This is a genomic window from Galbibacter mesophilus, from assembly GCF_023721415.1.
Lineage (GTDB): Bacteria > Bacteroidota > Bacteroidia > Flavobacteriales > Flavobacteriaceae > Galbibacter > Galbibacter mesophilus.
In genome coordinates this window covers 346,029-403,699 of record NZ_JAMQVC010000003.1, presented here as the reverse complement: position 1 = coordinate 403,699, position 57,671 = coordinate 346,029, and the positions used below count along the sequence as shown (strand labels likewise).

Below are 57,671 nucleotides of genomic sequence, written 5' to 3'. Positions count from 1 at the left end.
TTACGGGGATTAAACCTCAATTCATTTCCGGTCAACAGCTTATATATAAATACAACGAACAAACTTCTTTTGAAGGCGGAAACGAATATTTTTGGTTTGACACCAAAGAAATAAGGGTCTCCAATAATAGTGTAGCAAGGGTAGACCTTACCAACCGCTACAACCACTATCTTTTCACCAACGAAATAAGAAAAGGGCAACCTTATACGTACAACCCTGACATTAACGGCGATTTTTTTGTTCGTACCATCGATGGCACAAATCAAAATTCAAATCGGGAGGCGGATTATTCCTTTATCAGGTTCAGTTTAGAATATAACAACACCCTTGGCCTAGATAAAATTTATGTCTACGGAAAGTTTAACAACTACGCGCTTACAGATGAAAATCTTTTGAAGCTGGATGATAAATCTAAAACCCTAAAAACAGCAATTCTTTTGAAGCAAGGCTTTTACAATTATAAATTTGTAAAGGTAAAAGAAGACGGTAGTATCGACCTTAATTTTATAAGTGGGAGCCATTGGGAAACCGAAAACAATTACACTATTTTGGTTTACTACAGGGAATTTGGCGAAATTTACGATAGTGTTATTGGCGTTGGCAGCGCTTCTTCCGTCGGTATATCAAACTAATTGATTTAAATGAATAAAAGCGATAGGACATCAAAAAAATACAGAGGCACCCAATGTCTTAATTGCGAGCTTCCATTAGACAAAAGTGATGCTTACTGTCCGAACTGTGGGCAAGTAAACAGTACTAAAAAGCTCAATATTTTTGACATGCTGGAAGAATTTTTTTCCAGTTTGTTTTCTTATGATTCTAAACTACGGAAAACACTTACAGCACTTGTTTTACGTCCCGGTAAAATAACTAGGGAATTTGTAAACGGAAAAAGAGCCACCTACACCAATCCGTTTCGATTTTTTTTAAGTGTTACCATTGTTTACTTCTTAATGATAGCTTACAACAGCGATTTGAAGGATAACTCGGCTATAGCAAGAGAGTTTGCCAATGATAGCACCCACATCGAAAATGCGCTGATTCGACTCAAAAGAACTGGTATTTCAGCACAAGACAAATTACTTATTGATTCCTTAATTTTAAAATATGAACCTGCAAAGGAAATCGAAGCATTAGGCTCCCCCCAAGAGTTTTTCAAGAAATCAAATGAAGATATTTTAATAACACGGTTTCAAGATAAGATTGAATATTTTTATGAAGATATTGCAAGAGATAAATATCAAAATTATAACGAAGCTATTGAAAAGCTAGGAATCGAACGCACCACCGAACACCGCATCGCATTTAACATCGCATTAAATTTTTACCGCATATATATTAATCCGCATTTATTTATAGCTAGTTTAATCTCCAAACTGCCCTTTATCATATTTCTATTCTTGCCAGTGTTTTCTATTTTTATATGGCTTGTTTATTCTAAAAAAGACTACCATTATATTGATCATCTAATTTTTAGTTTTCATACTCAGACATTCTTTACCATACTATTAATCGCTATATTCATTACTAAATTAATCTTTAAAGTAGACCTACATTTTCTGGCTTTATTAGCATTTTTCATTTACCTATATAAGTCTATGAGAGGTTTTTACAAACAAAATAGAGCGAAAACAATTGTTAAATTTACCTATGTTAATTGTATTTTCCTTATTTTAGCTACTGTTTCAACCGTTTTGGTTATTGCCATAGGCGTATTTACGTATTAGATATTATGATTACTCAAATAACAAAAGGCATAAAAATCTCTGTAAAGACTAGTTTTGAGGGTACTTTCCTTAAAAACTACAAAATACACTTTGCCTTTGGTTATAGAATCACAATAGAAAACCAAAGCAAGGATTCCGTACAGCTTACCTCTAGACATTGGCAAATATTCGACTCCCTTAACGATGTTGAAATTGTGGACGGTGAAGGGGTTATAGGCAAGAAACCGGTTTTAAAACCTGGCGAATCCCACACTTATTCTTCTGGTTGTTTACTTACCTCACCTATAGGGGCGATGCGCGGACATTACAACATGGTAAATTTCACTTCCACAAGGAGGTTTCGGGTAATGATTCCTACATTTAAGTTCCACGCTCCTTTTGCACTGAATTAAAAGGTTTTATAATATTTTCTCTAGGAAACCTTTAACACCATTTTACTTTTTAAACCCTTTTTCATTTAGTACCTTTGACTGTATTTATTAATGAAAAATTTGAAATAATATGGGGAAAGGTTTTTTTCATGTTCCTACGGCTGTAAATGAGCCGGTTAGAACATATGCTCCTGGATCTAAAGAGAGAGAAACAGTTTTAAAACAGTATGATGAATTTTACAATAGCAAAGTGGAAATTCCACTTTATATTGGTAGCGAGGAAATAAAAACAGGCAATACCAAGCCGCTTTCACCTCCGCACGATCATCAACATATAGTGGGAGAATACCATTTAGCTGAAAAATCCCACGTTGAAAAAGCCATTGCCAATAATTTAGAAGCTCGTGAAAAATGGGCTAATTTAACTTGGGAACAGAGAGCTGCTGTTTTCCTAAAAGCGGCAGACCTTATCGCTGGACCTTACCGTGATAAAATAAATGCGGCCACAATGATGGCGCAATCAAAAAACATTCACCAAGCTGAAATAGATTCTGCCTGTGAATTGATTGACTTCCTGAAATTCAACGTAGAGTACATGTCAAAAATCTACGACGATCAACCAGAATCTGATGAAGGCATTTGGAACCGTGTTGAATACAGACCTTTAGAAGGATTTGTATATGCGGTAACACCATTCAACTTTACCGCTATTGCTGGTAACTTGCCAAGTAGTGCGGCTTTAATGGGGAATGTAGTAATATGGAAACCAAGTGACAGCCAAATTTATTCAGCAAAAGTTATAGTAGATATCTTTAAGGAAGCTGGATTGCCAGATGGTGTTATTAACGTTGTTTATGGAGATCCAGAAATGATTACAAATACCGTTCTTGCAAGTCCAGATTTTGCAGGAATCCACTTTACAGGTTCCACGAACGTATTTAAAGGTATATGGAAAAAAATTGGTGACAATATCAATATTTACAAAACATATCCTAGAATTGTTGGGGAAACTGGTGGTAAAGATTTTATCATCGCGCATCCATCCTCTAATCCTAAGCAAGTGGCCACGGCTATTACCAGAGGTGCTTTTGAGTTCCAAGGTCAGAAATGTAGTGCCGCTTCAAGGGTGTACCTTCCAAAGTCTATCGCAAATGAAATCATCGATTTTGTAAAAACAGATATCGATTCATTCAAAATTGGGCCACCGAACAACATGGAGAATTTCATTACTGCAGTTATCCACGAAGGTTCGTTTGATAAATTAGCTAGTTACATAGACCAAGCTAAAGAAGATAAAGAAGCCGAGATTGTTGCTGGAGGTACTTACGATAAATCCAAAGGATATTTTGTGACTCCAACGGTTATTGTAACTACAGATCCTAAATACAAAACAATGACTACAGAATTGTTTGGGCCAGTGGTAACAATTTACATCTATGAAGATGAAAAATGGAGTGAAACACTTAAATTAGTAGATGGAACTTCAGAATATGGATTAACAGGAGCTGTTTTTTCTGCCGACCGTTACACCATTGATGAAGCAACCAAAGCATTGCAAAACTGTGCTGGAAACTTCTACATTAATGACAAACCAACAGGTGCCGTAGTGGGGCAACAACCATTTGGAGGTGCTAGAAATTCTGGAACCAACGATAAAGCAGGTTCTGCACAAAACTTATTGCGTTGGGTATCACCAAGATTGATTAAAGAAACTTTCGTTAGTCCAACGGATTATAGATATCCATTCTTAGGAGAATAACCGTTTCCTTAATAATAAATTTTATAGCCTTTGATACTTTGTTTCAAAGGCTTTTTTTATTGATTTCTCTCTTCTGAAAAAAACTTCAATATTAAATTAATGTTACCAAAATGTTTATTTAATGTAAATTATTTGTATATTATCATCATAAACCCAAAAAAATGATGATGATGAATGGTGAACAAAACAAATGCATAGTAAGTATAAAGTACTCTATTTTAGATACTTCCAATGAAGCAACCACTACGAAAACAGAAATTGAGCGTGTGTTTGTAGCTCGCAACAAAAGTGCAATTCTTAAAAAGATAGATTTATTTGAAAAGCGGCTTCGGAAGAAAAAAACGAAACGTAGTTTTATGGCAAGAAAGCTAGACTACCTCCAACATTTCTTACAAAGTTGGCGGTATACGTACGATTCTATGCTAAAGATTTAAATTTGTGTTACTTCCCTGAATATTTCAGCGGCAAATGCACTACTTTTTTGGTTTCGAAAAACTCTTCTTCAAAAAAGGTGGGCAAATCGAACAGTTGTGCCGTTTGATAAACGGATAGTTCTTCAGAAAGGTCACCACCTTTTAAGTATAGAATTCCATTTTTTAATTCGTGAACCGACTGTTTTTTCACCTTTCCTTTTACCCATTTTACGAAATCGGGCATGTTGGTTACGGCACGGCTTACAATAAAATCGAATTGCTGTTTAACTTTCTCGGCGCGAATTTGTTCCGCAGTAACATTATTCAGTTTTAATGCCGAAACTACTTCGTTTACTACTTTTATCTTTTTACCAATAGCATCGATAAGATAAAAACTCGTTTCGGGAAACAAAATGGCCAACGGGATGCCCGGAAAACCTCCGCCCGTACCTACATCCAATATGGAAGAACCAGGCTGAAATAATTGCACTTTTGCAATTCCGAGAGAATGCAAAACGTGCCGAGTGTAAAGTTCGTCAATATCCTTTCTACTAACTACATTGATTTTGCTATTCCAATCTTTATACAATTCTTCCAATTGGGTAAACTGTTCCTTTTGAACTTCAGTGATATCAGGAAAATACTTTTGAATAAGTGCTACGGACATTCTTTTTTAAATTTTAACAAAAATAGCCATTTAAACTTGCACTTTTATACTTTTTGACACGTTTAAAAGCTAATTATATTATATTTTTGTTCACTTACGGTTCCAGTTCAATTATGCAACCGGAATTACAATATTTACATTTATGAAAACGACTACAACAATACGGTTTTCCCGAAAAGACCCAGCAAAGTTTTTTAAAACATTAAATACGCGGGTAAATGATTATTTCAAAGAAAATGAGATCAAAAAAACAGGTAACTGGAAGCTATATCTAAAAACGGCGGTAATGTTTGCCATTTTCCTTACCCCCTACTTTTTATTGTTAACCATCAACATGAATCAATGGTTGCAATTACTTCTCACCGTTGTTATCGGTATCGGTATGGCTGGAGTTGGAATGAATGTTATGCACGATGGTAATCATGGATCGTATTCATCTAAGAAATGGATTAATCAAATTATGGGTGGAAGTATGTACATTTTAGCAGGAAATGTATATAACTGGAAGGTTCAGCATAACGTATTGCATCACACTTACACTAATATTCCAGGTCATGACGAGGATTTGGATGCCGGAAGAATAATTCGTTTTAGTGAGCATTCAAAATGGAGAAGATTCCATAAATTTCAGCATTATTATTCCATCTTTCTTTACGGACTACTTACCATTAATTGGGCAATCACAACCGATTTTAAACAAATGAGAAAGTATCTAAAAAGAAAACTTTCTTACGGAAAATTCCCAAACCCTACGAAAGAATGGAGTGTTTTAATTATTACCAAACTTATCTATATAACCATTTGGATTGTAATTCCATTGTTCTTCGTAGACGTGGCGTGGTGGAAAGTCTTAATCGGCTTTTTCGTAATGCACTACACAGCGGGACTTATTTTGAGCATGGTATTTCAACTAGCGCACATTGTAGAGGATGCCACAACTGTATTGCCCGACCAAACAGGAACTGTAAAAAACACTTGGGCCATTCATCAGTTATTTACCACTACCAATTTTTCAACCAAAAATAAGATTGTAAACTGGTTTACCGGTGGCTTAAATCATCAGGTTGAACATCATATTTTCCCGAATATCAGTCATATTCATTACACAAAAATTGCTAAAATTGTTAGAGAAACTGCGATGGAATTTAATTTACCGTATTACGAGTATGAAACTACGAGAAAAGCTATAATTTCGCATTTCAAACATTTAAAAGCATTGGGAGAAAAGCCCGAATACGTTTACAACTAAACACATTTTAAATTTATGACACAACAACTATCGGAAAGAGTTTTAAACATGGCAACTTCTGCTACGCTTGCCATGGCAGCAAAGGCTAGGGAATTAAGAGCCGAAGGAAAAGACATTATTGGCCTTAGTTTAGGAGAACCCGATTTTAACACACCAGATTTTATTAAAGATGCCGCTAAAGAGGCCATCGATCAAAATTATAACAGTTATTCGCCTGTAGATGGGTACGCCGATTTAAAACAGGCTATTATCAATAAATTTAAAAGAGACAACCAACTTACTTATACGCCTAGTCAAATAGTAGTTTCTACTGGAGCTAAGCAATCGTTGGCCAATGTAGCCCTTGCCGTTATCAATCCTGGAGACGAGGTTATTTTACCAGCTCCGTATTGGGTAAGTTATTCTGATATTGTAAAAATTGCAGAAGGTGTTCCAGTAGAAGTGCAAACCTCTATTGAAAACGATTTTAAAATGACTGCGGAACAACTGGAAGCAGCCATTACACCTAAAACTAAAATGATTTGGTATAGCTCTCCTTGTAACCCTAGTGGGTCCGTTTACAGCAAGGCAGAACTAGAAGCTTTGGCAGCAGTTCTAAGAAAACATCCAAATATCATTATCGTTTCTGACGAGATTTACGAACATATTAATTTTGGTGAAGGTCACACAAGTATTGCTTCCATCGACGGTATGTACGATAGAACAGTTACCGTGAATGGTGTTTCCAAAGCTTTCGCCATGACAGGTTGGAGAATTGGGTACATTGGTGCACCAGAATGGATTGCAAGAGCTTGTAATAAGATGCAGGGCCAGATTACCAGTGGCGCCAATTGTATCGCGCAACGGGCAACCATTACGGCATTAGAGGCTCCTGTAAGCAAGATTAAATATATGATTGACAAATTCCACGAGCGTAGGGATCTTGTTCTTAATTTATTGGGAGAAATAAAAGGATTTCAGTTAAATGTTCCTGAAGGCGCTTTTTATGTTTTCCCAAACATTTCTGATTTCTTCGGAAAAACAATTAAGGGCAAAACGATTGAAAACGCATCTGACTTTTCTTTATTGCTGTTAGAGGAGGCCAACGTTGCTACCGTAACTGGTGAAGCTTTTGGTAACCCAAACTGTATTAGAATTTCGTATGCGGCCTCGGAAGCTGAGTTAAAAGAGGCGATTAAAAGAATTAAAGAAGTACTTTCATAAGTTGAAAACAACATACTGGAATCAAAAAATGCGGAGTTTTGCTCCGCATTTTTTTTAACTTAATTTCCCTCAAATTCAACCACCGTCTAGAACGACAATGATTACTTCAAAGATGCATAAAAGGATACTTTCATGTAAGGGGAAAAATCCCCCTTTTTGTTTTTTTATCATTTTAAAGGAAAATTTCAGTCAGTATAAGAATTAATTAAAACTTCAAAAAAACATATCAGCACAACATCATCTTAAGGCATAACAATGGCCATTTTTTGTGAAGCAACATCCTCTCGGTGGTTGACAATACCCGCTCTGTGCGAAGCAATATCCGCTTGGCGGGCAACAATATCCACTTTGCGTAAAACAACATCCGCTCGGTGAACAACAATACCCGCTCTGTGCGAAGCAATATCCACTTGGTGGGCAACAATATCCACTTTGCATAAAACAACATCCGCTCGGTGAGCAACAATACCCGCTCGGAGGGCTGCAAGACCCACTCTGCTCATTGCATAAACTGTTAAAATATGTTAAAGGATGAAAATTTGATTTAGAAAATCATACCAGTAAATAATCACGGAAATCAATCTCAGGTTCCTACATCCATGCCATTTCGGGACATGTCAATGTTATGAAAAACTTAAAAAAACCACCTTTTAATAGCTTATGAGCTAATCGTCTTAGAATTATGCACGTTTCCAGAAAAAGGGCGTAAACAAGATGAGTACCGTAAATAATTCCAACCTTCCTAAAAGCATAAGGAAAGCACACCACCATTTTCCTAAAACTGGGAGTGAATCAAAATTAGTCAATGGATGCAACGAACCTAATGCCGGACCAATATTGCCCAGTGAAGAAGCCGCTCCACCAATGGCCGATTCAAAGTCCAACCCTAAGAAGCCAAGCACCACCGCTCCAATAATAAAGAGAAGCATGTAGATAATAAAAAATCCAAGAATGTTATAAATAATATTTTCTGGAACCGTTTTTCCATTGTACCGAACTGGAATAATAGCACTTGGATGAAGCGTACGCTTAAATTCCAATATTCCATTCTTAATCATTAGTAAGTGACGTACCACTTTTACGCCACCAGCAGTAGAACCTGCCGACCCTCCCACGAACATTAATCCGAAGAAAACAATGGTAAGAAAGGGCGTCCAGCTCGTAAAATCTGCTGTAACGAATCCCGTGGTTGTTATTACAGATATCACTTGAAACAAAGCATGGCGCAGGGAACTTTCAAAAGAACCTAAAATCATGGGGTGATATTCGCTTACGGGAACATTAGCTTGAAAATAAATAACAAGGGTAGCTACTACCGTAACACCAAAAACCAACAATGCATAAAAACGAAACTCATAATCGCTAATAATTTTTTGTATCCTTCCTTTAAAAGCAAAATAGCTAAGCACAAAATTTGCACCCGCTACAAACATAAAGAAGATAACAATATACTGAATTAAGGGATTGTCATTCCAATAAGCCAAACTAGCGTTTTTGGTAGAAAATCCGCCGGTGGATAGCGTTGCCATGGCGTGATTCATAGCGTCAAACAAATCCATTCCAGCCACCCTCAACAAAATTACCTCAGCAACGGTATAACCCACATAAATAAACCATAATCTTTTAGCTGTATCGGTAATACGAGGATGCAATTTATCGGCACTCGGTCCTGGAGCTTCGGCCGCAAAGAGCTGCATACCTCCAATTCCCAATAAAGGAAGAATAGCAATGGCCAAAACGATGATTCCCATCCCACCTATCCAGTGCGTAGTGCTCCTCCAAAAAAGGATACCTTTTGGCAGAACTTCAATATCATTTAAAATAGAAGCGCCCGTAGTAGTATAGCCGCTCATGGTTTCAAAAAAAGCATTGGTTACCGAAGGAATGGATCCCGTAAACAAATACGGTAACATTCCCGAAAGTGTCATAAACACCCATCCGAAGGTAACAATCATATACCCTTCACGCTTTTTAATTTCTTTTTTATGATTTTTTGTAGCGTACATCAACAGAATTCCCATGAGTACGGTGGTCATCCCCGCAAAGCTCATCTCCATGGTAACCCCATCCGCATACAATCCACTTACTATGGCAGACAATACCATGAAAGCGCCATTGCAAAGTAGCAACAGCCCCATAAAGTGAAATATTATTTTAGTATTGAGTCGTTTGGAAAAAATCATAAAAACAGTTTTTCAACCCTAGAAATAGACCTCGGCAAACAACATACCACGACCCTATCCCCTGCTTTAATCTCAAAATCCCCTAAGGCGATTAAACCTTCTCCATTTCTAATGACCCCGCCAATGATGGCAGACCGAGGAAAATCGAGTTCTTTAATAATTTTTCCAGTAACGGCAGATGTAGGCTTCACTATAAACTCCAACATTTCAGCATTTAAGTTGTTAAGTCTGGTAAGTGCCACGACTTCCCCTTTTCTTATGTGCCTAAAAATATTGTTGGCCGCCAATAGTTTTTTATTGATGAGCGTATCAATACCAATGGACTGGGAGAGCTGGAAGTAATCCATGTTTTCCACCAATGCAATGGTTTTTTTAATGTTCTTCGACTTCGCCATTAAACAGGACATAATATTGGTTTCAGAATTTCCTGTAACGGCAATAAAAGCGTCCATTTCATTTATATCTTCCTCCTCCAACAAATCTACATTTCTACCATCGCCATTAATAATGAGCGCGTTTGGCAATTCATCGGCAAGATCGAACGCTTTGTTTTTATCCTTCTCTATAAGTTTTACTCGAAATTTACTGCTGCAGAGATCTCTCGCGGTTTTAAAACCAATTTTACTTCCGCCAAGAATCATCACATTACGAATCTCTTCCCTTGTCTTTCCAGTGAGTTTATACAATTCATCCACTCCTTCCTTCAAGGTTACAAAATAAGCTTGGTCACCTTCCTTAAAAACGGTATCACCGCGGGGAATTAGTGTATACTGTGTTCCAAAACGCTGAATCGCGATTGGGACAAAATGAAGTTCGGGGAAAATCCCAGCCGCTTCCTGTACCGATTTTCCTACAAACGGAGCGGTACGCTGCAAAGATGTACCCACCATAATAAGAGCACCATCTTCAAACTCATAACTATCGTTAAAAGCAGATTGATCCAATAACAACTGAATCTCTTCTGAAGCTAATTTTTCAGGAGAGATAAGTTCGTCTATTCCTAATTTATCAAACTTTATCTCATCTTTATTATGAATGAATTCAGTATTGGAAATTCGGGCAATCGTACGTTTACAGCCCAATTGCTTTGCCAACAAACAGAGCGTAAGATTTGTAGTTTCAGAAGAAGTTACTCCTATAACCAAATCGGAAGAATCTACACGAGCTTCTTTTAAAACAGAAACCGAAGTAGCATCTCCTTTTAAAACTTTAATATCTAAATGCGTATCTGCATGGTTTAAGCTATCCCGGTCATTATCTATTAATGTAATGTCTTGTGATTCGAAAGATAAAAGCTTTGCTAAATGAAAACCTACTTCCCCAGCTCCTGCAATAATTATTTTCATCTGTTCCTTTTTTCTTTCTTTAATTTGGTCAGATGGAATTCGCCATTGATCATTCCGGTGGGTATCAACTTAATTGTTATGCTCATTTCACCCGTTTAAATTTTTAGTAATTATTTATTATTAAATTAATTATAAAATTGAGAACGTGTGCAACCACTTCGTTCTCGCATTAAAAATTTTAAATATTTTAAAAAGTATTTTTAAAATTCTTTAATGCTCGTTTCATTGACTTGTTGTAGCGTGTTTAGATACAAATATATGTTAAATATTATTAGCGACGAAGCGGCTTGCCGTGTTTTGGGATTTGGAATTATTTTATTGATTTTGTTAGTCGAAAATCCAATTACCGGAAGTTAGAAGACAGCGGGTTAATATGGTTTATGTTTAAGGTTTCAAGTCGATTTAAATGGATAAAGCAACCAGCAAAAGAAAGTGCAAACAACTAATTTTAAATCTTTTACTACCAAAACCTTTTGATTATTTAGACACTTTTTACCGTCGACGCCAAAACACTGTAGGTCGGGCGTTCTGCCAATGTTTTATAATTATTGTATTTCACCACTTTAGTTGAGTCAAGACCATTATCTTCCAATATTTTTTTTGCAAAACCATACCAACTCATGGCTTCTGAGTCGCTAAAATGATACACACCAAAGTTTAGTTCTGAATCCACAAATTTCGTCAGAATAAAATTTACCAAACTTACCGTATCCGTCGGACTCCCCTTTTGTGCATCCGTTATTCGTAATTCTTCTCCCCTCTTCGCTCTCTCCAAAATGGTTTTATAGAAATTCTTTCCAAACTCTTTGCTGTACAACCAAGAAGTACGCACGATAAAATATTCTTTTAAAACCGATTTTATTTTCTCCTCGCCTTCCAATTTAGATTTCCCATAAATATTTATAGGATTTGGAGTATCTGTTACTTCGTATGGTGTTCTCTTTTTACCATCAAAAACATAATCGGTAGAAATATGAATTAAAATAGCATCATGATTTTTACAGGTCTCAGCCAAATATTGAACCCCTTCAGCGTTTACTAAAAAAGCTTTTTCGGGTTCGTTTTCTCCCTGCTCTACATTTGTGTATGCCGCACAGTTAATACAGTAATCTGGTTTATGATTACTGAATTGATGTTGGATGGTATTTTTATCCGTAATATTAAGCGCTTCGGAAGAACAAAAGATGAAATCAAAAGATGGAAAGTGGTTTTGCAACTTTTGAAAAGTCAACCCTAACTGACCATTCGCACCAGTAACAAGAATTTTCGTTTTATCGGTATTTGATTTCAAAGTGGCTATTATTTTATGATGAGTGCTTAAAATATTTACTTACTCGCAAACAGCTTAACATCTTCTTCAGAAACTTCTTTTCCACCCAAAATAAGCAATCTTTCAACTACATTTCGTAATTCACGAACGTTGCCTGTCCAATCGTATTCCTGTAATTGTTTGATTGCTTTGGAAGAGAACTCCTTTTGCGCCGTTCCCTGCTCTTTGGCTATTTTTTCGGTAAAATATTTAATCAGCAGCGGAATGTCATCCCTTCTATCGTTAAGCGCCGGAACATTAATTAGTATCACCGCCAATCTGTGGTAAAGGTCTTCCCTGAATTTCCCTTCGTCTATTTCCTTTTTTAAATCTTTATTGGTGGCCGCTACCACACGAACGTCCACTTTTATATCTTTATCGCTTCCTACGCGTGAAATCTTGTTCTCTTGAAGGGCACGCAACACTTTGGCTTGAGCAGAAAGACTCATATCCCCGATTTCATCTAAAAAAATGGTTCCGCCATTGGCAGCCTCAAACTTACCAGCACGATCTTTTACTGCGGAAGTAAAGGCACCTTTCACATGGCCAAAAAGTTCACTTTCTATTAATTCTGAAGGAATTGCGGCGCAGTTCACCTCCACCATAGGACCTTTGGAACGTTCACTCTTTTGGTGCAGCCAATGTGCCACCAATTCCTTTCCTGTTCCATTGGGACCAGTAATCATCACTCGCGCATCGGTTGGGGCAACTTTTTCTATCATTTCTTTTATAACCGAAATACCTTTGCTTTCCCCGATCATTTCGTAATTCTTCCCTACTTTTTTCTTCAGCAGTTTATTTTCAACCACCAACTGTTTCTTATCGAGGGCGTTTCGTACGGTGTTCAATAATCGGTTTAAATCTGGCGGCTTGGAAATGTAATCGTAAGCGCCCATACGCATGGTATTCACGGCGGTATCAATATCTCCGTGTCCAGAAATCATTACTAACGGAAGCTCGGGTTTTATCTTTCTGGCTGCTTCTAAAACCTCAACGCCATCCATTTTGGGCATTTTTATGTCGCAAAGCACCAAATCGAAATCATTATTTTTTATAATTTCCATGCCTTCCAAACCGTCACTTGCCTCTTCTACTTCGTAAGCTTTGTTTTCTTCTGTAAGAATTTTCACCAATACACGTCGTATTGCTGCTTCATCTTCAATAACCAATATTTTTGCCATTACATTTTAAATTTTAAGCCTCCTCTAATGTACATTGAGTTGGTGTCGTTTATGGTATAAACATCTTCCATATCTCCGTTTCGGAGTCGGATATTGTTCATTAAAGTATATCCGGAATAAAAATAAAACAATAAATGGTCATTAAAAAAACGTTCGTACCCTAATCCTGATAAAACAGTTGTCATAGAAATACTTTCTGCTGTTTCATCCTCTAGCATTACATTATCCTGAATATTAGCGTAATATCCGTCCAAGGTTACAAAAGCTTGCAGTATATTGTTTTCGTCAATTTTATATTTCAAATTGGTTTTAGGCACCCCTAAGGTATAAGCCCAATTTTCATGGAAATCTTTATGATAATTCACATACGGCAAAGGTGCAGGCACCCCAGAAACCGTGTTATACTGTATCCCTAAAATCAACCTCCCGTCTTCACTATCCCTGCTTTTGTCGTCCCGTTCTTTTATGAAATATATGGAAGCATTCAATAAAAAATCATCACCTATAATTCCGTTTTGAAAATTGGAAGCAAGCTGCGGATTCACAACGGCTCCAAACCGCCATTTTTCACTGAACTTAAATGTATATCCTAGTGAGAACTGAAAACTTTGCAATCTATCGAACTCATTCACGGCGAAAGGAAACCCATCTTTAAGCTCCATATTCACGTTGGCGTATTCTACACCCGTTACCAAGTATTTATCCTCCCCTACTTTCCAAGGATAATTAAATAATGCGCGGGAACGCTTAAAAGAATTTTCGGAAGATGCTTGGGGGAAATAGGTGTATTCCACCCGAGCTAAATCAGTTAATTGTGCATGTGTATTGATGAAGCAAAAACAAAAGAATAGCATACATGCCATCCCTTGCCATTTCTTATGTTTGTTTATCATTAAATCGGTTAAAATTATTTGTTGTAAATATGAACATCTCTCTGCGGGAAAGGAATGGTAACACCGTTTTCCCTAAACAGTTGATCAATCCGAAAACGTACGTCACTTTTTATACGCGGATCTGAAAAACTATCATTAATAAAGAAATTTACATCAAAAGACAATGCCGAGTCGCTAAAATCCTTAAAAATAACATTTGGTTTAGGGTTTTTTAGGATTCCTTTTTGATTTTCGACACTTTTTAGCAGTAATTTTTCAACCAAACGAGTGTCACTTCCGTAGGCAACACCTACACTTACGGTCTCCCTTGTGGTTTTATGGTTTTGTGTGAAGTTATAAACAATATCCGTTAAGAAAAAGTGATTCGGGATGATTATTATTTTATCGTCACGGGTAATGGCACGGGTAGTTCTTAATTTTATATCCATCACACGACCTACTTTACCGTCAATCTCTATAACGTCGCCTACTAACAACGACTGGTCTACGATAATTAAAATTCCTGAAATTATATCCTGAAATAAATACTGAAGAGCAAATCCTAAACCAACAAAAAGGGCGGCAGAAGCCGTCAATAATACGGTGAGGTCTATTCCTGAAGCACTGAGAACAGCAATGATTACCAAAATGTATACAATATAATTGGTAACCTTAAAAATGCTAACAAACTTTCGCTTGTCCTCTAAGGGAAGCTTAGCTGTAAGTAGCCTTCTAATGATTTTTAAAACATAAAAAGCGAATATACAGCTGGAAATAATAAGCAAAAGCGTACCTACCGTAATGGTTGTTTGGTCGCCTTCATATAAAGCATAGGAGAAAAACTTTTTGACCCCTATCGTGATGTCATTGATTATTTCTTTCAATTGATTATTTAATTAAATAGACTTTTAACAATTCGATAGAATGTTACTTTCAATAACGAAAATACGGATTAAAATCTATTTATATTTTAACCACTTATAAATTTCCTTGTAGCTTGGTTTCTTCCCGTACATTAAAATCCCTACCCTATAAATTTTTGACGCCAACCAAACTATACATAGAAAAGTGAGTATTAAAAAAACAATAGACGCTATAAACTGCCACCAAGGAACTCCTGTGCCTCCTATTCCGTTTGGTAAACGCATCATCATAACGATGGGCGAAGTAAGAGGAAATAAGGAAAAACCTACTGCAATAGGTCCGTTTGGATTTTCAAAAACTGAAAAGAAACCTACATAAATGGCCAGCATAAGCGGCGTAATAACGGGAAACATGAACTGTTGCGTATCGGTTTCGTTATCCACGGCTGCCCCAATGGCTGCATAAATAGAACTATAAATAAGGTAACCTAAAGAAAAATATAGTAAAAAAGAAAAGAGTAAAGTACCCCAAGGAATTTTCATTAGTTCGTTAACATATAACTGCAAAGTATCTTGAGAGGCAGAGGCTTCGTTGATGGTTTGCATAGCTTCCGGTGAAATGGTTGCTTTCGACTGAAAAGCATCCACCTCTACGCCCATAACCAGCAAGGTTACATAGGTAAGTATCCCAGCAGATAGAATCCAAATAACAAATTGAGTAATTCCCGCCAAAGAAGTTCCAATAATCTTACCCAACATCAACTGAAAAGGGCGTACCGAAGAAATAATTACTTCAATAATTCGGGAGGTCTTTTCTTCAATGACACTTCGCATCACAAAAGCTCCGTAAATGATAATAAACATCATAATTAAGTAGCCAAAACCTCCGCCGATAAACGCTTTAAATTCGTTTACCCCTTTCAAATTTTTCTCTCCGCTGAAATTAACAATATTCATTTCATAATTCGCTTCCAGCTGATTCATTACTTCAGAAGAAATGTTAAGCGATTGCAACTTATCTTCCCGCACTTTATGCTGTATTTTGCCTTCAATACTATTTAAAATATCGAGACTAGGTGATTCTTTTGTGTAAAATTGAATATCGTTAGCCACCACATCTATTTTATCGCCCGAGGGAACGTGAATAAGTCCGTAATAACCTGCGGAATTCACCGAATCCAAGGCCTCGCTTAACGGAATATCAGTAAAATTGATAAAAGATGCTTCTACGCCGGTTTCAAATTGATGGCTAAAAAACGGACTTTCATCCAACACGGCAACTACTCGTTTTTCTTCACTGTTCACTTTGGTTAAATAAACCACCAACGCAATCATAGCCACGATAATAATCGGACTCAAAATGGTGAGCACGATAAAGGATTTATTTCTAACCTTTGCCAGATATTCCCGCTTGATTATAAGTACTAATTTGCTCATTTAATTGCGCTTTACGGTTTCAATAAAAATTTCATTTACAGACGGTACAACCTCCACAAAATGCGTCACTGCGCCTTTAGAAGTTAAGTACAGCAATAACTCGTTTGCAGAATCATTGGGTTTAAGCTGAACCCTTAATTTAAGTTCATCTCCTAAAGATTTAAAACTAGCTTCTGAAACTTCATACTTTTCAGCCAATTCTTTCTTTAGCCCCTCTTTATTGATTGTTTCTACCCCAACTTCAAAAGTGTCGTTTTTAAAATTTCGTTTTATATCGAGTACTTTCCCGTCTAATATCTTATTAGATTTGTTTATCAAAGCAATATGATCGCAAAGCTCTTCCACCGATTCCATTCGGTGCGTGGAAAAAATAACAGTGGCGCCATTTTCTTTTAAATGAAGAATTTCATCTTTTATAAGTGTCGCATTAATAGGATCAAAACCACTAAAAGGCTCATCGAAAATCAACAATTTAGGTTCGTGTAGAACGGTTACAACAAACTGAATTTTTTGTGCCATCCCTTTAGAAAGTTCCTGCACTTTCTTATGCCACCAATCACCAATATCCAATCGGTCGAACCAATATTTTAGCTTTTTTTGAGCATCCTGCTTGCTCATTCCTTTTAGTTGAGCCAAATACAAAGCCTGTTCGCCAACCTTCATACTTTTGTACAAACCACGCTCTTCCGGCAAATAACCAATCGTTTTGACATGCTCTGGTTTAAGAGGTTCTCCGTTCAAAATTACGCTTCCGCTATCTGGATATGTAATTTGATTGATTATTCTGATAAAGGTAGTTTTACCAGCTCCATTAGGTCCTAAAAGTCCAAAAATAGAGCCTTCCGGAATTTCGAGAGATACGTTGTTTAGTGCGGTATGTGTGCCAAATTTTTTGGACACATTTTGAGCGACCAATAGATTCGCCATATTGAAATAGATTTTCTCAAAGATATTGGTTATTGCTTTACTGCAAAAAAGAAACTGGCTATTGTTATCATTTTTTAGGTGAATACTTTAATTTCAATAGAAATTGGTATCATTTTAAAAGGATTAGCCTAAAAATAAAAACCCACCCTCAAAAAAGTTCAAGGATGGGAAAAAATTGCTATGAAAAAGAAAAAATTAACACTAGGTTAGAACTAGTGTTCTTACAAAGATATATTTTTTTGTAAAACTCAACTGTTAAATTATGAAAACATATCTTTCACTTTTTCAAAAAATGATTTATCGCTGCGCTCTGGATTCGGTGTAAAGTTCTCGTCTCCCAGCATATTTTCAAAGAATTCCCTTTGTTCCCTATTTAGTGTTTTTGGAGTCCAAACATTGATATGGACTAATAAATCACCACTTCCGTAGCCATTTATACTAGGAATTCCTTTTCCTTTAAGTCGAAGTATTTTGCCTGACTGAATACCTTCATCCAATTTAATGCGTACCTTACCGGTAACCGTATCTATTTCTTTTGAAGTACCCAGAACAGCTTCTGCAATACTCACATATAAATCGTAGTGAAGGTTATCCCCTTCCCTTTTCAACGTTTCATGCTCAAGCTCCTCAATAGCTACCAGTAAATCTCCTGGCATTCCATTGCTGCCAGGTGCTTCATTACCCTTTCCGGTAACTTTAAGCTGCATCCCTTCAACAACACCGGCTGGTATTTTTATAGAAACCGTTTCTTCTTTAACCAATAAACCTTGTGCATCGGCATCCGAAGGTCTTTTATCAATTACTTGTCCGGCACCCCCGCAGGTATTACATGTAGTAGCTGTTTGCATTCTACCTAAAATGGTGTTGGTAACTCGCATTACTTGTCCGCTTCCGTTACAAGTTGGGCAAGTTTTATAGGTAACACCGTCGGCCTGTACCTTTCTTCGAACTTTTACTTTCTTTTCTACGCCGTTAGCAATTTCTTCCAACGTAAGTTTTACACGAATACGGAGGTTTCCACCCTTTACGCGGGCTCTTCCACCGCCTCCGCCGAAACCACCGAAGCCGCTAAAACCACCGCCTCCGCCAAAAGCACTACCAAAGATATCTCCAAACTGACTAAAAATATCATCCATGTTCATTCCACCTCCACCGAAGCCGCCGGCACCGTCGAATTCTGCATGCCCGTATTGATCGTAACGCTGTTTCTTGGCAGGGTCACTCAATACCTCATAAGCTTCCGCAGACTTCTTAAACATTTCCTCCGCTTCCTTGTCTCCAGGATTTTTATCTGGATGGTATTGAATGGCCTTCTTCCGATAGGCTTTCTTTATTTCTGCAGTGGTGGCACTTTTATCAACTCCGAGTATTTCGTAATAATCTTGCTTCATGTAATTCTTTTTGTAAGGCGTTCCCCGTTTTTATTTTTTTTGAAAAATGTGTTGTATGACAAATAGTCTTTTCGGATTATTGTCCCACAACCACTTTAGGGTGTCTTATCACTCGATCACCAAGCTTATACCCTTTTTCAATAACATCTACAATCTTTCCTTTTAAATCGTCGCTTGGCGCAGGAATTTGCGTTACTGCTTCGTGCAATTCAGCGTCAAAAACATCTCCTGTGCTGGCTTCAACTTGCTCCAATCCTTTGTTATTAAGAGTGTTTCTGAACTTATTACTAATAAGCTCTACACCCTTCAACAACTCTTTATCTTTTGCTTTGGAAATTTCGTTTAGAGCACGGTCAAAATCATCCAATACAGGAAGCATAGCAACCATTATATCCTGACCCGCTGTTTTAAATAATTCTATTCGCTCCTTTGCCGTTCTGCGCTTGTAATTCTCAAACTCAGCAAAAAGACGGATAAATTTATCTTTTTCAGAAGCCAATTCATCTTTCAGTTTCTCCTCAGCACTTTTTTCTTCAGCTGGCTGGTCAGCTTCTTCAGCATTCTTATCTTCCTGAACCTGATTTTGTTGTTGCTCTTCCTTCAAGTTCTCTTCAGAAATAATCTCTTTCTCTTCGTTCTTTGACATATGTATATTTTTAAAAAGCTTTTTCTTTCCTTTACAACAAGTTTCTTCCGTAGAAAAACCTGCATTACTATTCATTGGATAATAGTTGGCAAAAGTATTGCCATTTCTTCAAAAATGTCAAAATGTCACCAAAAAAATTTACCATAATTTTAATACAGTTGCACATCAAGATTTTTAAATTTGGGTGACTAATTCATAAAAAATCAAAAAAAATGAAAAGAAATTTATTAACATTCTCACTTATAGGCTGTTTAGCAATATTTGTGGCATGCAAAAACGAGAAGAAAAATGAAACTACCGCAACTGATGCAGAAGCAGTAAAAGAGGCTCCTGCCGCAGCAGTAAAATACAAAGCAGTACCAGCGGAAAGCACAATAGAATGGAAAGGTTCTAAACCTACTGGAGAACACACGGGAACTATCGCGATAGAATCTGGTGTTATGACTGTTAAAGATGGTACTTTGGAAAGCGGTAATTTTTTAATTGACATGAGCTCTATTACAGTTACCGATTTAGAAGGTGATAAAAAAGGTGATTTGGAGGCACATTTAAAAGGTACTGTTGAAGGAAAAGAAGATCATTTCTTTAACACTGAAGAACATCCAACAGCAGCTTTTGAAGTTACTGGAATTGAAGAAAAAGATGGTAAAACAATGCTTTCTGGTAATTTAACTATTAAAGGAAATAAGAAGAATATTTCTTTCCCTGTTTCCATTTCTGAAAATGGTGATACAGCTACTCTTACCAGTGATGCTTTTACCATTAACCGTACCAATTGGAACGTAAATTACGGATCTAAATCTGTTTTTGATGATTTAGGTGACAAATTCATCAATGATGACATTGAATTGACCGTAAAAGTTAAAGCTAAAAAGGCTTAAGCTATATAATAAATACAAATGAAAATTAAGCCAGTTCCTCTTGGAATTGGCTTTTTTCTTGCAGAATATCTTTCAGCGCCAAACATATGTTGGTAAAGCTATACTGAAAGCCACTTTCTTCAACTTTTTTGGCACTTACCCTTTGGCTTGCATAAAGAATATACGCCATGTCCCCTAAAACCAACTTTAAAGCGGCCATAGGAATATTTGGCAATAGAATAGGCTTATTATAAATATCCGCAATCTTATGGGTAAGTTTTAGATTTGTTACGGAATTTGGTGCCACTCCGTTGTAAACACCTTCAAGTTTCTTTTCGATTATATGAAGATACAAACTAGCTATATCTTTAATATGAATCCAACTCTGCCATTGCTCGCCATTTCCAAAAACGGCTCCGGCATAGTAACGGATAGGCTTTGCCATTTGAGGCAGCGCACCTCCATCTTCAGATAATACCAAACCTGTTCGAATTTTTGAAACTGGAAATCCATGAATTTTAAGTTGATCAGCTGCCTCTTCCCATTTTTCAACTACCCTACCTAAAAAAGAATCATCTACTTCTTGGCAATCTTCTTCATAATAATTAGTGTAAGAATTAGGATAAATACCAATAGCCGAGGCCGACACGAATGACGCAATATTATGGTTTACTTTACCAATAGCCTCATTCAAAGTTTGAAGAGACTTAACCCTACTATTTAAAATTTTCTTTTTGTTGGTAGCTGTCCATCGTTTGGAAATGCTAACACCTGCAAGGTTAATTACAGCATCTACCCCTTTAAAACAGGCAAGATCTATTTTATTCTTATTAGGATTCCAATAAAAACCTTTGTAATTCTCTCTATTCTGCAACTTGCTTTTGCTGGTGGACAAATAATGTACTGAATATCCTTTTTTGTGACATGCACTCACGATTTCTCCCCCAATCAAACCAGTCGCTCCAGTAATTAAAATTTTCATGTTGTCACAATTTTGCATAAAAATATATAATTTCCCATTGGCTAAAGCTGTTATTAGATAAGGTTTAACACACTAATTATGAGTATTTAACTAAAACAAAGAATTGACCTACAAAGCTTTAACAGCTCTTAACATTTCTCTTTTACCTGGCGGCCCAGGTAATTTCTCTACGGAAAATCCTACCTCGAGCATGGCTCGACGAACACTACCTTTAGCTGCGTAAGTCACCAAAAGACCATTATTCTTTAGAGCGGCGTACATTTTTCTGAAAATATCTACCTCCCAAAGCTCTGGCTGCACTCTTGCCCCAAAAGCATCAAAATATATAATGTCAAAAGAATTCTCGTCATTGATTTCGTGGAAGAGCTGTTTTCTTTTTTTAAGTCTGAAATGATTTGAAATATCACAAAATTCATCCCAACTAGATTCATGCATTCTATCAAAATCAGATTGATACTGTTTTGCATCTAACTCTTCAACGTAATTAAGGAGTTTTACTTCCTCTTTTTCAACAGGATACGCTTCGACACCTTCATAATTGATGAATTTTGAAAGTCTTTTCGCTTCCAAATAAGTAATGAATGCATTTAATCCCGTACCGAAACCTATTTCCAAAACAGCTATTCTTTCTGGGTTATGCTTTTCAATAAAAGGATGTAAACCACTTTTTATAAAAACGTGATATGCCTCTTGAATAGCGCCATGTTTAGAATGATAATGCTCGTTCCAATCCTCCAAAAATATGGTAGTGGATCCGTCAGAAGTTTTAATTATTTTTCTTTTCAAGTCGACTTATTTTGGCAACAATACTCCAGTGGCCTCAAAAGAATTCGTTTTTAAAGGCTGTGTAATTGCATTGATTTCTTCCGGAGTTTTACCGGCATCTTCAGCGTAGTGTTTTTGCTCGTCAACATCCATCAACGAAACAAATGCCTTACCCCCTAAAACTACTTGTTTTCCAGTAATATCTTTAGGGACAAAAAAGGAATAATCTTTAAATTTCACCATCGTCTCCTCGCCGTTTTCAAGATCTAATTTCATCCAACAGCCTTTTGCTTGGCAAACATCCTTTACAGTAGCCTTAAAGACCACATCTACAGTATCTTTAACTGCTAAATTCTTATATTTATCTTGAATCTCTTCGGGAGACAAAATGGTATTTATGGCAATGGTATCCCCATAAACCTCATAATTGGCAGCAATCTGTTTATTTTTTTTCTCAGTTTCATTCCCACAGGAAACCATTATTGAGAAAACAAAAAGGTATAAAATGTAATTTTTCATAAGAAGCGTTTTTACAACAAAATCCAACACAAAATAACTTATTTTTGTCTTAATTAATCCCTTTTTTGCAGGAATATTTTCTAATTTAGCAAAAATAAAGTTGAGTTATGAGCAAGGATACCATTACTAATATTAAAATCGAAAAAACAACTACTTCTAAAATCAACCAAGTTGATTTTGAAAATTTATCTTTTGGAAGCATTTTTACCGATCATATGTTTGTTTGTGATTATAAAAATGGATCGTGGCAAACACCAGAAATCAAGCCTTACCAAAAGCTTTCAATGGATCCATCTGCCCGGGTTTTTCACTACGGACAAGCTGTCTTTGAAGGGATGAAAGCCTATAAAGATGAACAAGATGATGTTTGGTTATTCCGACCAAAAGAAAATTTTAATCGTATCAATAAATCTTCCGTAAGAATGGCGATTCCAGAATTTCCGGAAGACTATTTCTTCGATGGTTTAGCAGCTTTGTTGAAATTGGACAAAGATTGGATTAAAAAAGGTTTCGGTAACAGCTTGTACATCCGTCCATTTGTAATTGCTACAGAAGCTGGTGTATCGGCATCTCCTGCCAATGAATACAAATTTATCATCATTTGTTCCCCCGCACAGGCTTATTACGGTGGTGAAGTTCGTGTAAAAATAGCAGACAAGTTTAGTAGGGCTGCAAGCGGTGGTTTTGGCTATGCCAAAGCAGCAGGGAACTATGCAGGTCAATTTTACCCTACCAACTTAGCGAAAGAAGAAGGATTTCAGCAAATTATTTGGACCGATGCCAATACGCACGAATACTTGGAAGAAGCCGGTACCATGAACATTTTCTTCAGAATCGGTGATAAGTTGGTAACATGTCCAACCAGTGACCGTATTTTAGATGGAATTACCCGTAAAAGTGTTATTGACATGGCGGGAGATATGGGAATTGAAGTGGAAATAAGACCTATAAAGGTAGCCGAAGTGCTAGAGGCAAACAATAAAGGTGAACTAAAAGAAATATTTGGTACAGGTACCGCGGCTGTAATTAATCCAATTGCCGGATTTGGCTATAAAGGTGAAAAATGGGAGTTGCCAAAAATTGAAAACTCCTATGCCTCAAAAATCAAAAAAGCAATTATGGATATTCAATATAATATCGCAGAAGACAAATTTGGCTGGCGCGTTAAAATATAATCTAACTGAATAAATTTCTAAATATAAAAGTGGATGTTTACCCTAAGTAACATCCACTTTTTTTATGAGTCTATTCCTCTAGGATCTTCTTAATATTCGGTTTAAAATAGTTAGGTCCTTTAAGCACTTTTCCGTCTTCCCTATAAATAGGTTTTCCATCTTGTCCCAACTTGCTCATATTACTTTGTTGTATCTCATCAAATACCTCTTCAATAAGATCCTGCATTCCGTGCTCCAAGATAGTTCCGCATAAAATATATAGCATATCGCCAAGCGCATCTGCGACTTCTTCCATGTCGTTATTGGTTGCGGCAGCTAGATATTCATCGTTTTCTTCAGCCATTAAATTATGCCTAAGAACAATTTTGTTGGTTTCAAGTTTCGCTATGGGTTGGTTTGCTACCCCCAAACCAAAAGCTTTATGAAATTTTTCTACAGATTCTAATTGATGTTTCATAAGTTGTTGTTTTCTCTATTTTGTTTGAAAAAAGAATATTTTAAATGACTTTTACGATTGCTAATTTGACTAATTTTGCACAAAATAAAAAATAGATGTTTAGCACCGGACAGTTAATTTTTGCTGCAATTTTCTTTTTTGCATTCATTATAATAATGATAATCAGTTATAAAAGAGATCGAAAGACGCATAAAAAAGAATATAAAGGTACGTTTTGGGTACTCATTGGGTTTGTAGTTTTCTTAACATTACTCGTTCTCATTAAATATTTTACAAAAAACTAACGACAAACTTACCAAAGCGTCATTTTTAAGAGAAATTATGTTAAATTTCGGCCTCCATGTGAGAATTTACGCGATAAATTTCCTAAATTTGCATAAAGCAATCAACTTAAGCAATGATGATTTTCTTTAGTATTTTATTTGGCCTGTTATTTATTAATGTAGTTCTATTATTATTTAGCGTCAATAAACTTCCTAAATCAAAAGGCAAAACAACTGCTATATACAAAAAGCAGCCTGCTAAAGCCTTAAATTCAAATGAAGGGGAAGAGTATGATGTGGTTTTAAAAGAAGCTATTTAATTTTAAATAACCTCACACTCCAATCAGTATTTAAAATTTATTCATAATAATGTACTTTTTTTGTACATTGGTAATCCCATTTATACCATATTATTATGAGAATTTTAAAATACCTTATCTTTTTATTTCTAATTCTAGCCATCGGTCTCTCCATTTACGTCGCCATTCAACCCGATGAGTATAAAATTGTAAAAACAAGGGTAGTCTATGCCCCTAAAGCGGTAATCTACGAATATATAAATAATATTAAAAGCTGGGAAAAATGGTCCGTTTGGTATGATCAGGATCCCAATATGAAAGTCACTTATGGAGAAAATTTCAAAGGAGATGGAGCCAGCGCATCATGGGATAGCGAAGTTCACGGTAAAGGAACTATTACTTCCGACTTCAACTCTATAGACTCTTTAAGTTACATAGCAGATATAACCGAACCAAAAGACGCCAAAGCACATAGGTTTTTTACCCTTGATAGCACCGTTGATGAAAATGAGGTTATCATTACTTCTGGAATAGAAGGCAACTTATCTTTCAAGGATAAGTTCTTTATTCTCTTTCAACATAGTATGGAGAATAAATTTGGATCCGATTTTGAAAATAGTTTGGCAAAATTGGACAGTGTCGTTATTGCAGATATGAAAACTTATAGTATTACCCCTGTAGGTAAAACTGAATATGGTGGAGGCTACTATTTATATGAAACCACGAGCGCAAAACAGAATGAAATAGATTTGGCCGCAAAAAGAATGTTTCCAGAAATTGAGGCTTTTATGGAACAAAACCTAATTCAGAGTTCTGGAAATCGATTTACTTTGTTTGAACAATGGGATGAATCGAACAATTCAGCTATTTTCTCCACCGCTATTCCTGTAAAAGAAAGAATTATAACCCCAGCAGGCAGTTCGATCCTGTGTGGCTTTATCGATCCAGGAATTTATTACAAAACTGTTTTGAAAGGCGACACCGTTAATATAAACGAAGCTTGGAGTAAAGCGCGTGAAGCAATTAAAAAAGATGGCTTGGAAATAGACAATTCCAGAAAGCCTTTTGAAACATACATCGTTACTAAAGAGGACTCAGCTAACCCGGCTGATTTTGTTTCAGAAATTTATATTCCAATCGTTACCAACACCGAAGACCTTTTGGTAAATTAATCTTAGCTTTGTGAAAAGTAAAATTTAATGAAGCAATTAGTACTCGTTTTTATAGGAGGAGGTTTTGGAAGCTGCTTACGTTATTTACTCGGTAAATATTTAAATGTTGCCCAAACAGGAATCCCTTATGGGACTTTTGCCGCCAATATTCTTGGAAGCCTTATTATTGGATTTATATTAGGACTTGCTGCTAAGCACCAAACGCTGTCTCAAAACCAACTCCTTTTAATCGCTACCGGTTTTTGCGGAGGTTTTACCACGTTTTCAACATTCGCATATGAAAATCATGCTTTTTTAAAAAATGGCGATCTTTTAAACTTCATATTATACGCCTCCATTACATTTATTCTAGGAATTATAGCCGTATTTTTAGGTGTTTGGCTTATTCGCTTTATATAAGCAACCTCTTTCATTTCAGAAATAAAGTATACAGTCCCACTAATTCTTAGTTGTAAAGACACATTTAATTTATCTCAAACAATCTATTAACCTTTATTCCCTATCATATATAGGTTTCACATTCTTAAGGAACGCTCGACTCCACTTGTTATCCTTCGCAGACCACTTCTTTTGGTCAATAAATTAAAATTTACATCGCTTGACAAACCTCCAAAAACACTATCAGATTCTATAGTTTTTTTAGTGAAATATCCCGCTATCTCCACTTGATTTTTGGGAGTTATTCTACCCAAACCCCTATTTACGGCATATTAAAAAAAGTAAAATACATACTTATTTTATAAACACCCCTAATTTTAAGAGGGGGTAAATTAATAATTCAATAAAAATTACCACTCAACCCCCTTTTTATTTTTCGGTAACAATTTTTTAACATAGTTTTAGGCAAACAAATCATTTAATTATGAAGAAAATTGAAGCCATTATTCGTAAATCGAAATTTGATGAAGTGCGGGATGCATTACATCAAGTAGAAGTAAACTTTTTTAGTTACTGGGATGTTACGGGAGTAGGTAACGAAAAGAAAGGCCATGTATATCGTGGTGTAAGTTACAGTACTGCCGACATCCAAAGACGTTATTTATCAATCATCGTTTCTGATGAATTTACAGAACGTACGGTTGAAGCTATCCTTAAATCAGCATATTCAGGAAATGTTGGTGATGGAAAAGTATTTGTAATTCCTGTGGAAGAAGCCTACCGAATTAGAACGAGAGAAAAAGGCACAGAATCATTAAAATAATCAAACTAAACTAACTTAAAAACAACCCTTATGGAAACAAACGTCATTGAAGCGAATGCAGTATTAGACTTGATGTGGATATTAATCGCGGGGATACTCGTGTTTTTTATGCAGGCAGGTTTTACGCTGGTAGAATCTGGATTTACCAGATCGAAAAACGTTATCAATATAGTTATGAAAAACTTTGTGGATCTTATTGTTGGTTCACTTGGTTTTTGGATTATTGGATACACCATTATGTATGGTGAATCAATAGGAAGCTTTATTGGTTCCCCATCTTTATTTTATAGTGTACGAGAAGACATGCATAATTTATTCTTTCAAACGGTATTTGCCGCTACAGCCGCTACCATAGTTTCTGGAGCTGTTGCAGAAAGAACTAAATTTTCAACATATATTATCTTCTCCTTAGTAATGACAGTAGTTATTTACCCAATCTCAGGTCACTGGGTTTGGCAAGGAGATGGATGGTTAACATCCTTAGGTTTTATTGATTTCGCAGGGTCTACTGTTGTTCACTCTGTTGGTGGATGGGCCGCTCTTGCAGCTGCTGCTTTAGTAGGACCAAGAATTGGTAAATATACTGAAGGGAAATCGAATGCGATTCCAGGTCACAACATGATGTATGGAGCGCTAGGGGTTTTCATCCTTTGGCTAGGTTGGTTCGGTTTCAACGGAGGATCGGAACTTGCCATTAGCGGAGAAAGCTCTTACAACGTTGCTGGAATTATTATCACTACTAACTTAGCTGCCGCAACTGGTGCAGTAACGGCATTGATCCTTACATGGGTTCGTTACGGGAAACCAGAAGTTTCTATGACACTTAATGGCGCATTAGCCGGTCTAGTAGGTATTACAGCTGGATGTGCTGCTGTATCTCCAACAAGTGCAGCTATCATAGGATTGATCTGCGGATTGGTAGTAGTATTCTCCATAGAATTTATAGACAAAAAACTTAAAATAGACGATCCTGTTGGAGCAATCTCTGTTCACGGTGTTTGTGGAGCATTAGGTACTTTGTTGGTAGGTGTATTCGCTATTGAAGGCGGACTTATCAACGGTGGTGGATTTGCTCAACTGGGTGTACAAGCTATTGGAGTATTAGGTATTGGAGCATGGGCTTTAATCACTTCTTTTATAGTATTGTTCATCCTTAAGAAAACAATGGGACTTCGTGTAACCAAAGAAGAAGAAATAGAAGGATTGGATATGCACGAACATGATGGCGATGCTTATCCTGACTTCACAATTGATCGTTAGTTAGTTAGTTTTTACTGGGAAAAAGAACGGAGCGGTATTTGGCGGTACGCTCCGTTCGGTAACCCGCTTAAACAGTTAACTATACGTATTTGACTCATTCAGATTTAAACCAAACAACAAATTAACTTTTACATAATATGAAAGCGATTACTAAAACAAATGTCGTAAAAAATATATTTTTTCTAGCTATTTCTTTAGTTAGTTTGAGTGCCTTCGCTCAGGAAGAAGGAGATAAGAAATTCAATTTCAGCGGTTCAGCCGATGTTTATTGGAAAACAAATTTAACAGGAACCAATCAGGCTATGGAAGATGATGAAGGCAATGTTTTTTTCAACACTCCTCCTACTTCATTTGCTAACAGAAGCGGATTCTCTCTTGGTATGGCCAACCTAATTGCCAGCTACGAGGGGGAAAAAGTAGGTTTCGTAGCCGACCTTGTTTTTGGACCACGTGGAGAAGATGCTGTATTTCTTTCTACAGGTTCTTCCAACATAGTAAACCAATTGTATGTATATTGGAATGTAAGCGAAAGCGTGCGATTAACAATGGGTAACTTTAATACCTTTTTAGGGTATGAAGTAATCTCTCCAGTGGGTAACTTTAACTACTCAACTTCATACATGTTCTCTTACGGACCATTTTCACACACTGGTATTAAAGCAGATTTTACACTTTCTGATGATTTCTCTTTAATGTTGGCTGTTATGAACAGTACCGACTTTACTGAAATTAACCTTGACGGAAGTTATACTGCTGGTGCACAATTGGGATATAAAGGACAATATTTAAATGTATTGTACGGTGCACAAACATTTGCTCCGGATAAAACGTTCCAAATTGATTATACCGGTGGATTTGATTTATCTGATGCTTTCTATTTAGGAATCAACACTACTTATAACAACACTGATGGATCTGGTTTCTACGGATTTGCATTATACCCACAAATGACAACTTCTGATAAATTCTCTATCGGTTTAAGAGGTGAATATTTCAAAGAGTTTGAAGGTGGCGTAAGTGCTTTAGGAGCTTACAATCCTGAAGGAGATGCAGATGTTTATGAATTTACATTAACTGGAAATTATACTATTAGTGACCTAACCTTAAAACCAGAGTTACGATTTGATAGCGCTTCTGAAGACATCTTCATTGATGGAGATGACGAAGCCACTGGAAGCTTAGCATCATTTTTACTTGCGGCTGTTTATTCTTTCTAACATCAATTCTTGACTTAAAATGACCAAAATGAAAATAAATTATTTGTGTACCTAGCGAAATAGAAAAGAAAAGCGTAGCCTAAACTACGGTTAGATTTTATCTTGAAGCAAGGTACAGAAAGAAATATTTTAAATAGGTTATTTTTAGCTAGAAGTGGTGTAAACCACCAAACTAAGAAGAAATTTAAAAATAGCCGTTTACTCGTTCTAAGTAGTAACCTTAGGGTTACAAAGCCTAGCGGTGGCTCCGCTAGGCTTTTTTTATTTAGTAAAGCCCTAATTTCAAAAGCTGTAAGCGAATTGAAATTTGATTGCTACTCCAACCCCGACGGAAGGAGGGGTCTCACTAAAATCAGTCAGTATTTCTTTTCCTAAACTTAAGAGCCACAGACGCCTTGTATCATGCTAACCGAAACTGCCTACGGTAGTCAAGTTAATCCCGACGAAAGGCGAGGTCTCACCAAAATTAAATACATTTCTTTTTCTCGTTCAATCTAAAAAAAACATCTTGAACGAAAAACTACATCACTTTAGTTGCCAAATAGCGTTGTACAGCATACACATCGATGCTTTTATTGAAACGTTTGCTAACGGAAGGTACATTTTCACTTGAAATCCATATTTTTAATTCCGCATCCAAATCAAATGTCCCAGCGGTTTCCAAAGAAAATCTTGATATGTTTTTATAGGGCATCGATTTATATTCCACTTTACTGCCCGTTATACCTTGAACGTCTATAAGAATCAACCGTTTGTTGGTAAACATAAAAACATCCCGAAGTAATTTAAATCCCAACTCCACCTCTTCACTTTCAATTAGAAGTCGACCGTACTTTTCTTTTAATTTCTCTACGGAAATTTCACTGGCATTTCCCAGAATTTTATTGAATAAGCCCATAATTTATATAACTGTTAATATTGTTTGCAAATTATCACAGCGTAATGTTCTCTCGAGCGCAGTCGAGAGGTCATTTGGTTCCACAACTTAAGAGAGGTCTCGACTGCGCTCGACCTGACATGTATACATGATATATTACGAATATTCGAATTTTTTAATTATCATGCAACAACCGTTTCATACTCACATCTTCGTAATTTCTACGCACAAATTCCAAGGCTACCCGAACCACCTGCCCCATGGAACGGCATCTTTTAAATTTCATATCCAACGTATAATTATAAAGCTCTGTTTTCAGTTCCTCTAAATTATCCTTGGTGGTAATATGGTCGTTCACCATGCAACGAAGTAATGCCTTTAGTCGCTTTTTAGTAGTTATAATTCTTTTTGCCAAGAGCGATCTTTCTTCCTTTTTATATTGTTCAATGGAAGCAGGCTTCAATCGTTCTTCTACCATTTTTACCATTTGATAGTTTTCTTTAAAAAACTGCGGCTTGTAAACTTTAAAATTCCCTTCGTAACATTGTTGATCAAAATCTATAGCGCGGATTTTGAAAATTACGTTATCGAAATCGTGCACGGGAATAATCACGTAATTATAGGAGCGCATATCTCCCAAAAGCCGAATCATACAGCGTTCATTAAATTTCACAAACTCCTTGGCAATCTGGCTTTTCTGCACATCAGTACAATTGGGAAGCGCGGTTTTTATAAATTCGTCACCCGGTATACCCGAAATATGCTCCTCAATAAGCGTATCATCGTAGACCGCAAAATTCATACGGTTTGGGGAAAGAATATGTTCCAGTTCGAGTCCGTACACTCTGGAAGCATCCGCTTTCTTCACATAAATATAGGTGTAATTATCATTCAAAATATTACGCACTTTAATACGGAACGGCTGTGAATTTCCGAAAGTACAGAAGTCAATAGCATCAATATTTAAATACTGAAAGATATCTTCATTTCCGTCAGAAAAAATAAGGGTATATACCTTTTTTAAATGATAATCAATCTCCGGGCGTTCAAATTCTGAATAATACACCCGAATCCATAGGGTATCGTTATCATCTTCATCGTACACCACCACAGAACCAGAGAACCGCAATAAATCGTCGTAGGAAATGGGGATTTTTGTAGTTCGGTTGTAACGCTCTAGATAAGCCAGCAAACGTTCGTTCACGGGATACGACGGTTTCTTTTTCGACATTAATTTTTCACTCATACCCAAAAAATAATAATTTAGTAAATAACCTCGTAGCAAACCTGTTCCTGTTAAACAGAAAAGCATTGAGGGGCACTTGAACTTTTGTCAAGCTATAATTCTCACTCAGATAGTCAAATTTAATCGTTATTATTGTAACAATAACAAGGCGAATTCGTCAAGTTAGTACAAACACCTCAAAATAAAAAACATTTGGAAACGATTCTCACAGTCAAAAACCTCACCAAAAAGTTTGGCTACCTCACTGCAGTCAGCGACTTATCTTTCAACATAGAAAAAGGGAATGTATACGGAATTTTAGGTCCGAACGGCAGCGGAAAGTCCACCACACTTGGTATTGTCCTCAATGTTGTAAATAAAACAACTGGTGATTTTCAATGGTTTGACGGAAGAACTTCCACGCATGAAGCCTTAAAAAAAGTTGGGGCTATTATCGAGCGACCTAACTTTTATCCGTATATGACCGCTCTTCAGAATTTAAAATTAGTATGTAAAATAAAAGAAGTTTCTGAAGAGAAAATAGAAGAGAAACTGGAATTGGTGGATTTATTGGACCGAAAGGACAGTAAATTTAGAACGTTTTCACTTGGTATGAAGCAGCGTCTCGCCATTGCCTCTGCCCTTCTCAACGACCCCGAGATATTAATTCTGGACGAACCCACTAACGGTCTCGACCCACAGGGAATTCATAAAATAAGAGAAATCATTAAAAAAATAGCGGGCACAGGAACCACTATTTTATTGGCTTCCCACCTCTTGGATGAAGTTGAAAAAGTGTGTTCGCATGTTATTATCTTAAGAAAAGGAGAAAAACTCTATTCGGGTCGCGTGGATGAAATGATTGCCAGTCACGGTTTCTTTGAACTAAAATCCAACAACGATGCGGCCTTATTAAAGGTACTGGAAAATCATCCAGCATTTGGTCGCGTTAAAAATGAAAATGGACTCATTACGGCATTTTTAAACGAACCCATGGATGCCCACACGTTTAATACTTTTATGTTTGAAAAAGGTATCGTTCTTTCTCATCTTGTAAAAAGAAAGGAAAGCCTTGAAGAACAATTTCTAACCCTCACAAAAAATACTTCCAACTGATGTTACGATTGCTACAAATTGAATCCATAAAATTATGGAACAACAGGGCAAGCCGCATTTTAATTATTGCGTACTTTGTTTTGCTCACATTTATTGCTTTTTTCGCCACTATTAAATTTGATATTGGCGACATTCATTTTCAGTTAGCCGACCAAGGTATATTCAATTTCCCTTATATCTGGCATTTCAACACCTATATTGCATCGTTTTTTAAACTTTTCTTGGCCATCGTTATTGTTTCTATGATGTCTAACGAATACAGCAACAAAACCATAAAACAAAACCTAATAGATGGTTTGAGCAAGAAAGAATTTATCCTTTCTAAATTTATTACTGTGTTGGTTTTTTCCGCAGTATCTACTGTTTTTATTTTTGTGGTTTCATTTATACTCGGACTTATTTTTTCCGACTATAACGAACTCAGCATCATTTTCTCGGACCTTGAGTACTTGATAGCGTTTTTTGTAAAGCTATTGGGGTTCTTTTCATTTTGTTTGTTTTTAGGCATTTTCGTAAAACGTTCTGCTTTTGCTTTAGGTTTTCTTATTCTATGGCAAGTGGTGGAAGGTATTGTTTACGGACTCATACGTTGGCAAACCACTGATGTTGTCACCCAAAAAATCACTCAGTTCTTTCCGCTAGAAGCCATGAGCAACCTCATCAAAGAACCTTTTAGTCGGTTAGGTGCGGTACAATCCGTTGCCAACCAGATTGGGGAGTCGTACGTAAAGGACTACAGCGTTCACTGGTATGAAATTTTTATTGTTTTACTATGGACGTTTGTATTTATTTACTTATCTTATAGTATCCTAAAAAAGCGTGATTTATAATGGCTTTTACTCAACTTTAGTTATTATCAACAATAAATCACAACCTTTTTTAAGACATCCTGAAACAAATCCCGCACACCTGCAGAAGGAATTAGTTCTGCTTGGAAAATGAAACACCCAAAAGTGATTGCATTTTTCAAACCCGCTTCTTTAGGGATTGTTTAATAAATACATTAAGCCATGCGAATTTTTTGCTCATTGACGGTGAATATCGTGCTTTTAGCTTTCTCTCAACACATTTTATCTCAAAATGAAATGCCCAATGACTGTAAGAATGCCATTACAGTTTGTGGCAGCAGCAAAATAAGTAGTAACGCCAATGGCCAAGGGCTACAGGAGCTACGCTCTAACAACGCTTGCGCCAGCTTTGAGCATAATAGCTTGTGGCTAAAAGTTAATATTGTAAGAGAGGGTACCTTGGGTTTTACATTGCGACCTACATCTAAGAATCTGGAGGTGGATTATGACTTTTTTATCTTCGGACCTACTTCAGACTGCGATAATCTTGGCACCTCAATACGATGCTCTACTACCAATCCTATAGATGCCGGACTAACATCCAACGTTACAGGTATGAACGACCAAGAAACCGATTTGGCTGAAGGCCCAGGAGAATTGGGAAATAGCTTTGTAAAATCTTTAGATGTTCAGGTAGGCGACACTTATTATATTGTTATAGACCGCCCCATTGGCGATAGCGCCTTTGAAATTGATTGGACGGGAACTTCACTCGTTGGTGGCTCACCCTTCCCTCCTATGCCCATGGCAAATAGCATTCCAAACGAAAGAATATGCAACGACTCGGGTGTTTACACTGTAGATTTGGATAGTTTTTCAGACAAAATTAATACCGAACCTACCAATACGGTTACTTATTTTGAAAATGAAATGGATGCAAGTGATGATATTGCACCCTTAGAAAACACTTTAACCCTAAACAACGAAAGCAAAACTATTTACGCGCGGGTTACCAATGTAAATGGTTGTTTCGATATTACTAATTTCACCATTGCATCCTATAAAAGTCCGGAAGCGGTAAACGCCACTCTCACCCAGTGCGATTTGGATGTAGCTAATTCCACGGATGGTATTACTGTATTTAATTTAAACCAAGCAAATTCGTTAATTACTAGCGACGCGAATACTACCACGACGTATTACCTTTCCGTAAACGATCGTGTCAACAATACACCAATTCAAAACCCAGACAAATTTACAGGACAAGAGGGGCAGGTTATTTCTGCAACCGTTCGCAACAGTAATCAATGTCGCAAAGATGTAGAACTTACGCTTAGCGTGAAAAGCACCACGGCAAGCTTGCAAAAAATGGGGCCTTATTTTTCTTGTGATATGGATAAAAATGATGCCATGGTCGCGGGGAGTTTCAATATAGATGAGATTAAAAATAGAGCCTATCCAAATTTAGACGTATCCCTTTTCAACAGTCGCGAAGATGCTTCTTTGGAATTAAATGAAATTACTTCCGAAGTAATTACTACGGAAAGTACTACTTTATATGTTCGTATAGAGGATAATAACCAATGCCAAGACGTGGAAGAATTACGTTTGGTTGTTGATGAAATACCGGAAATTGAACTACCCAAAGCCATTCCTACCTTATGTCTTAACAATCCTACTGTAACTATTGCTGCCAATGGCGGATTGAGTTCCTACCAATGGAGTTTGATAAAGGATGATGGTACCGAAGAGGTGGTAAGCAATAGTCAAGTTGCAACACTTACCGAAGTTGGCGAATACATTTTGGAGGTAGAACAAAATTATACTTCTTTTGGCGTAAACCGAAGCTGTAGCAATTCGGAAAAATTTACGGTAAACCCTTCCAATGTGGCAAAATTCAATTCTGAACCCATTGTGGAAGATATTTCTGATAATAACAGAATTACCGTACTTGTAGAAGGCGAAGGTGATTATGAATATAGCTTAAACGATATTTCTGGTCCCTATCAAGACAGCAACGAATTTAATGATGTTCCAAAAGGATTTGTAGAAGTTTATGTACGTGATAAAAATGGTTGCGGTGTGGTATCGAAGACCATATCTGTTATCGGTTACAATAAATTCTTTACGCCAAATGGTGATAATGTAAATGATTACTGGCAGCTGGCTGGTATTAATGCGGTTACACAGGCAAATTCCGCTATTTATATTTTTGATCGTCACGGCAGGCTTATAAAAGAGCTTGATCCAAAAGGCATAGGTTGGGATGGAACTTGCAACGGAGTTATGCTCCCCTCAACGGATTATTGGTTTCGGGTATTGCTTGAAGACGGCCGAGAGTTTAAAGGGCATTTTAGCTTAAAACGATAATTTTTACAAAGCTCCCCAAAATTTAAACAACCTCTGCAATGACTTCTCCAAGTCATGCAAAGCCTTCTCTTACCTCTGCAACGTCATCTCCAAGTCATGCAAAGCCTTCTCCTACCTCTGCAACGACCTCTCCAAGTCGTGCAAAGCCATCTCCTACCTCTGCAATGACATCTCCAAGTCGTGCAAAGCCTTCTCCTACCTCTGCAACGTCATCTCCAAGTCGTGCAAAGCCATCTGGAAGTTGTGCAAAAACATTTGAGATTCCACTCCACCCTGCTTCAAATAGCTTTTCAACAGAAGGACACAAAAGTAGATGATAAAGATTTTTAAATTCTACAAGTGCTTAATTCAAACACAGTCAAAAAAACAGTCATTCTAAAATTGATTTTTAATCGTTATATTTAACCGCCCAAAACGATAAGACCTACTTTAAAACCTAACATGTTATGGAAAGAAAAAAATTCCTTCGATCCCTTGGCGCCGGTGCAGCTTTTGCACTTGTTTTCCCTTGCGTAAGTTGTTCCAGCAATGCATCTGATGATGTTGACGAAGTAATGGGAGGCGATCCAAACGCCGAAAATCCAGACGAAGAAACTCCAGATACTGGCGGTGATGGCGATGGAGAACAAGGAAATGGAGAGCAAGGCGGTGGGGACGGCACGCCTGAAAAAGTAGATTTTACTATAGATCTCACTTCGGAAGAAGCGGAACCTTTAAAAGATAAAGGTGGGTATATTATTAAAAATGAAATTGTAATTGCCCGCAATCTGGAAGGTAACTTTGTTGCAGCTACGCGTGAGTGTCCGCATGAAGGAAATTTCCAAATTGTTTACGAGAAAGATGGAACTGATGAAGCGTTTTCTTGCAGTGTCCACGGTTCGAGATACAACCTTAGCGGAACGCCTACAAACAACGTCACCAGTAACACCCTTTACATTTACAAAACGGAATTGAACGGAGATATTCTACGTATTTACGAAGAATAACATCCGCTTAAACTGCTTTATCCAAATGTTTGGAAGCAGCGTTTTGAATAACATTTTCACAGTCTGAAATAAGCTTTTTCAACATAAAAATTAATCCGTTTAGCGCTTTACTGTCTGCATATTCGCTAATAAAGGTTTCGGTCTCCTGTACACAATACGCACAATGCTTTGTGGTGAAATGGTTCTGGGCTTTCAATAGTTGAATGTTGATTTCGTACAATTCAATCAAATTGTTTACAGCGCTTTCAAAAGCCTCATCTTTCTTTTCTGAAGAAGTTTTCATCGATTGTTGCATCAATTGTATGCACTTTTCGTTGGTTTGCTTACATTCTAACAATATATTTTTCATGACTCAGTTGATTAGTAGTTAACTTGTTAATTTAATTAGACCGTAAAGCTTTTATCAGCTCCTTCTTATTCATTTTAGAACGGCCATCGATGCCAACATTTTTGGCCTGCTCATACAATTCATCTTTTGTCCACTCTTCATATTTCTTCGCTTTACCTCCTTTTTTTCCAGCGTCTGGCGTGTTGGCTATCCTAGCGGACTTCTCTTTGCTGTAGCCTTGTTCCCGTAAGGCTTCATACTGCTCCTCATTCTTTATCCTTGGATTTGGCATGTTTTCTTTTCTTTTAAGGTTGTACAAATACAATTTCTTCAGTAATTACTCTTAAAATTACAAAACCACGATGCGGAAGACAATACATAAAAAGCTATTTATGAGATATTTAATACTCTTTTTTTATTCCTTTAACACGGCTCCGTTTTACCCACAACTGTTTATATCTTCTGTTATATATATTACATAGAAGGTCTAATTTTTCTATTTTTGTAAAAAATAAAACTATATGCTCATCATAGGAATTGCTGGAGGAACTGGCTGCGGAAAAACAACCGTGGTCAATCAGATAATAAATGAACTACCGCTGGACGAAGTGGGGGTGCTTTCTCAGGATTCTTATTACAACGACACCTCACACCTAAGTTATGAGGAACGTACCAAGATAAATTTTGATCATCCAAGGGCTATCGATTTCGACCTTCTGTACAAACATTTGGAAGACCTTAGAAATAATAAAACCATCGAGCAACCGGTATATTCGTTTGTAAAACATAACCGCACCAAAGATGTTATTATTACGCATCCGCGAAAGGTGATGATTGTTGAAGGAATATTAATTTTAACCAACCCGAAAGTACGCGAGCTGTTTGATATTAAAATTTTTGTACACGCCGATTCCGATGAGCGATTGATCCGCAGGATTAAAAGGGATATTTCTGAAAGAGGAAGGGATATAAATGAAGTTTTAGAACGTTACCAATCTACCCTCAAACCCATGCACCAACAGTTTATAGAACCTACCAAAGAATTTGCGGATATAATAATCCCTAATAATAGATACAATACGGTAGCCGTTGATATAGTGCGGACTATTATAAACGAACGCCTTTTGTAATTATGAAATTAAAAGAACTGCGAAAATCAAAATGGTTTCGGTTTTTCAGCAACATTTATGTGCTGGTACTTACTTTTTTTGTGATTTGGATGTTGTTTTTTGACACCAACTCCTATTGGTTCACCCACAGGGAACTCAACAAGGAAATTGAAAAATTAGAAGAACAAAAATATCACTTGAAAGAGGCTATAGAAAAAGATAAAGCCACTTTGAAAAAACTGAATAGCCAAGAAGAACTGGAAAAATTTGCTCGGGAAGAATACTATCTAAAAAAAGAAAATGAAGAAATTTATTTAATAGAATATGAAGATAGTTTAGACACCGATTAAGAATTCTTTTAAAAGTAAACAGCCTCGGTGCCAGCTTGGATTTACCGGTCAGGCAGGCAACCGAAATATTGAATCAAAGATCCCGACGCTGCGGTCGGGATTAGCCTGCCTACCTGCGGTGAGCAGGCAGGTTTAACTTACAATTTTCATAAAAACGCAACTAACTGTTATGAGTAATTCTCTTTTTAACGAATTTCCAAAAATCACTGCCAAACAGTGGAAACAAAAAATTCAGTTTGAATTAAAAGGCGAAGATTACAACGAAACACTCGTTACCAAAACTCCAGAAGGTATTCATATAAAGCCTTTTTACAATCAGGAAGATTTACCGGAAAATATAAGTAGTAACCCAAACCCCGCATGGAGAACTTGCGAAAAGGTTTTTGCGGGAAATGCGGCTAGTGCCAATAAGAAAATTTTAAATTCGGTTGACAAAGGAGCAGAAAGTATCCTTTTGATTTTCCCTTCGGAAGAAATAGCTTTAAATGAATTATTGCAAAACGTTCCTCTCGAAGAGGTCGCCATCCATGTTCAAATGGATTTTTTATCCGTAGATTTTATCAAAAAACTGATTGAAATAACGGAAAACAAAAATGCTTCCGTCTTTTTGCAACTCGACATTATTGGAAATTTGGCAAGAAGCGGAAATTGGTTTTTCAATAAAGAGAAAGACACTGAGCTGTTTTATGAAATTCAAGAAATAGTTAAAGCACATCAGCATGTAACATCTTCCCTTTCCATTGACACCAATTTGTATCAAAATGCGGGCGCCAATATGTTGCAACAGCTCGCTTATGGTATTGCCCATGCCAATGAATACCTTAACTTAAATGATCAATTAGTTTCAAATATAACTTTCAAAACAAGTCTTGGCAGTCATTACTTTTTTGAAATCGCCAAATTAAAAGCACTTAGAAAACTTTGGGAGGCCTTGGCTACAGAATATCAAATTGATGGGAGTTGCTATTTATTTTGCACCCCTTCCAAACGCAACAAAACCATTTACGACTATAATGTAAACATGTTGCGCACCACTACGGAATATATGAGCGCGATTTTGGGTGGTGGAAATACTATTTGTACGCTTCCATATGATTATATGTATCACAAAGACAACGAGTTTGCTTCGAGAATCGCTAGAAATCAATTATTGATTTTAAAGCATGAAAGCTATTTCGATAAAGTTTTAAATCCGGTTGACGGAACGTATTACATAGAATCTTTAACGGAAGAACTTACTGAACAAGCTTTGAAATTATTTAAAAGTATTGAAGCTGGCGGAGGTTTTCTAAAACATTTAAAAGAGCATACAATTCAGAAAAAAATAAAAGAAAGTGCTGCTCTGGAAAATGAAGCCTTTCTTCAAAAAGAAAAGATTTTGGTGGGCTCCAACAAATATGAAAACAAAGAAGATCGAATGCAGAACGACTTGGAGCTGTACCCTTTTGTAAAGTTTGAGCCACGAAAGACGCTTTTAGAACCTATCATTGAAAAGAGATTGGCAGAAGAAGTGGAAAAAGAACGCTTAAAAAACGAATCGAAATGAAACGTAGGGATGTACAAAATATAAAGCTTGGAAAAGTTTCAGAAGTTGAAAGTACGGAAACAACGGCATTTCAAACCGCTGAAAAAATTGATTTGAAATCGGTTTACAAGAAGCACACTGCGGAAGACTTGGAACACCTTGATTTTGCTGCTGGTTTCCCTCCTTTTTTACGAGGACCCTATTCCACCATGTATGTAAAAAGGCCTTGGACGATACGCCAATATGCTGGTTTTTCTACTGCGGAAGAAAGCAATGCTTTTTATAGAAGAAATTTAGAAGCGGGACAAAAAGGACTTTCCGTTGCATTCGATTTAGCAACGCACCGCGGTTACGACTCCGATCATCCACGCGTGGAAGGCGATGTGGGAAAGGCCGGAGTAGCTATCGACTCGGTGGAAGACATGAAAATACTTTTTGACCAGATTCCGCTGGATAAAATGTCGGTTTCCATGACCATGAACGGTGCGGTTTTGCCCATCATGGCTTTTTATATTGTTGCTGCGGAAGAGCAAGGCGTTGCTACTGAAAAATTATCCGGAACCATACAAAATGACATTTTAAAAGAATTCATGGTACGGAATACCTATATCTACCCTCCTACTCCTTCCATGAAAATTATTGCTGATATTTTTGAATATACCAGCAACCATATGCCGAAATTTAACAGCATTAGTATTTCGGGTTACCACATGCAAGAAGCAGGTGCTACCGCAGATATTGAATTGGCATATACCCTCGCAGACGGACTGGAATATATAAAAACGGGAATTGAAGCCGGAATGGACATTGATACTTTTGCTCCCCGACTATCCTTCTTCTGGGCAATCGGAATGAACCATTTTATGGAAATCGCAAAAATGCGAGCAGGCCGTATGTTATGGGCGAAACTGGTAAAGCGTTTCAATCCGAAGAATGAAAAATCATTATCGCTACGCACCCATTGCCAAACCAGCGGATGGAGTTTAACCGAACAAGACCCATTTAACAATGTTGCGCGTACCTGTATTGAAGCGGCTGCTGCGGCCTTCGGCGGAACACAATCCTTGCACACCAACGCTTTGGATGAAGCCATAGCCTTACCAACAGATTTTTCAGCACGTATTGCCAGAAACACACAATTGTTTCTTCAACAGGAAACAGGTATCACCAAAACGGTAGATCCATGGGCGGGAAGTTATTATGTGGAAAGCTTAACCCATGAGATTGCACAAAAAGCTTGGAAACTCATTGAAGAAGTAGAAGAATTGGGAGGTATGACGAAAGCAATAGAAGCTGGTATCCCAAAAATGAGAATTGAACAGGCAGCTGCCCGTAAACAAGCTAGAATAGATAGTAACCGGGACGTAATTGTAGGCGTAAATAAATACCGTTTGAAAAAGGAAGACCCGCTACAAATATTGGAAGTGGACAACCAACAAGTGAGAAAGCAACAAATGGAGCGCCTTGAAAAAATAAAATCCAGCAGAGATGAAAACGCAGTAAAATCTTCGCTCTTAAAATTATCACAATCCGCCCAATCAGGCAAAGGAAATTTATTAGCTTTAGCCGTGGATGCTGCTAGAAACAGAGCCACATTGGGTGAAATTTCTTCAGCATTGGAAGAAGTTTACGGAAGATACAAAGCAAAAATTCAATCCTTTAGCGGGGTTTATTCAAAAGAAGTGAAAAACGATAAAAGTTTCGAAAAAGCACAGGAATTAGCTGATAAATTTGCAGCACAAGACGGACGAAGGCCGAGAATTCTTATTGCCAAAATGGGACAAGATGGACACGACCGTGGTGCAAAAGTAGTTGCCACAGGCTACGCCGACGTTGGTTTCGACGTGGATATAGGTCCGCTTTTTCAAACTCCGCAAGAAGCTGCAAAGCAAGCCATGGAAAATGATGTTCATGTTTTAGGAGTCTCTTCTTTGGCTGGCGGTCATAAAACGCTGGTACCAAAAGTTATAGAAGAATTGAAAAAATATGGCAGGGAAGACATCATGGTTATCGTTGGTGGTGTAATCCCCAAACAAGATTATCAATTTCTGTTTGACGCTGGAGCGGTAGCTGTCTTTGGCCCCGGAACAAAAATAAGTGATGCCGCGATTACAATTTTGGAGATTTTGATAGATTAATGTTTTGCTAGATGCCTGATGTAGGAAGCTGGGTGTTGGGTGCTGAGTTTTGAAAGCTTTAGGCTATAAGCAGTAGGCCGAACAACTTTGAACGTTTGAACACTTTAACCTTTGAACATAAAAAAACTAAAAAAATGAAACATCCATGGCTATTTTTCAGACACACAAGGAATGATTATATGGATGTTCCATGTGACATTAAAAAAACATTAAATATAGACACATGAATTACACAGATAAAATGCTTCGAGACGATGCCCTAAAAGGTAAAAACATTGTAGTTACTGGTGGCGGTAGCGGACTCGGAAAGGCGATGACCAAATATTTTCTTGAACTTGGTGCTAAAGTAGCCATAACCTCAAGGAGTCTGGAAAAATTAGAGAATACAGCCAAAGAATTAGAAACCGAAACTGGAGGAACATGTCTGGCTGTAGCTTGCGATGTTCGTCATTACGACCAAGTCGAAGCTATGCGCGATAAAGTAATTGCCGAATTTGGGACGGTAGATGTGCTTCTAAACAATGCCGCTGGTAATTTTATTTCTCCTACTGAAAGACTTTCAGCAAATGCTTTTGATACCATTATTGATATCGTTCTAAAGGGAACAAAAAATTGCACCTTGGCTTTCGGGAAACATTGGATAGACACCAAACAACAAAACACGAATGTTCTCAATATTGTTACCACCTACGCTTGGACCGGTTCTGCGTACGTAGTGCCTTCGGCTACAGCAAAAGCTGGCGTATTGGCTTTGACTAGAAGTTTGGCGGTAGAATGGGCAAAATACGGCATGCGTTTTAACGCTATTGCTCCTGGGCCTTTCCCAACAAAAGGAGCTTGGGATAGATTGCTACCAGGCGATTTAAAAGAAAAATTTGATTTAGCTAAAAAAGTTCCATTAAAAAGAGTTGGTGAGCATCAGGAATTAGCAAATCTCGCGGCATACATGGTTTCCGGTTTTGGAGCGTATTTAAATGGAGAAGTCATAACCCTCGATGGAGGTGAATGGCTTAAAGGTGCCGGTCAGTTTAATTTATTGGAAGCAGTTCCGGAAGAAATGTGGGATATGCTTGAGGCGATGATAAGAAGCAAGAAGTCGAAGTAGAAAGTGTGGTTTGTTAATTATTGATTGTTGATTTAGTTAATTGTTGTTAAGTGATTAATTAAGGTTTAATTGAAAATCTTACTGTAAACTGTTTACTGCTTACTGAAGACTGACCACTGAACACTGGCTACTGAATTACAAAAGGATAAACTGCTCGATATTCAACCAAAATCGCATCGTGGATAACTGTTAACAAAATTCATTTTCTAAACTCACAAATAATCGTATTTTTACCTGACTAATTTATACCTTACTAAAATCGAAATAAACACATGGGCAAAGTAATTGCTGTAGCTAATCAAAAAGGCGGTGTTGGAAAAACGACAACATCTGTAAACCTCGCTGCCGCGCTTGGAGTACTGGAAAAAAAAGTGCTTCTTATCGATGCGGACCCGCAGGCAAATGCTACTTCCGGTCTTGGGATTGATGTTGAAACGGTTGAAGGAGGTACGTATCAATTATTAGAGCATTCTGTAAAACCAGAAGATACTATTATAAAAACGGATTCCCCAAACGTTGATTTAATACCTGCTCACATAGACCTTGTTGCCATTGAGATTGAACTAGTGGATAAAGATGCAAGGGAATATATGCTGGCTAAAGCTATTAAAGGGCTTAGGGAAACGTATGATTATATTTTAATTGATTGCGCTCCTTCTTTAGGCCTGTTAACATTGAATGCTTTAACAGCATCAGACTCGGTAATCATTCCTATTCAATGCGAATATTTTGCATTGGAAGGCCTCGGAAAACTATTGAATACTATTAAAAGTGTTCAGAAAATACATAATTCCAATCTGGATATTGAAGGTTTATTATTAACCATGTACGATTCTAGATTGCGACTTTCCAACCAAGTTGTAGAAGAAGTGCAGAAACACTTTAGCGATATGGTTTTTGATACTATTATTCAAAGAAATGTTCGTTTAAGTGAAGCACCAAGTTATGGTGAAACAATTATTAATTATGACGCTACTAGTAAGGGAGCAACCAACTACCTTAGTTTGGCACATGAAATAATTAAAAAGAATAAGCAAACGGTTTAAATGGCAAAAGCAACTAAAAAACAAGCTTTAGGAAGAGGATTATCTGCGTTGTTGAAAGATCCCGAAAATGATATTAAATCGGCTTCGGATAAAAATGCGGATAAAGTAGTAGGTAATATTGTTGAATTGGAGCTGGACGCCATAGAAGTAAACCCATTCCAACCACGTACCAACTTCAATGAAGAAACCCTTCAAGAACTTGCAACTTCCATTAAAGAACTAGGTGTTATTCAACCTATTACGGTTCGTAAAATAGATTTTAATCAGTATCAATTGGTTTCTGGAGAACGTAGATTACGTGCCTCTAAATTAGCAGGATTAAAATCGGTTCCAGCTTATATCAGAATTGCCAACGACCAAGAATCTTTGGAAATGGCATTGGTGGAAAACATTCAACGTCAAGACCTTGACCCTATTGAAATTTCACTTTCCTACCAACGCCTTATTGATGAAATTAATATTACTCAAGAACAATTGAGTGACCGTGTTGGTAAAAAACGTTCTACCATTACCAATTACTTACGCTTATTAAAGCTCGACCCAATTATTCAAACAGGAATGCGGGATGGTTTTGTAAGTATGGGACACGGAAGAGCGCTTATCAATATTGAAAACAAGAAAGATCAGCTGGAGATTTACGAAAAAGTAATTACCAACAATCTTTCTGTTAGGGAAACCGAAAAATTGGTACGGGAATACCAAACTGAAAAGGAACCTAAATCAACTAAAAACACTACTCCTGAGTTACCGGATTATATTTCTGATAACGTAGAAGAACTTACGGAATACTTTTCTTCTAAAGTAGACGTTAAAGTAGCTAAGAATGGTAAAGGAAAATTAATTATTCCTTTTCATTCCAAAGAAGACTTTTTACGCCTTGCAAAACTTATAAAATAGTGTTTAAAAAGAGTATCGCCAGCATATTTTTATTGCTCTTTCATTTCGTTTCAATCGCACAAGAAAAAGCAACCGACTCTGTAAGTCAAAAGACAGAGACCGATGCTGCGCACGAAATGACGAAGCGGGAATTGCAAAAACTGCAACAGGAAGGAAGAGATAGTTTGGCAAAGTACGAGCAGCAAGATTCCGTTGCGGTAAATTTAGATTCGCTTTCCAGAAAAGAAAGACGACGATTTTTAAAGCAGCAGAAACTAGACAGTCTGGCTAATTTGTCAATCGAAATAGACCCGCTTTCCCCGGCCAAAGCAGCTTTTTATTCCGCTATTTTACCTGGGCTCGGGCAAATTTACAATAAAACGTACTGGAAAGTTCCTATTGTATACGGCGCTATTGGAACGGGACTGTATTTTTATATTGACAATACCCAACAATACAACCGATATCGGGATGCTTTCAAAAGACGACTTGCTGGTTTTTACGATGATGAATTTTACGACATTAACAATAGTGGTGTTGTTCCCGGTAGTCCCGATGTAAGTGACCAAGCGCTAAGGGACGCACAAGAATTTTACCAACAAAACAGAGACCTCTCTCTACTTATTACCATTGGCTTGTATGCACTAAATATCATTGACGCCAATGTTACTGCTCACTTAAAGCAGTTTAATGTTAGTGAAAAACTATCATTACAACCTTATTATGAACAAAATCAATTGGACTTTAACCCGAATTATGGTGTTCAATTGAGTTTCAATTTCTAAAAAATTTCTCAAAAATATTTAAAATGAAAATAGCTTTACTTGGATACGGAAAAATGGGCAAAATGATTGAACAAATAGCCATTTCGCGCGGACATGAAATTGTAGCCAAAGTAGACGAAAACACAAAAGACCTAGATATCACCCAAGCCGATGTAGCTATCGATTTTAGTATCCCAACTGTAGCCTTCCAAAACATCACCTTGTGTCTGGAAAATAAAGTCCCTGTTATATCCGGTACCACTGGTTGGTTAGATAAATATCAAGATGCAGTTGAACTTTGCGAGAAAAATGATGGAGCTTTTATTTATGCTTCCAACTTTAGCTTGGGGGTAAATATCTTTTTTCAACTAAATGAATATCTCGCTTCGATGATGAAGAACCTTTCACAATATAATATTAGCATGGAGGAGATTCATCACACTCAAAAATTGGATGCGCCAAGTGGTACGGCCATCACATTAGCGGAAGGCATTTTAAAAAACACCGATAAAACTGGTTGGCAATTGGATAATGCAAATGAAAACGAAATTCCAATCAAAGCACTTCGCGAACCTGAAGTTCCAGGCACACACTCCATTTCTTACGACAGTGAAGTAGACAGGATCGAAATTAAGCATACGGCACACAATCGTGAAGGCTTTGCTTTAGGAGCGGTAATTGCTTCAGAATGGATTATCGGAAAAACGGGTATTTTCAGCATGAAAGACGTGTTAAACCTAGGTTAAAAAGCTGATTTTCCAACACTTTTAAAACGTAAACTGAAGAAATACTATATTTTTACGGAATACTATTTCCGTTAAGGGTTAAAAAATACTATTATGACAATGATGCAATGGTTCATTTTTTTCTTGGTTATTCAGGTAATTCACTTTCTGGGAACTTGGAAATTATATGTAAAAGCAGGCAGAAAACCATGGGAAGCAATTGTTCCCGTTTATAATGCAGTTATATTGATGAAAATCATCAATCGTCCTTGGTGGTGGACTATTCTTCTGTTTATCCCAATTATCAACCTCATCATGTTTCCTGTAGTTTGGGTGGAAACCATCCGAAGCTTTGGAAGAAATAGTACTACTGATACATGGCTAGCAATACTCACGTTAGGATTTTATATCTATTACATAAATTACGCAGTAGATGTAAATTATATTGAAGATAGAAGTTTGAAACCACGAACCGCAACCGGGGAATGGGTTAGTTCTATTCTATTTGCCGTAGTAGCAGCTACCTTGGTGCATACCTATTTTATGCAACCTTACGTAATTCCTACTTCTTCTTTGGAGAAAACATTACTGGTGGGCGACTTCCTATTTGTGAGCAAGTTTCATTATGGAGCTCGAACGCCTATGACTACCGTGGCCTTCCCCATGGTTCATGACACCATACCAGTAATTAAAACAAAATCGTATTTAAAGAAACCACAGCTCCCCTACTTTAGACTACCCGGTTTACAAAAAATAAAGCGTAATGACATCGTTGTTTTCAGTTGGCCAGCCGATACGGTAGAGCAATTCTTTGTTAAAACCAATAAGAGAATCCGAAAGCCGATTGATAAAAAATCAAACTATGTTAAACGTTGTGTAGGAGTTCCTGGAGATTCTTTATCGATTGTAGATGGATATGTTCATATTAACGGACAAAGAACCGTGTTACCAGACCGAGCAAAACCTCAGTTTTCTTATACAGTTGAATCTAAAGGTCAACTTACACCTCGTTATATGTACGAAAGATACGGCGTTACAGGTCCTTTTGGTCAAGTTCAACCCGGTGTTTTCTATTTTCAATCTTTAACCGAAGAAGCTGCCAGTCAACTTGAAGACAATCCGAATGTTGTAAGTGTAAAGAGAAATATTGAGCCTTTGGGGAATTCTAAATTAGCCACTTCTGTGTACCCACAGTCGAAAGGGTTTCCTTGGAATCAAGACCAATTTGGACCTATTTACATTCCCGAAGAAGGCAAAACAGTAGAGTTAAACTTAGAAGTTCTCCCCCTGTATAAAAAAATAATTGTAGAATACGAAGGACACACCCTTGATGTAAAAGGAAATCAAATTTTGGTTGATGGGCAGCCAACTTCCACCTACACCTTTCAACAGGATTATTACTGGATGATGGGAGACAATCGCCATGCTTCTGAAGACAGTCGTTATTGGGGATACGTCCCTGCTGACCATATTGTTGGTAAACCAGTTTTCATTTGGTTTAGTTACGACACCAATGCCAGCGGACCATTCTGGAACAAAGTACGCTGGGAAAGAGTGTTCACCACCGTTGGAGGAGAAGGAAAACCAAAATCCTATCTTATCTATTTCCTAATTATCGTGGCACTTTGGTACGGTTACTCGAAATTTAGAAAACGTAAAAAATCAGCATAACTAGACAATTTTATTGTAAACCATGCCTGTTTTACATCCTACATATTTTCCATCGGTAGCACATTGGGTTGTAATCAATAATTGTGATGGCATGTTTGTAGCTGAAAAGCAAGATAATTATCAGAAGCAGACATACCGCAACCGAGCCTATATTTATAGTCCGAATGGAAAACAAATGCTTTCCATCCCTATAAAACACAGTAAAAGTGATAGTCACCAAAAATATAAGGATGTAAAACTGGAAGATAGTTTCGATTGGAAAAAACAACATTGGAAATCCATTCAAACAGCTTATAGAACCTCTCCTTTCTTTGAGTTCTATGAAGATGAATTTGCTCCTTTTTTTGAAAAAAAGCACACTTTCCTATACGATATGAATATGGAGAGTATGGAGCTTTTAGCTGATTGCTTTCAACTGGAGCTTGATTTTTCTTTTACTTCTGAATATTTTAAAGAACACAAAAAGGAAGAAGATTTTAGGTATTTGGTAAACGCTAAAATCGAAAAACTATATCATTTTGACCCCTACACCCAAGTATTCGACGAAAAACATGGGTTTCTGGAAAATTTAAGCGGTATGGATTTACTTTTCAATGAAGGAACCAATGCTCTTAATTATCTGGATAGTCTCAAGTCTCTATATTAATTTGCGTTGGTAAATATAATATTTATCAATTCATAGAGTCTCCTTTCATTTCTTTTGCTCGCCCAAAAGAAACGAAACAAAGAAAATGGCGCCTTATCCAAGGAATTTTTTCGACTATTAAATCGAAAAACCACAATCAAAAATCCGCGTCGCTCCGTTCCTATGCTCCTGCTCTCGGAGCTTTTGATTACTATTCTGAGGATAAGGAGTTTTTTAACGGCTAAATTCAACACTATTTTAAAACAGAGTCAGTCTTAAATTTTAATTTAACACTTATATGCTCGTTTATTTAAATTTGAGTTTATATCTTCGCATTTCGATTTTTGAGAGCTCATCTATCTGAAAAACTAGCATTGAGCAATTGAAAAATTTTTTAAATCATTTTATACTGAATTGATTTTTAATAGTTTATATGCCAAAAAGTAACTGGAAACATTTTCTTACCTATTTTTTCCTTTTAGCATTTACACTGCTTCGCGTAGTAAACTTGCACGAATATTCGCATACAACTAACGAGGGTGAACAGGAAAGTTGCGAATTATGCGCATTTATAAACACCACTAATGAAAGTACAGCACTTGATTTTCAAGAAATAGCTTCAGAAAGTCCGACTGTTCCTATTATTGAGGATTATTCCTTGGTGCAGCTAACTACTTATGAAGCTCCTTTTCATAAAATTCTATTATTAGATTATTTCTACAACAAACCTCCTCCTTTTAATTTCTGGGGATAGTTACGTCTTTTTTATAGCAAAAATCTGTCTCAAATAAAGGCAGGGATTACATTTATCTATTTTTCTTTCAATACTAAAATTGACTTTCAGAAGGATAATTGTATTATTTCTTGGTATAAACTAGCACAATCACTTCCCATGACTACTTTTTGTTGACAAAGGAAAGCCTAGCTTTTTCAGAAGAAAAAAGTGCCTCTAAAAGCTTCACTGTCAACTCCATTTCAATTTTCAATTAAAGAGCAATAATAGAGCTTATTTCAAGCTCTAAAGAAGATTTTATGCAGCAGCTAAAATATCAGTATTTAAAGAGTTTAATTATTTGTTTTACAATGGTGGGAAATTTCCTTTTTGGGTTTTCACAAGAAATCAAAGGGTATGTTCATGACTCATTTGGACAACCCATTGCATCGGCTACCATAAAAGCATTTCCCCATAACCAACACACACTTACAGATGATAAAGGGTATTTCTCTTTAAAAGTTGAAGAACGCAATAGCCTATCATGGTTAGAGGTGACCCATATTGCCTATAAAAAGCAAATTGTAAAATTAATCGATTCAACAGAAAACGAGCTTCTCAAAATTGAAATGCAAACTAACGTCACCGATTTGGATGAAGTAGTTATTGCACATTCCCGCGTTCTACAAAAAGCCATTGATAATTCGCAGTCGGTAATTACGCTGGATGAAGAATTCATCGCAAAACACAACACAGGAACATTCTCTGGTGCGTTGGCTGCGGTTCCTGGCGTTAACACTATGAATGTAGGTGTGGGTATTGCCAAACCTGTAATAAGAGGAATGGGATTCAACAGAGTTTTGGTTAACAACAGAGGCATTAAACAAGAAGGACAACAATGGGGCGCCGACCATGGCTTGGAAATAGACCCCTTTGATGTAGAGAACGTTGAAATTATAAAAGGACCGGCCTCTTTGCTATTTGGTTCTGATGGTCTTGGTGGGGTAATCAATATTGAAGAAAATTCTATTTTATCTGAAAATGGAAATTCCATTGAACTGATTTCATCCTTCCAAACCAATAATTACGCATATTCTAACTCTTTGGAATGGAAAGGAAGGAAAAATAATTGGTTTAGCAGCGCTAGGGTTACCTATCAAGATTATGGCGATTATACCGTCCCCGCAGATGAATTTACCTATGCCGGTTTTAATCTACCTATTTATGACAATCGCCTGAAAAATACCGCTGGCGAAGAACTACATTTTAGCGGTACTGTTGGTTACCAATCGGATAAAATTATTAGTAGCCTACGTGTTTCCAGTTTCAATCAAAAAGCTGGAATATTCACGGGAGCTATCGGACTTCCAAGAGCGTACAACCTAGAACACCAAGGCGACAACCGAAATATTGAAGTTCCAAGACAGGAAAATCAACATCACAGCATAACCAATAATACTACCATTTCTCTGGGTTCTGACAGATTGGAAATCGATTTAGGGTACCAACGGAATATTCGTGAGGAAATGTCTTTCCCCGGGGCACACGGTATCTCTCCCGATTTAGTTGATTCCAATTTGGCATTGGGCCTTTATTTGGACACCTACACTTCCAATATTCGTTATGAAATGAATCCCAATCCAAATCACCAATTATTATTTGGTGGTCAATTGCAATACATGCAGAATAACAAAGACGGTTTTGAATACTTATTGCCTGTTTACGAAAGCTTTCAAACGGGATTATACCACTACCAGTCTCTCGATATTTCTGAAAAATGGATTGTAAATGCTGGTATTCGTTACGATTTTGGCTCTTATGATGTAGAACAACATTTACAACCTCTTTACGACCCCGGAACGTTACAACCTACTGGGGAATTTGAAGAACGTACACCAAGCTTTGATAGAAACTTTGATAATTTTAGTGGCGCTGCCGGAGTTACTTTTAAGTTGAATTATCAAAATCATTTAAAACTTAACTTAGGAAATAGTTTTCGCTTTCCCACAGCTATTGAATTATCGAGCAACGGCGTACATCATGGAAATTTCAGGCATGAATTGGGAGACTCCAATCTCGATATTGAAAGAGGGTTTCAAGCGGATTTCACATACTTACACCAATCCAATAACTTTTTCCTAGAAACCGCCCTCTTCTACGGTTATTACAAAAACTATATCTATCTGGCGCCAACCGGAAACTTTTCTCCCTTAGCCACTGGAGGAACGTTGTGGGAGTACCGACAAAACAATGCTATTTTCAACGGTTTCGAAGTGACTTCCAGTTATAAGTTTTTATTCGGATTAAAGGCTGATTTGATGGCCGACTTTGTACAAAATTTAAATCTTGATAGCAATTTACCCTTGCCGTTAACTCCCCAAGCTTCTGTGGGCAGTAAACTTGAATATAGCATTTTACCAAACTCTAAAGTTTTCAACGAAGGTTTCGTATTCCTTTCTGGGAGGTACAATTTTGCACAAAACAGAACCGATAGAAATGAACGTGAAACTCCAGACAGCTTTTTAGTAAATGCTGGAGTAGGCTTTAAATTTAATCTTTACAGTCAGGAATTAACATTCAATGCGAGCGTAAACAACCTTTTCAATACAGCTTATTTTAATCACATAAGTAGATACCGACTTTTAAACCTGCCAGAACAGGGCCGCAATTTTGTGTTTTCACTGCGCATCCCTGTTGCACTTTAACTTCTTAAATGATGAGAACTTTAAAAATAATGTTGAACCAAAAATCAAAAAAAATGAAAAAGCAAATCGCTATTATTTTATGCAGCACGTTTTTGTTATCATCGTGTTTAAATGAAGATGACAACAACGACGTAGATGTTTCTGCACCAGCAATTGGAGCCGGACAAGGAGTGGATGCCATTCAACCCTCCTATTTTTTCACAACAGATCCAGAAACAGAGGAAGTTCCTCTAAATTTTTCAGTAAGCGATGAAACTGGTATCCAAGAAATTAAAATTAATGTGCATAGTGGATTTGATGGGCATACCCATGGGAAATCTACATTTGCACGAAATCCTTCATTCAAACTATTCACTCACAATGAGGTAATTAGTTCGGAAAACTTTGAAGACCCTAAACAGTTTAGTTATTCATCGAAAATTTATCTTGACGAACGCAATGAAAATATTAAAGAAGGGGAACTTTATTTAAGCGGTCCGTATCATTTTTCTATCCAAGCTACGGATGTCGAAGGAAATCAAACCAGTTATGGTGATAACAGCACCTACCACACCACGGTATACTTAAACACAATGTATGCTCCTCAAGCTACGGTTACCAATTTAGATATAGCGAATAACGCCATTGGAGGCCGTGTTTATCAAAATACAGAACATAAAGCTTCTTCAGAAATTGTTTTCCTATGGATTTTCAGTCAAAAACCTAACGCAGAAAATCCAGCGCAGGAAGGCACTATTTTAGAAGAACGTATCTGGGGAAAATCAAACTGGCCTCATCAATTTAGACCCAACGAAGGGGAAGCCCTTCCAAACGCTCAAGAAATTCAACTTGCTGATTTGCTTGACGGAGACTCCGCTTTTTTTAGTAGCCTAACGGATGCCAAACTAATGATTTGGGCTGAAGATAGCAATGGAAATATAACTGTAAATCAATTTAATTAATCCTATAAAATGAAAACCATGAAAAAATCAATTTTAAAAATGTATGCCCTATTCGCAACTGTGGCTCTAATAGCTTCATGTAGCGATGATGACAGTGATGTGCACGATGACGATCATCATCACGAAGACTTTGCCGAAATGGAGAGTGATTGGGTGCGACTTACCCTTATTAACGACGGAAACTTAGAAGTAATGCAAGCCAATTCCGGAGAAATAAAACATACAGTTGCTGGAGACTTTGTAGGTGGCGAGCGTTTTTACACCACTACTTCAGGTCGTTATTTGGGTGTTGTAGACCGTGAAGGTGGAAAAGTTCGCTTTTTCGATTCTGGAATCGTTAATCACGACGAACACGGACACGAGTACCAAGCAAAATGGGCGAATGCAGAATTAACCTCTGTTCTTCCTACGCATTTCACAGCTTCTGAAGGACATATTCTTGTTTTTAACGATGGTGATGGTTCTATCTCCCATATTGACGAGGCGCAATTGGAAATTCCATCCTACCAGCCTGTGACCTATGCATTAGAAAACACAGTAGCTCACCATGGTGCTGGTTTTAGATTGCACAATGGTAAGTTTGCAGCTACTTTTAAAAATAACAGTCAGCCAGGAGGACTTCCACAAATGGTGAAATTTATCGATGCGCAAGGTAACGTAATCGATGACAATGGCGGTGTAGAAGTAGCTGTTATCCACGGTGATGCAACCAATGGAGAGTACGGTGTTTTTGGTTCTACAGATGGTATCATCTTAGTGGATGATAAAGACAATATCGATTTAATTCCAAATGCAGATGGTCTTAATGCGGAATCAGGAAACTGGTTGGGTACTGTTAAAGGACATGACAACTCTGATATGTTCTTTGGAAGATCTGCAAACCTTGGTGTATTCATGATTAATCCAATGAATAAAACCATTGAAAACATTTATTCAGGTAATGATGTTGCCAATGCTATGTTCAACTTCGATGGTTCTTACTTTATCGTTCATACTGCTAGCAACAACATTATCGTTTTCGACGGCCTAACTGGAAGCAAATTAGTAGAGCGTACTATTGAAGTTGCTGATATCCCTCAAGTAGAATCTAAAAAAGCTTCTGGGGATTATGCATTTAAAGATCCTGAAGAAGAAGCTAGTCCTGTTTTGGTTACTTCTGATAAGTTCCTTTATGTATTAGCGCCAAACAGAACTCAAATTAAAGTATTGGAAATAGATGAATTACATCACGTACACACCATAGAGCTAGAAGATGCTGTAGAGGGAATGTACAAAAATGGATTTTCTATTGAAGGGGAGCAACACCCAGGTCACGACCACTAAAATATTTGTTTTGTTCTCAAGAAACCGTGGAGGAAAGGTTTATACTCTTTCCCCACGGTTTTTTTATTTTTACATCTTTAAAAAGATTAATATGCTCCGATTCATTATCCATTACGGAATTCACTTCATTGTCCCTATTTTAATCGCTTATGTTTTCTATCGGAAAGATTTCATGAAAGTGAGTGTAATTTTGTTATTGGGAATTGTAATAGATATTGATCATTTATGGGCGAACCCTATTTTTGAAGCTAACCGATGCAGTATAGGCTTTCATTTTTTCCATTCGTATTTTATAATCCCTTTGTATCTATTGTTGCTGCTTTTCAAAAAGACCCGATTAGTCGGTTTGGCACTAGTAATTCATATTATCGCCGACATTACTGATTGCCTTCTGATGAAATTACAGTTGTAATTGTGTGATAATAGGATAATGATCAGAAAGTAATTCGTAACGGTTTTTGTGGGAAACTACGGTAATTGATTCATCCACGAAAACAAAATCAATTCTGAAAGGGAAATATTTAAAATAATAGGTTTTTCCCGTACCACTACCCTGCTCTTCAAAAGTATCGATATCGCTGCCCTTAATCTGATCGTAAATGGCCGAAAATTGATTGTTGTTCAAGTCGCCGCACGTAATTGTTCTATAAGGAGACTCCTCTTTATGGGATACAAAAATATCGGTCTGAATTTGTTGTTTGGAAAAAACAGCTCCCATTCTTCTAGCAATTTTCCCTGAATTCTCCTGTGTTATTTCTTCGTCCTGCGGATTTATATGAAAAGACTGCATATGCAAGTTATACACACGAATGGTATCGTTATCCTTAACAATATCAGCAAAAATGGCGTTGTTCCCTGAGTTCGGAAAGTTTAAAGATCCTTTATTTACAATGGGATATTTAGAGAAGATCGCTTGGCCGGTCTCTTTGGTTTTATACTTAATAAATTGATACTGAAAATCATTAAATTTATTTTCCTTGGTATGATAAAACTCCTGAAAGCACAAGACATCTGGAGCTTCTTCTTCCACCATATTTTTGATATCGTCGAAAACCCCTTTTCTTCCAATCCATTCATACACATCAAAAACGCGTACGTTGTACGTCATAACTTTAATAGTCGATTCGCTTACTACATTCTCAGTTCCCGAAAATTTGTAAAGTGAAAATACCTGTTGGTAACCAATGAGCAAAACTAAAAAAGAGAGCCAAAAAGGGCGCTTTAATTTCAATAGCCAATAAATTAGAAATAATATGTTTAGAATAATAAGTATTGGCGTCGCCAAACTGAAAATAGCAATTCTAGGGAAGGATTTAATCGGAATGTATGGGACCAATAAACTTAATAATAACAAAAAAGCAAATACTGTATTTACAAGGAAAATACCTTTATCAATCCAGTTAAGCTTCTTCATATAGTTTATTTCGTTTTTGTTCTTTATTCCTTTCCGGCCTTAAAAAGGAAATCTTTTTCTTCCTTGGAAAGACTTTCGTAGCCACTTTTGCTTATTTTATCCAAAATAGCATCAATCTGTTTTTGATGTTCATTTTTGGAAATCCCATTACTTTTAGCCGACTGCTTTTTATTTTTATGAACCGTTTTTAACGGTGATTTTTTATTTCTTTTGAAAAGATTCACAAAAGAATCCATCAACCCTTCAAAACCACTACCAATATCCTTTCCTTCCTGAAGCTTTTTTGCATAGACAAAACCTAAAAGTGAGCCACCGAGATGCGCAATATGTCCACCGGAATTCCCCATTGGTAATTGAATTAAATCCAACAAAACGAATAATGCACCGATATGCCACAATTTCACATTAAAAAAGATAACCCTAACCTCTTGGTTGGGAATATAGGTACATACAAAAATTAGAATTGCCATCACCGCGGCCGAAGCACCAATTAAAGGAGAGTTTACGCCAGAAAATGCCGGAAAAATATTGTAGCTCAGTAAAAAAAGCGCCCCTCCCGCTATAGCTCCCAAAAAGTAAACATTTAAAAAGTACTTAGAACTAAAGAGGTTTAAAAATATTCTTGCTGAAAAGTAAAGCAAAATCATATTCCAGAAAATATGCATGAACCCTCCATGAAAAAAAGAATATGTAACCAAAGACCAAGGCTGGATTAAAAAATCCATAAAGCCTTTTGGTAACTCAAACCATTGTACAAAAAAGTTGGCGTTAAGACTGAGAAGAAATACCAACAATGCATTTACAATAAACACAGCAACATTTATTACTATAAGTTTTTCCGCAATATTTAATGTTGAATATTTATAACGTAAATCGTTTCTTATGCTCATGCTAATTATAATCTTTCTCTTAAAATCAATTCAATTAAAATCTCATTAAAGTAATGACAAAATAGTTGAAGATATTGTATTCCATTAAGAATTTTTATAATGAACTCATCTCGACTTTTTCTATTTCCTAAAAAATGGTTGAAATTCGCCTATATTTCGTTACTTTTCTTATCCGTAGCGATGCTATGCTTTTCAAAAAGTGCCTCATCTAGACTAATTTCACTTCATTTTCGGTTAAACACAAAAAGTCAAGATGAGTTCAAACAAAAAAAGTTTAGAAGCGCTAGGTTTCTAAACTCAAAATTAAACAAAACAAAGCAGAATTAGATTCAAATTCTGCTTTGTTTT

At 36.9% G+C, this 57,671-nt stretch carries 58 protein-coding genes (1 of these 58 only partly in view); 35 read left to right on the top strand and 23 right to left on the bottom strand.

Translation table 11 applies throughout. From position 1 onward, the window contains the following. The 5 genes from NDQ75_RS13490 to NDQ75_RS13470 all read left to right on the top strand — a co-directional run. On the top strand, positions 1 to 632 hold the 3' portion of the coding sequence (locus NDQ75_RS13490; protein ID WP_202029336.1) for a type IX secretion system plug protein. Its footprint begins 625 nt before the window's first position; only the last 632 of its 1,257 coding nucleotides appear in the window; the start codon falls outside the window, past its left edge; its stop codon occupies positions 630 to 632. 9 nt (positions 633 to 641) lie between these two features. Further along, a complete protein-coding gene (locus NDQ75_RS13485; RefSeq protein WP_202029337.1) occupies positions 642 to 1,727 on the top strand; it encodes a DUF3667 domain-containing protein in 1,086 nt (361 codons plus the stop codon). A 5-nt stretch (positions 1,728 to 1,732) separates the two neighbouring features. Next, positions 1,733 to 2,119: a Co2+/Mg2+ efflux protein ApaG gene (gene apaG, locus NDQ75_RS13480; RefSeq protein ID WP_202029338.1), complete on the top strand. Its 387-nt coding sequence runs from the start codon at positions 1,733 to 1,735 to the stop codon at positions 2,117 to 2,119. Positions 2,120 to 2,228: 109 nt separating this feature from the next. After that, positions 2,229 to 3,857, top strand: a complete 1,629-nt coding sequence (pruA, locus tag NDQ75_RS13475) for an L-glutamate gamma-semialdehyde dehydrogenase (protein WP_202029339.1) — start codon at positions 2,229 to 2,231, stop codon at positions 3,855 to 3,857. A 161-nt stretch (positions 3,858 to 4,018) separates the two neighbouring features. Further along, on the top strand, positions 4,019 to 4,291 hold the full coding sequence (locus NDQ75_RS13470) for a hypothetical protein (protein ID WP_202029340.1): 273 nt from the start codon (positions 4,019 to 4,021) through the stop codon (positions 4,289 to 4,291). Positions 4,292 to 4,298: 7 nt separating this feature from the next. On the opposite strand, the gene rsmG is transcribed toward NDQ75_RS13470, so the two are convergent. Beyond that, positions 4,299 to 4,937, bottom strand: coding sequence for a 16S rRNA (guanine(527)-N(7))-methyltransferase RsmG (gene rsmG / locus NDQ75_RS13465; protein WP_202029341.1), 639 nt, complete (start codon positions 4,935 to 4,937; stop codon positions 4,299 to 4,301). A gap of 142 nt (positions 4,938 to 5,079) precedes the next feature. Between rsmG and NDQ75_RS13460 the strand changes: the two genes are divergently transcribed. Next, complete coding sequence (locus tag NDQ75_RS13460) at positions 5,080 to 6,186, top strand: fatty acid desaturase family protein (RefSeq protein WP_202029342.1); 1,107 nt, start codon at positions 5,080 to 5,082, stop codon at positions 6,184 to 6,186. A 15-nt stretch (positions 6,187 to 6,201) separates the two neighbouring features. Continuing rightward, the gene (locus NDQ75_RS13455; RefSeq protein WP_202029343.1) at positions 6,202 to 7,389 is read left to right on the top strand and encodes a pyridoxal phosphate-dependent aminotransferase; all 1,188 of its coding nucleotides are present in this window, start codon (positions 6,202 to 6,204) and stop codon (positions 7,387 to 7,389) included. 242 nt (positions 7,390 to 7,631) lie between these two features. Here NDQ75_RS13455 and NDQ75_RS13450 read toward each other — a convergent pair whose 3' ends face one another. The 11 genes from NDQ75_RS13450 to NDQ75_RS13400 form a co-directional block, all read right to left on the bottom strand. Beyond that, positions 7,632 to 7,892 (bottom strand): hypothetical protein, encoded by a 261-nt coding sequence (locus NDQ75_RS13450; protein WP_202029344.1) that lies wholly within the window; start codon positions 7,890 to 7,892, stop codon positions 7,632 to 7,634. A gap of 177 nt (positions 7,893 to 8,069) precedes the next feature. Next, positions 8,070 to 9,527, bottom strand: coding sequence for a TrkH family potassium uptake protein (locus tag NDQ75_RS13445; protein WP_202029521.1), 1,458 nt, complete (start codon positions 9,525 to 9,527; stop codon positions 8,070 to 8,072). Between the two features lie 41 nt (positions 9,528 to 9,568). Beyond that, on the bottom strand, positions 9,569 to 10,918 hold the full coding sequence (gene trkA / locus NDQ75_RS13440; protein ID WP_202029345.1) for a Trk system potassium transporter TrkA: 1,350 nt from the start codon (positions 10,916 to 10,918) through the stop codon (positions 9,569 to 9,571). 481 nt (positions 10,919 to 11,399) lie between these two features. Continuing rightward, positions 11,400 to 12,209: a dTDP-4-dehydrorhamnose reductase gene (gene rfbD / locus NDQ75_RS13435; RefSeq protein ID WP_202029346.1), complete on the bottom strand. Its 810-nt coding sequence runs from the start codon at positions 12,207 to 12,209 to the stop codon at positions 11,400 to 11,402. 35 nt (positions 12,210 to 12,244) lie between these two features. Then, a complete protein-coding gene (locus NDQ75_RS13430) occupies positions 12,245 to 13,408 on the bottom strand; it encodes a sigma-54-dependent transcriptional regulator (RefSeq protein ID WP_202029347.1) in 1,164 nt (387 codons plus the stop codon). After that, positions 13,408 to 14,301 carry a DUF6268 family outer membrane beta-barrel protein gene (locus NDQ75_RS13425; protein WP_242513712.1) on the bottom strand — a complete coding sequence of 298 codons (894 nt, stop codon included), beginning with the start codon at positions 14,299 to 14,301 and terminating at the stop codon, positions 13,408 to 13,410. Before NDQ75_RS13425 ends, NDQ75_RS13430 begins: the two co-directional genes overlap by 1 nt. Before the next feature lie 14 nt (positions 14,302 to 14,315). After that, the gene (locus NDQ75_RS13420; protein ID WP_202029348.1) at positions 14,316 to 15,164 is read right to left on the bottom strand and encodes a mechanosensitive ion channel family protein; all 849 of its coding nucleotides are present in this window, start codon (positions 15,162 to 15,164) and stop codon (positions 14,316 to 14,318) included. A 75-nt stretch (positions 15,165 to 15,239) separates the two neighbouring features. Beyond that, complete coding sequence (locus NDQ75_RS13415) at positions 15,240 to 16,580, bottom strand: ABC transporter permease (protein ID WP_202029349.1); 1,341 nt, start codon at positions 16,578 to 16,580, stop codon at positions 15,240 to 15,242. Continuing rightward, positions 16,581 to 17,507, bottom strand: coding sequence for an ABC transporter ATP-binding protein (locus NDQ75_RS13410; RefSeq protein ID WP_202029350.1), 927 nt, complete (start codon positions 17,505 to 17,507; stop codon positions 16,581 to 16,583). Between the two features lie 260 nt (positions 17,508 to 17,767). Next, positions 17,768 to 18,898: a molecular chaperone DnaJ gene (dnaJ, locus tag NDQ75_RS13405; protein WP_202029351.1), complete on the bottom strand. Its 1,131-nt coding sequence runs from the start codon at positions 18,896 to 18,898 to the stop codon at positions 17,768 to 17,770. 76 nt (positions 18,899 to 18,974) lie between these two features. After that, on the bottom strand, positions 18,975 to 19,544 hold the full coding sequence (locus NDQ75_RS13400; RefSeq protein ID WP_202029352.1) for a nucleotide exchange factor GrpE: 570 nt from the start codon (positions 19,542 to 19,544) through the stop codon (positions 18,975 to 18,977). 212 nt (positions 19,545 to 19,756) lie between these two features. Between NDQ75_RS13400 and NDQ75_RS13395 the strand changes: the two genes are divergently transcribed. Further along, the gene (locus tag NDQ75_RS13395) at positions 19,757 to 20,425 is read left to right on the top strand and encodes a YceI family protein (protein WP_202029353.1); all 669 of its coding nucleotides are present in this window, start codon (positions 19,757 to 19,759) and stop codon (positions 20,423 to 20,425) included. Positions 20,426 to 20,450: 25 nt separating this feature from the next. On the opposite strand, the gene NDQ75_RS13390 is transcribed toward NDQ75_RS13395, so the two are convergent. From NDQ75_RS13390 to NDQ75_RS13380, 3 genes are all read right to left on the bottom strand, one after another. Beyond that, positions 20,451 to 21,386: a TIGR01777 family oxidoreductase gene (locus NDQ75_RS13390; RefSeq protein WP_202029354.1), complete on the bottom strand. Its 936-nt coding sequence runs from the start codon at positions 21,384 to 21,386 to the stop codon at positions 20,451 to 20,453. A gap of 108 nt (positions 21,387 to 21,494) precedes the next feature. Continuing rightward, on the bottom strand, positions 21,495 to 22,172 hold the full coding sequence (gene mnmD, locus NDQ75_RS13385; RefSeq protein WP_202029355.1) for a tRNA (5-methylaminomethyl-2-thiouridine)(34)-methyltransferase MnmD: 678 nt from the start codon (positions 22,170 to 22,172) through the stop codon (positions 21,495 to 21,497). Positions 22,173 to 22,178: 6 nt separating this feature from the next. Further along, positions 22,179 to 22,670, bottom strand: coding sequence for a DUF4920 domain-containing protein (locus NDQ75_RS13380; protein WP_202029356.1), 492 nt, complete (start codon positions 22,668 to 22,670; stop codon positions 22,179 to 22,181). Between the two features lie 107 nt (positions 22,671 to 22,777). Between NDQ75_RS13380 and NDQ75_RS13375 the strand changes: the two genes are divergently transcribed. Continuing rightward, complete coding sequence (locus tag NDQ75_RS13375) at positions 22,778 to 23,845, top strand: branched-chain amino acid aminotransferase (RefSeq protein ID WP_202029357.1); 1,068 nt, start codon at positions 22,778 to 22,780, stop codon at positions 23,843 to 23,845. 70 nt (positions 23,846 to 23,915) lie between these two features. On the opposite strand, the gene NDQ75_RS13370 is transcribed toward NDQ75_RS13375, so the two are convergent. Beyond that, positions 23,916 to 24,302, bottom strand: a complete 387-nt coding sequence (locus NDQ75_RS13370; protein ID WP_202029358.1) for a pyrophosphohydrolase domain-containing protein — start codon at positions 24,300 to 24,302, stop codon at positions 23,916 to 23,918. Positions 24,303 to 24,699: 397 nt separating this feature from the next. On the opposite strand from NDQ75_RS13370, the gene NDQ75_RS13360 reads away from it, so the two are divergent. The 6 genes from NDQ75_RS13360 to NDQ75_RS13335 all read left to right on the top strand — a co-directional run bounded on the left by NDQ75_RS13360 (position 24,700) and on the right by NDQ75_RS13335 (position 29,714). Continuing rightward, positions 24,700 to 24,885: a hypothetical protein gene (locus tag NDQ75_RS13360; RefSeq protein WP_202029359.1), complete on the top strand. Its 186-nt coding sequence runs from the start codon at positions 24,700 to 24,702 to the stop codon at positions 24,883 to 24,885. A gap of 95 nt (positions 24,886 to 24,980) precedes the next feature. Then, positions 24,981 to 26,036, top strand: coding sequence for a transcriptional regulator (locus NDQ75_RS13355; RefSeq protein WP_202029360.1), 1,056 nt, complete (start codon positions 24,981 to 24,983; stop codon positions 26,034 to 26,036). A 27-nt stretch (positions 26,037 to 26,063) separates the two neighbouring features. Beyond that, entirely contained in the window at positions 26,064 to 26,435 is a 372-nt protein-coding gene (gene crcB / locus NDQ75_RS13350) for a fluoride efflux transporter CrcB (protein WP_202029361.1), read from the top strand. Positions 26,436 to 26,898: 463 nt separating this feature from the next. Next, the gene (locus NDQ75_RS13345) at positions 26,899 to 27,237 is read left to right on the top strand and encodes a P-II family nitrogen regulator (protein WP_202029362.1); all 339 of its coding nucleotides are present in this window, start codon (positions 26,899 to 26,901) and stop codon (positions 27,235 to 27,237) included. Between the two features lie 30 nt (positions 27,238 to 27,267). Next, the gene (locus NDQ75_RS13340) at positions 27,268 to 28,497 is read left to right on the top strand and encodes an ammonium transporter (protein WP_202029363.1); all 1,230 of its coding nucleotides are present in this window, start codon (positions 27,268 to 27,270) and stop codon (positions 28,495 to 28,497) included. A 137-nt stretch (positions 28,498 to 28,634) separates the two neighbouring features. Further along, positions 28,635 to 29,714 (top strand): porin, encoded by a 1,080-nt coding sequence (locus NDQ75_RS13335; RefSeq protein ID WP_202029364.1) that lies wholly within the window; start codon positions 28,635 to 28,637, stop codon positions 29,712 to 29,714. Positions 29,715 to 30,234: 520 nt separating this feature from the next. On the opposite strand, the gene NDQ75_RS13330 is transcribed toward NDQ75_RS13335, so the two are convergent. Both NDQ75_RS13330 and NDQ75_RS13325 read right to left on the bottom strand, forming a co-directional pair. After that, positions 30,235 to 30,612 carry a PH domain-containing protein gene (locus NDQ75_RS13330; RefSeq protein WP_202029365.1) on the bottom strand — a complete coding sequence of 126 codons (378 nt, stop codon included), beginning with the start codon at positions 30,610 to 30,612 and terminating at the stop codon, positions 30,235 to 30,237. 154 nt (positions 30,613 to 30,766) lie between these two features. Then, on the bottom strand, positions 30,767 to 31,837 hold the full coding sequence (locus tag NDQ75_RS13325; RefSeq protein WP_202029366.1) for a hypothetical protein: 1,071 nt from the start codon (positions 31,835 to 31,837) through the stop codon (positions 30,767 to 30,769). Between the two features lie 192 nt (positions 31,838 to 32,029). Between NDQ75_RS13325 and NDQ75_RS13320 the strand changes: the two genes are divergently transcribed. From NDQ75_RS13320 to NDQ75_RS13310, 3 genes are all read left to right on the top strand, one after another. After that, positions 32,030 to 32,932 (top strand): ABC transporter ATP-binding protein, encoded by a 903-nt coding sequence (locus tag NDQ75_RS13320; protein WP_202029367.1) that lies wholly within the window; start codon positions 32,030 to 32,032, stop codon positions 32,930 to 32,932. Further along, a complete protein-coding gene (locus tag NDQ75_RS13315) occupies positions 32,932 to 33,762 on the top strand; it encodes an ABC transporter permease (protein ID WP_202029368.1) in 831 nt (276 codons plus the stop codon). Before NDQ75_RS13320 ends, NDQ75_RS13315 begins: the two co-directional genes overlap by 1 nt. Before the next feature lie 180 nt (positions 33,763 to 33,942). Continuing rightward, positions 33,943 to 36,090, top strand: coding sequence for a T9SS type B sorting domain-containing protein (locus NDQ75_RS13310; protein ID WP_202029369.1), 2,148 nt, complete (start codon positions 33,943 to 33,945; stop codon positions 36,088 to 36,090). Positions 36,091 to 36,184: 94 nt separating this feature from the next. Here the strand turns inward: NDQ75_RS13310 and NDQ75_RS13305 are convergent, their stop codons facing one another. Continuing rightward, the gene (locus NDQ75_RS13305) at positions 36,185 to 36,397 is read right to left on the bottom strand and encodes a hypothetical protein (protein WP_202029370.1); all 213 of its coding nucleotides are present in this window, start codon (positions 36,395 to 36,397) and stop codon (positions 36,185 to 36,187) included. A gap of 139 nt (positions 36,398 to 36,536) precedes the next feature. Here NDQ75_RS13305 and NDQ75_RS13300 point away from each other — a divergent pair, with 139 nt between their 5' ends. Beyond that, positions 36,537 to 37,076 (top strand): Rieske 2Fe-2S domain-containing protein, encoded by a 540-nt coding sequence (locus NDQ75_RS13300; RefSeq protein WP_202029371.1) that lies wholly within the window; start codon positions 36,537 to 36,539, stop codon positions 37,074 to 37,076. A 7-nt stretch (positions 37,077 to 37,083) separates the two neighbouring features. Here the strand turns inward: NDQ75_RS13300 and NDQ75_RS13295 are convergent, their stop codons facing one another. Together NDQ75_RS13295 and NDQ75_RS13290 are read right to left on the bottom strand one after the other, a co-directional pair. Next, entirely contained in the window at positions 37,084 to 37,425 is a 342-nt protein-coding gene (locus NDQ75_RS13295) for a hypothetical protein (protein ID WP_202029372.1), read from the bottom strand. 31 nt (positions 37,426 to 37,456) lie between these two features. Continuing rightward, the gene (locus NDQ75_RS13290; protein WP_202029373.1) at positions 37,457 to 37,696 is read right to left on the bottom strand and encodes a DUF7218 family protein; all 240 of its coding nucleotides are present in this window, start codon (positions 37,694 to 37,696) and stop codon (positions 37,457 to 37,459) included. Positions 37,697 to 37,925: 229 nt separating this feature from the next. Here NDQ75_RS13290 and udk point away from each other — a divergent pair, with 229 nt between their 5' ends. The 16 genes from udk to NDQ75_RS13210 all read left to right on the top strand — a co-directional run bounded on the left by udk (position 37,926) and on the right by NDQ75_RS13210 (position 55,431). Next, positions 37,926 to 38,534, top strand: coding sequence for a uridine kinase (gene udk / locus NDQ75_RS13285; protein WP_202029374.1), 609 nt, complete (start codon positions 37,926 to 37,928; stop codon positions 38,532 to 38,534). A 2-nt stretch (positions 38,535 to 38,536) separates the two neighbouring features. Then, entirely contained in the window at positions 38,537 to 38,863 is a 327-nt protein-coding gene (locus NDQ75_RS13280) for an FtsB family cell division protein (RefSeq protein ID WP_202029375.1), read from the top strand. A gap of 169 nt (positions 38,864 to 39,032) precedes the next feature. Then, the gene (locus NDQ75_RS13275; protein WP_202029376.1) at positions 39,033 to 40,409 is read left to right on the top strand and encodes a methylmalonyl-CoA mutase subunit beta; all 1,377 of its coding nucleotides are present in this window, start codon (positions 39,033 to 39,035) and stop codon (positions 40,407 to 40,409) included. Beyond that, the gene (gene scpA, locus NDQ75_RS13270) at positions 40,406 to 42,526 is read left to right on the top strand and encodes a methylmalonyl-CoA mutase (RefSeq protein ID WP_202029377.1); all 2,121 of its coding nucleotides are present in this window, start codon (positions 40,406 to 40,408) and stop codon (positions 42,524 to 42,526) included. The genes NDQ75_RS13275 and scpA overlap by 4 nt, the downstream gene beginning before the upstream one ends. A gap of 223 nt (positions 42,527 to 42,749) precedes the next feature. Continuing rightward, the gene (locus NDQ75_RS13265) at positions 42,750 to 43,631 is read left to right on the top strand and encodes an SDR family oxidoreductase (protein WP_202029378.1); all 882 of its coding nucleotides are present in this window, start codon (positions 42,750 to 42,752) and stop codon (positions 43,629 to 43,631) included. A 272-nt stretch (positions 43,632 to 43,903) separates the two neighbouring features. Next, a complete protein-coding gene (locus NDQ75_RS13260) occupies positions 43,904 to 44,677 on the top strand; it encodes a ParA family protein (RefSeq protein ID WP_202029379.1) in 774 nt (257 codons plus the stop codon). Beyond that, positions 44,678 to 45,574, top strand: a complete 897-nt coding sequence (locus NDQ75_RS13255) for a ParB/RepB/Spo0J family partition protein (RefSeq protein WP_202029380.1) — start codon at positions 44,678 to 44,680, stop codon at positions 45,572 to 45,574. It abuts the gene before it with no gap. Continuing rightward, positions 45,574 to 46,338: a DUF5683 domain-containing protein gene (locus NDQ75_RS13250; protein WP_202029381.1), complete on the top strand. Its 765-nt coding sequence runs from the start codon at positions 45,574 to 45,576 to the stop codon at positions 46,336 to 46,338. Before NDQ75_RS13255 ends, NDQ75_RS13250 begins: the two co-directional genes overlap by 1 nt. 23 nt (positions 46,339 to 46,361) lie before the next feature. Then, the gene (gene dapB / locus NDQ75_RS13245) at positions 46,362 to 47,063 is read left to right on the top strand and encodes a 4-hydroxy-tetrahydrodipicolinate reductase (protein WP_202029382.1); all 702 of its coding nucleotides are present in this window, start codon (positions 46,362 to 46,364) and stop codon (positions 47,061 to 47,063) included. A 93-nt stretch (positions 47,064 to 47,156) separates the two neighbouring features. Next, positions 47,157 to 48,713 carry a signal peptidase I gene (gene lepB, locus NDQ75_RS13240; RefSeq protein WP_202029383.1) on the top strand — a complete coding sequence of 519 codons (1,557 nt, stop codon included), beginning with the start codon at positions 47,157 to 47,159 and terminating at the stop codon, positions 48,711 to 48,713. Between the two features lie 22 nt (positions 48,714 to 48,735). Continuing rightward, the gene (locus NDQ75_RS13235) at positions 48,736 to 49,359 is read left to right on the top strand and encodes a WbqC family protein (RefSeq protein ID WP_202029384.1); all 624 of its coding nucleotides are present in this window, start codon (positions 48,736 to 48,738) and stop codon (positions 49,357 to 49,359) included. A gap of 412 nt (positions 49,360 to 49,771) precedes the next feature. Then, positions 49,772 to 50,092: a hypothetical protein gene (locus tag NDQ75_RS13230; protein WP_202029385.1), complete on the top strand. Its 321-nt coding sequence runs from the start codon at positions 49,772 to 49,774 to the stop codon at positions 50,090 to 50,092. A 278-nt stretch (positions 50,093 to 50,370) separates the two neighbouring features. Next, positions 50,371 to 52,755, top strand: coding sequence for a TonB-dependent receptor (locus NDQ75_RS13225; protein WP_202029386.1), 2,385 nt, complete (start codon positions 50,371 to 50,373; stop codon positions 52,753 to 52,755). Between the two features lie 53 nt (positions 52,756 to 52,808). Beyond that, positions 52,809 to 53,696 carry a DUF4625 domain-containing protein gene (locus NDQ75_RS13220; protein ID WP_202029387.1) on the top strand — a complete coding sequence of 296 codons (888 nt, stop codon included), beginning with the start codon at positions 52,809 to 52,811 and terminating at the stop codon, positions 53,694 to 53,696. Between the two features lie 18 nt (positions 53,697 to 53,714). Continuing rightward, positions 53,715 to 55,019 (top strand): hypothetical protein, encoded by a 1,305-nt coding sequence (locus NDQ75_RS13215; RefSeq protein ID WP_202029388.1) that lies wholly within the window; start codon positions 53,715 to 53,717, stop codon positions 55,017 to 55,019. 91 nt (positions 55,020 to 55,110) lie between these two features. Beyond that, entirely contained in the window at positions 55,111 to 55,431 is a 321-nt protein-coding gene (locus NDQ75_RS13210; RefSeq protein ID WP_202029389.1) for a DUF6122 family protein, read from the top strand. Here the strand turns inward: NDQ75_RS13210 and NDQ75_RS13205 are convergent. Beyond that, positions 55,420 to 56,433, bottom strand: coding sequence for an endonuclease/exonuclease/phosphatase family protein (locus NDQ75_RS13205; RefSeq protein ID WP_202029390.1), 1,014 nt, complete (start codon positions 56,431 to 56,433; stop codon positions 55,420 to 55,422). The two genes, NDQ75_RS13210 and NDQ75_RS13205, sit on opposite strands and share 12 nt — an antisense overlap. Before the next feature lie 23 nt (positions 56,434 to 56,456). After that, positions 56,457 to 57,323 (bottom strand): rhomboid family protein, encoded by an 867-nt coding sequence (locus NDQ75_RS13200; protein ID WP_202029391.1) that lies wholly within the window; start codon positions 57,321 to 57,323, stop codon positions 56,457 to 56,459. Positions 57,324 to 57,671: the final 348 nt, after the last annotated feature.

Coding starts and splice junctions, on each gene's coding strand:
- NDQ75_RS13340 (WP_202029363.1), top strand. CDS start 27,268: ATGGAAACAAACGTCATTGAAGCGAATGCAGTATTAGACTTGATGTGG.
- NDQ75_RS13460 (WP_202029342.1), top strand. CDS start 5,080: ATGAAAACGACTACAACAATACGGTTTTCCCGAAAAGACCCAGCAAAG.
- NDQ75_RS13280 (WP_202029375.1), top strand. CDS start 38,537: ATGAAATTAAAAGAACTGCGAAAATCAAAATGGTTTCGGTTTTTCAGC.
- NDQ75_RS13210 (WP_202029389.1), top strand. CDS start 55,111: ATGCTCCGATTCATTATCCATTACGGAATTCACTTCATTGTCCCTATT.
- NDQ75_RS13300 (WP_202029371.1), top strand. CDS start 36,537: ATGGAAAGAAAAAAATTCCTTCGATCCCTTGGCGCCGGTGCAGCTTTT.
- NDQ75_RS13360 (WP_202029359.1), top strand. CDS start 24,700: ATGATGATTTTCTTTAGTATTTTATTTGGCCTGTTATTTATTAATGTA.
- lepB (WP_202029383.1), top strand. CDS start 47,157: ATGACAATGATGCAATGGTTCATTTTTTTCTTGGTTATTCAGGTAATT.
- NDQ75_RS13230 (WP_202029385.1), top strand. CDS start 49,772: ATGCCAAAAAGTAACTGGAAACATTTTCTTACCTATTTTTTCCTTTTA.
- NDQ75_RS13380 (WP_202029356.1), bottom strand. CDS start 22,670: ATGAAAAATTACATTTTATACCTTTTTGTTTTCTCAATAATGGTTTCC.
- NDQ75_RS13295 (WP_202029372.1), bottom strand. CDS start 37,425: ATGAAAAATATATTGTTAGAATGTAAGCAAACCAACGAAAAGTGCATA.
- dnaJ (WP_202029351.1), bottom strand. CDS start 18,898: ATGAAGCAAGATTATTACGAAATACTCGGAGTTGATAAAAGTGCCACC.
- NDQ75_RS13220 (WP_202029387.1), top strand. CDS start 52,809: ATGAAAAAGCAAATCGCTATTATTTTATGCAGCACGTTTTTGTTATCA.
- NDQ75_RS13325 (WP_202029366.1), bottom strand. CDS start 31,837: ATGAGTGAAAAATTAATGTCGAAAAAGAAACCGTCGTATCCCGTGAAC.
- NDQ75_RS13355 (WP_202029360.1), top strand. CDS start 24,981: ATGAGAATTTTAAAATACCTTATCTTTTTATTTCTAATTCTAGCCATC.
- NDQ75_RS13410 (WP_202029350.1), bottom strand. CDS start 17,507: ATGGCGAATCTATTGGTCGCTCAAAATGTGTCCAAAAAATTTGGCACA.
- rsmG (WP_202029341.1), bottom strand. CDS start 4,937: ATGTCCGTAGCACTTATTCAAAAGTATTTTCCTGATATCACTGAAGTT.
- dapB (WP_202029382.1), top strand. CDS start 46,362: ATGAAAATAGCTTTACTTGGATACGGAAAAATGGGCAAAATGATTGAA.
- NDQ75_RS13400 (WP_202029352.1), bottom strand. CDS start 19,544: ATGTCAAAGAACGAAGAGAAAGAGATTATTTCTGAAGAGAACTTGAAG.
- NDQ75_RS13345 (WP_202029362.1), top strand. CDS start 26,899: ATGAAGAAAATTGAAGCCATTATTCGTAAATCGAAATTTGATGAAGTG.
- NDQ75_RS13415 (WP_202029349.1), bottom strand. CDS start 16,580: ATGAGCAAATTAGTACTTATAATCAAGCGGGAATATCTGGCAAAGGTT.
- NDQ75_RS13335 (WP_202029364.1), top strand. CDS start 28,635: ATGAAAGCGATTACTAAAACAAATGTCGTAAAAAATATATTTTTTCTA.
- NDQ75_RS13260 (WP_202029379.1), top strand. CDS start 43,904: ATGGGCAAAGTAATTGCTGTAGCTAATCAAAAAGGCGGTGTTGGAAAA.
- NDQ75_RS13310 (WP_202029369.1), top strand. CDS start 33,943: ATGCGAATTTTTTGCTCATTGACGGTGAATATCGTGCTTTTAGCTTTC.
- NDQ75_RS13395 (WP_202029353.1), top strand. CDS start 19,757: ATGAAAAGAAATTTATTAACATTCTCACTTATAGGCTGTTTAGCAATA.
- NDQ75_RS13205 (WP_202029390.1), bottom strand. CDS start 56,433: ATGAAGAAGCTTAACTGGATTGATAAAGGTATTTTCCTTGTAAATACA.
- NDQ75_RS13445 (WP_202029521.1), bottom strand. CDS start 9,527: ATGGGGCTGTTGCTACTTTGCAATGGCGCTTTCATGGTATTGTCTGCC.
- NDQ75_RS13275 (WP_202029376.1), top strand. CDS start 39,033: ATGAGTAATTCTCTTTTTAACGAATTTCCAAAAATCACTGCCAAACAG.
- NDQ75_RS13200 (WP_202029391.1), bottom strand. CDS start 57,323: ATGAGCATAAGAAACGATTTACGTTATAAATATTCAACATTAAATATT.
- NDQ75_RS13315 (WP_202029368.1), top strand. CDS start 32,932: ATGTTACGATTGCTACAAATTGAATCCATAAAATTATGGAACAACAGG.
- udk (WP_202029374.1), top strand. CDS start 37,926: ATGCTCATCATAGGAATTGCTGGAGGAACTGGCTGCGGAAAAACAACC.
- NDQ75_RS13430 (WP_202029347.1), bottom strand. CDS start 13,408: ATGGCAAAAATATTGGTTATTGAAGATGAAGCAGCAATACGACGTGTA.
- NDQ75_RS13290 (WP_202029373.1), bottom strand. CDS start 37,696: ATGCCAAATCCAAGGATAAAGAATGAGGAGCAGTATGAAGCCTTACGG.
- NDQ75_RS13450 (WP_202029344.1), bottom strand. CDS start 7,892: ATGAGCAGAGTGGGTCTTGCAGCCCTCCGAGCGGGTATTGTTGCTCAC.
- NDQ75_RS13470 (WP_202029340.1), top strand. CDS start 4,019: ATGATGATGATGAATGGTGAACAAAACAAATGCATAGTAAGTATAAAG.
- NDQ75_RS13265 (WP_202029378.1), top strand. CDS start 42,750: ATGAATTACACAGATAAAATGCTTCGAGACGATGCCCTAAAAGGTAAA.
- NDQ75_RS13455 (WP_202029343.1), top strand. CDS start 6,202: ATGACACAACAACTATCGGAAAGAGTTTTAAACATGGCAACTTCTGCT.
- crcB (WP_202029361.1), top strand. CDS start 26,064: ATGAAGCAATTAGTACTCGTTTTTATAGGAGGAGGTTTTGGAAGCTGC.
- NDQ75_RS13225 (WP_202029386.1), top strand. CDS start 50,371: ATGCAGCAGCTAAAATATCAGTATTTAAAGAGTTTAATTATTTGTTTT.
- NDQ75_RS13215 (WP_202029388.1), top strand. CDS start 53,715: ATGAAAAAATCAATTTTAAAAATGTATGCCCTATTCGCAACTGTGGCT.
- NDQ75_RS13485 (WP_202029337.1), top strand. CDS start 642: ATGAATAAAAGCGATAGGACATCAAAAAAATACAGAGGCACCCAATGT.
- apaG (WP_202029338.1), top strand. CDS start 1,733: ATGATTACTCAAATAACAAAAGGCATAAAAATCTCTGTAAAGACTAGT.
- NDQ75_RS13370 (WP_202029358.1), bottom strand. CDS start 24,302: ATGAAACATCAATTAGAATCTGTAGAAAAATTTCATAAAGCTTTTGGT.
- scpA (WP_202029377.1), top strand. CDS start 40,406: ATGAAACGTAGGGATGTACAAAATATAAAGCTTGGAAAAGTTTCAGAA.
- NDQ75_RS13375 (WP_202029357.1), top strand. CDS start 22,778: ATGAGCAAGGATACCATTACTAATATTAAAATCGAAAAAACAACTACT.
- trkA (WP_202029345.1), bottom strand. CDS start 10,918: ATGAAAATAATTATTGCAGGAGCTGGGGAAGTAGGTTTTCATTTAGCA.
- NDQ75_RS13235 (WP_202029384.1), top strand. CDS start 48,736: ATGCCTGTTTTACATCCTACATATTTTCCATCGGTAGCACATTGGGTT.
- NDQ75_RS13390 (WP_202029354.1), bottom strand. CDS start 21,386: ATGAAAATTTTAATTACTGGAGCGACTGGTTTGATTGGGGGAGAAATC.
- NDQ75_RS13255 (WP_202029380.1), top strand. CDS start 44,678: ATGGCAAAAGCAACTAAAAAACAAGCTTTAGGAAGAGGATTATCTGCG.
- NDQ75_RS13425 (WP_242513712.1), bottom strand. CDS start 14,301: ATGATAAACAAACATAAGAAATGGCAAGGGATGGCATGTATGCTATTC.
- NDQ75_RS13330 (WP_202029365.1), bottom strand. CDS start 30,612: ATGGGCTTATTCAATAAAATTCTGGGAAATGCCAGTGAAATTTCCGTA.
- pruA (WP_202029339.1), top strand. CDS start 2,229: ATGGGGAAAGGTTTTTTTCATGTTCCTACGGCTGTAAATGAGCCGGTT.